Source organism: Bacillus sp. SIMBA_005, from assembly GCF_046535585.1.
Classification (GTDB): Bacteria; Bacillota; Bacilli; order Bacillales; family Bacillaceae; genus Bacillus; species Bacillus pumilus.
The window spans coordinates 288,131-345,801 of sequence record NZ_JAWRWI010000002.1; the positions used below are offsets into that span (position 1 = coordinate 288,131).

General features: G+C 41.5%; 60 protein-coding genes, 1 pseudogene and 2 riboswitches (2 of these 63 running past the window's edge). Of the genes and pseudogenes, 16 read left to right on the forward strand and 45 right to left on the reverse strand.

Going from position 1 to position 57,671, the window contains the following annotated elements:
• Together SB660_RS04125 and ribD are read left to right on the forward strand one after the other, a co-directional pair.
• Positions 1–141, forward strand: the 3' end of a protein-coding gene (locus tag SB660_RS04125) for a GTP cyclohydrolase II (protein ID WP_012011730.1). The gene continues 621 nt to the left of window position 1, outside the view; the window shows 141 of its 762 coding nt (coding positions 622–762); the start codon falls outside the window, past its left edge; its stop codon occupies positions 139–141.
• The gene (gene ribD, locus SB660_RS04130; protein WP_410581484.1) at positions 128–1,219 is read left to right on the forward strand and encodes a bifunctional diaminohydroxyphosphoribosylaminopyrimidine deaminase/5-amino-6-(5-phosphoribosylamino)uracil reductase RibD; all 1,092 of its coding nucleotides are present in this window, start codon (positions 128–130) and stop codon (positions 1,217–1,219) included. The genes SB660_RS04125 and ribD overlap by 14 nt, the downstream gene beginning before the upstream one ends.
• Positions 1,220–1,264: 45 nt before the next feature.
• Here ribD and SB660_RS04135 read toward each other — a convergent pair whose 3' ends face one another.
• From SB660_RS04135 to SB660_RS04145, 3 genes and pseudogenes are all read right to left on the reverse strand, one after another.
• The gene (locus SB660_RS04135; protein ID WP_410581486.1) at positions 1,265–1,633 is read right to left on the reverse strand and encodes a VOC family protein; all 369 of its coding nucleotides are present in this window, start codon (positions 1,631–1,633) and stop codon (positions 1,265–1,267) included.
• Positions 1,634–1,968: 335 nt separating this feature from the next.
• On the reverse strand, positions 1,969–2,823 hold the full coding sequence (locus tag SB660_RS04140; protein ID WP_410581488.1) for a polysaccharide deacetylase family protein: 855 nt from the start codon (positions 2,821–2,823) through the stop codon (positions 1,969–1,971).
• A gap of 65 nt (positions 2,824–2,888) precedes the next feature.
• A pseudogene (locus tag SB660_RS04145) lies at positions 2,889–3,014 on the reverse strand (PTS lactose/cellobiose transporter subunit IIA); the annotation flags it as partial.
• 139 nt (positions 3,015–3,153) lie between these two features.
• Between SB660_RS04145 and SB660_RS04150 the strand changes: the two are divergent.
• The gene (locus tag SB660_RS04150; RefSeq protein WP_257474592.1) at positions 3,154–3,366 is read left to right on the forward strand and encodes a hypothetical protein; all 213 of its coding nucleotides are present in this window, start codon (positions 3,154–3,156) and stop codon (positions 3,364–3,366) included.
• Positions 3,367–3,411: 45 nt separating this feature from the next.
• On the opposite strand, the gene SB660_RS04155 is transcribed toward SB660_RS04150, so the two are convergent.
• From SB660_RS04155 to SB660_RS04180, 6 genes are all read right to left on the reverse strand, one after another.
• Entirely contained in the window at positions 3,412–3,837 is a 426-nt protein-coding gene (locus SB660_RS04155; protein WP_003214784.1) for a YwqH-like family protein, read from the reverse strand.
• A gap of 281 nt (positions 3,838–4,118) precedes the next feature.
• Entirely contained in the window at positions 4,119–4,382 is a 264-nt protein-coding gene (locus tag SB660_RS04160) for a YwqI/YxiC family protein (protein WP_180309838.1), read from the reverse strand.
• Between the two features lie 36 nt (positions 4,383–4,418).
• Positions 4,419–4,844, reverse strand: a complete 426-nt coding sequence (locus SB660_RS04165) for a YwqH-like family protein (RefSeq protein ID WP_050944558.1) — start codon at positions 4,842–4,844, stop codon at positions 4,419–4,421.
• A 297-nt stretch (positions 4,845–5,141) separates the two neighbouring features.
• Entirely contained in the window at positions 5,142–6,548 is a 1,407-nt protein-coding gene (nhaC, locus tag SB660_RS04170) for a Na+/H+ antiporter NhaC (RefSeq protein WP_180309837.1), read from the reverse strand.
• A gap of 143 nt (positions 6,549–6,691) precedes the next feature.
• Positions 6,692–8,113 (reverse strand): aspartate ammonia-lyase, encoded by a 1,422-nt coding sequence (gene aspA, locus SB660_RS04175; RefSeq protein ID WP_012011744.1) that lies wholly within the window; start codon positions 8,111–8,113, stop codon positions 6,692–6,694.
• A 28-nt stretch (positions 8,114–8,141) separates the two neighbouring features.
• Positions 8,142–9,131, reverse strand: a complete 990-nt coding sequence (locus SB660_RS04180; RefSeq protein ID WP_058013330.1) for an asparaginase — start codon at positions 9,129–9,131, stop codon at positions 8,142–8,144.
• A gap of 207 nt (positions 9,132–9,338) precedes the next feature.
• On the opposite strand from SB660_RS04180, the gene SB660_RS04185 reads away from it, so the two are divergent.
• The gene (locus SB660_RS04185) at positions 9,339–9,686 is read left to right on the forward strand and encodes a helix-turn-helix domain-containing protein (protein ID WP_003214932.1); all 348 of its coding nucleotides are present in this window, start codon (positions 9,339–9,341) and stop codon (positions 9,684–9,686) included.
• 58 nt (positions 9,687–9,744) lie between these two features.
• Here the strand turns inward: SB660_RS04185 and SB660_RS04190 are convergent, their stop codons facing one another.
• The 5 genes from SB660_RS04190 to SB660_RS04210 form a co-directional block, all read right to left on the reverse strand.
• Positions 9,745–10,212 (reverse strand): helix-turn-helix domain-containing protein, encoded by a 468-nt coding sequence (locus tag SB660_RS04190; protein WP_012011745.1) that lies wholly within the window; start codon positions 10,210–10,212, stop codon positions 9,745–9,747.
• Between the two features lie 98 nt (positions 10,213–10,310).
• Complete coding sequence (locus SB660_RS04195; RefSeq protein WP_410581493.1) at positions 10,311–10,838, reverse strand: YfjD family protein; 528 nt, start codon at positions 10,836–10,838, stop codon at positions 10,311–10,313.
• 21 nt (positions 10,839–10,859) lie between these two features.
• A complete protein-coding gene (locus SB660_RS04200; protein ID WP_180309835.1) occupies positions 10,860–11,618 on the reverse strand; it encodes a hypothetical protein in 759 nt (252 codons plus the stop codon).
• A 12-nt stretch (positions 11,619–11,630) separates the two neighbouring features.
• Positions 11,631–12,827, reverse strand: a complete 1,197-nt coding sequence (locus tag SB660_RS04205; protein ID WP_144461480.1) for a DUF6861 domain-containing protein — start codon at positions 12,825–12,827, stop codon at positions 11,631–11,633.
• A 4-nt stretch (positions 12,828–12,831) separates the two neighbouring features.
• On the reverse strand, positions 12,832–13,155 hold the full coding sequence (locus SB660_RS04210; protein ID WP_410581495.1) for a WXG100 family type VII secretion target: 324 nt from the start codon (positions 13,153–13,155) through the stop codon (positions 12,832–12,834).
• Positions 13,156–13,381: 226 nt separating this feature from the next.
• Between SB660_RS04210 and pepT the strand changes: the two genes are divergently transcribed.
• Positions 13,382–14,614 carry a peptidase T gene (gene pepT, locus SB660_RS04215; RefSeq protein WP_058013326.1) on the forward strand — a complete coding sequence of 411 codons (1,233 nt, stop codon included), beginning with the start codon at positions 13,382–13,384 and terminating at the stop codon, positions 14,612–14,614.
• A gap of 287 nt (positions 14,615–14,901) precedes the next feature.
• Positions 14,902–15,081 (forward strand): hypothetical protein, encoded by a 180-nt coding sequence (locus SB660_RS04220; protein ID WP_041816054.1) that lies wholly within the window; start codon positions 14,902–14,904, stop codon positions 15,079–15,081.
• A gap of 79 nt (positions 15,082–15,160) precedes the next feature.
• Here the strand turns inward: SB660_RS04220 and SB660_RS04225 are convergent, their stop codons facing one another.
• The gene (locus SB660_RS04225) at positions 15,161–15,838 is read right to left on the reverse strand and encodes a DUF3298 and DUF4163 domain-containing protein (protein WP_410581498.1); all 678 of its coding nucleotides are present in this window, start codon (positions 15,836–15,838) and stop codon (positions 15,161–15,163) included.
• 158 nt (positions 15,839–15,996) lie between these two features.
• Between SB660_RS04225 and SB660_RS04230 the strand changes: the two genes are divergently transcribed.
• The 5 genes from SB660_RS04230 to SB660_RS04250 all read left to right on the forward strand — a co-directional run bounded on the left by SB660_RS04230 (position 15,997) and on the right by SB660_RS04250 (position 22,154).
• On the forward strand, positions 15,997–16,857 hold the full coding sequence (locus SB660_RS04230; protein WP_058013324.1) for a MurR/RpiR family transcriptional regulator: 861 nt from the start codon (positions 15,997–15,999) through the stop codon (positions 16,855–16,857).
• A gap of 196 nt (positions 16,858–17,053) precedes the next feature.
• A complete protein-coding gene (gene garR, locus SB660_RS04235; protein ID WP_410581500.1) occupies positions 17,054–17,947 on the forward strand; it encodes a 2-hydroxy-3-oxopropionate reductase in 894 nt (297 codons plus the stop codon).
• Between the two features lie 7 nt (positions 17,948–17,954).
• Positions 17,955–19,376, forward strand: coding sequence for a four-carbon acid sugar kinase family protein (locus SB660_RS04240; protein ID WP_410581502.1), 1,422 nt, complete (start codon positions 17,955–17,957; stop codon positions 19,374–19,376).
• A 52-nt stretch (positions 19,377–19,428) separates the two neighbouring features.
• Positions 19,429–20,748, forward strand: coding sequence for a gluconate:H+ symporter (locus tag SB660_RS04245; protein ID WP_410581504.1), 1,320 nt, complete (start codon positions 19,429–19,431; stop codon positions 20,746–20,748).
• An 81-nt stretch (positions 20,749–20,829) separates the two neighbouring features.
• Positions 20,830–20,942: riboswitch (SAM riboswitch) on the forward strand.
• Between the two features lie 87 nt (positions 20,943–21,029).
• A complete protein-coding gene (locus SB660_RS04250; protein ID WP_058013320.1) occupies positions 21,030–22,154 on the forward strand; it encodes a 5-methyltetrahydropteroyltriglutamate--homocysteine S-methyltransferase in 1,125 nt (374 codons plus the stop codon).
• Positions 22,155–22,208: 54 nt separating this feature from the next.
• On the opposite strand, the gene bglH is transcribed toward SB660_RS04250, so the two are convergent.
• The 11 genes from bglH to SB660_RS04305 all read right to left on the reverse strand — a co-directional run bounded on the left by bglH (position 22,209) and on the right by SB660_RS04305 (position 34,621).
• Entirely contained in the window at positions 22,209–23,627 is a 1,419-nt protein-coding gene (gene bglH / locus SB660_RS04255; RefSeq protein WP_144461466.1) for an aryl-phospho-beta-d-glucosidase, read from the reverse strand.
• Positions 23,599–25,506, reverse strand: a complete 1,908-nt coding sequence (locus SB660_RS04260; RefSeq protein WP_410581506.1) for a beta-glucoside-specific PTS transporter subunit IIABC — start codon at positions 25,504–25,506, stop codon at positions 23,599–23,601. The genes bglH and SB660_RS04260 overlap by 29 nt, the downstream gene beginning before the upstream one ends.
• A gap of 327 nt (positions 25,507–25,833) precedes the next feature.
• Entirely contained in the window at positions 25,834–26,667 is an 834-nt protein-coding gene (licT, locus tag SB660_RS04265; RefSeq protein ID WP_058013317.1) for a BglG family transcription antiterminator LicT, read from the reverse strand.
• A 224-nt stretch (positions 26,668–26,891) separates the two neighbouring features.
• A complete protein-coding gene (locus tag SB660_RS04270) occupies positions 26,892–27,707 on the reverse strand; it encodes a YwqG family protein (RefSeq protein ID WP_061410035.1) in 816 nt (271 codons plus the stop codon).
• A gap of 172 nt (positions 27,708–27,879) precedes the next feature.
• On the reverse strand, positions 27,880–28,719 hold the full coding sequence (locus tag SB660_RS04275) for a methyl-accepting chemotaxis protein (protein WP_058013315.1): 840 nt from the start codon (positions 28,717–28,719) through the stop codon (positions 27,880–27,882).
• Between the two features lie 149 nt (positions 28,720–28,868).
• Positions 28,869–29,603, reverse strand: coding sequence for an energy-coupling factor transporter transmembrane component T family protein (locus SB660_RS04280; protein WP_058013314.1), 735 nt, complete (start codon positions 29,601–29,603; stop codon positions 28,869–28,871).
• Complete coding sequence (locus tag SB660_RS04285) at positions 29,593–31,191, reverse strand: ABC transporter ATP-binding protein (RefSeq protein ID WP_339164498.1); 1,599 nt, start codon at positions 31,189–31,191, stop codon at positions 29,593–29,595. The genes SB660_RS04280 and SB660_RS04285 overlap by 11 nt, the downstream gene beginning before the upstream one ends.
• The gene (locus SB660_RS04290; RefSeq protein WP_058013312.1) at positions 31,166–31,765 is read right to left on the reverse strand and encodes an ECF transporter S component; all 600 of its coding nucleotides are present in this window, start codon (positions 31,763–31,765) and stop codon (positions 31,166–31,168) included. Before SB660_RS04290 ends, SB660_RS04285 begins: the two co-directional genes overlap by 26 nt.
• The gene (gene tenA / locus SB660_RS04295; RefSeq protein ID WP_180309824.1) at positions 31,762–32,448 is read right to left on the reverse strand and encodes a thiaminase II; all 687 of its coding nucleotides are present in this window, start codon (positions 32,446–32,448) and stop codon (positions 31,762–31,764) included. The genes SB660_RS04290 and tenA overlap by 4 nt, the downstream gene beginning before the upstream one ends.
• An 87-nt stretch (positions 32,449–32,535) precedes the next feature.
• Positions 32,536–32,639: riboswitch (TPP riboswitch) on the reverse strand.
• Positions 32,640–32,695: 56 nt separating this feature from the next.
• Positions 32,696–33,823, reverse strand: a complete 1,128-nt coding sequence (locus tag SB660_RS04300) for a hypothetical protein (RefSeq protein WP_058013310.1) — start codon at positions 33,821–33,823, stop codon at positions 32,696–32,698.
• Between the two features lie 141 nt (positions 33,824–33,964).
• Entirely contained in the window at positions 33,965–34,621 is a 657-nt protein-coding gene (locus SB660_RS04305) for a type 1 glutamine amidotransferase domain-containing protein (protein ID WP_339164502.1), read from the reverse strand.
• A gap of 254 nt (positions 34,622–34,875) precedes the next feature.
• On the opposite strand from SB660_RS04305, the gene SB660_RS04310 reads away from it, so the two are divergent.
• A complete protein-coding gene (locus tag SB660_RS04310; protein ID WP_003214630.1) occupies positions 34,876–35,040 on the forward strand; it encodes a hypothetical protein in 165 nt (54 codons plus the stop codon).
• A 34-nt stretch (positions 35,041–35,074) separates the two neighbouring features.
• Here SB660_RS04310 and SB660_RS04315 read toward each other — a convergent pair whose 3' ends face one another.
• The 14 genes from SB660_RS04315 to SB660_RS04380 form a co-directional block, all read right to left on the reverse strand.
• Positions 35,075–35,446, reverse strand: coding sequence for a DUF1304 domain-containing protein (locus SB660_RS04315; RefSeq protein ID WP_003215243.1), 372 nt, complete (start codon positions 35,444–35,446; stop codon positions 35,075–35,077).
• Between the two features lie 5 nt (positions 35,447–35,451).
• Positions 35,452–35,706, reverse strand: coding sequence for an ORF6C domain-containing protein (locus SB660_RS04320; RefSeq protein ID WP_012011773.1), 255 nt, complete (start codon positions 35,704–35,706; stop codon positions 35,452–35,454).
• A 207-nt stretch (positions 35,707–35,913) separates the two neighbouring features.
• Entirely contained in the window at positions 35,914–38,295 is a 2,382-nt protein-coding gene (locus tag SB660_RS04325; RefSeq protein WP_410581512.1) for an immune inhibitor A domain-containing protein, read from the reverse strand.
• A 189-nt stretch (positions 38,296–38,484) separates the two neighbouring features.
• Positions 38,485–38,778 (reverse strand): putative quinol monooxygenase, encoded by a 294-nt coding sequence (locus SB660_RS04330; RefSeq protein ID WP_058013306.1) that lies wholly within the window; start codon positions 38,776–38,778, stop codon positions 38,485–38,487.
• Between the two features lie 25 nt (positions 38,779–38,803).
• A complete protein-coding gene (locus SB660_RS04335; RefSeq protein ID WP_323639783.1) occupies positions 38,804–39,442 on the reverse strand; it encodes a nitroreductase family protein in 639 nt (212 codons plus the stop codon).
• A 14-nt stretch (positions 39,443–39,456) separates the two neighbouring features.
• Positions 39,457–39,900, reverse strand: coding sequence for a MarR family transcriptional regulator (locus SB660_RS04340; protein ID WP_008345718.1), 444 nt, complete (start codon positions 39,898–39,900; stop codon positions 39,457–39,459).
• Positions 39,901–40,136: 236 nt separating this feature from the next.
• The gene (locus SB660_RS04345; RefSeq protein ID WP_012011779.1) at positions 40,137–41,438 is read right to left on the reverse strand and encodes a pyrimidine-nucleoside phosphorylase; all 1,302 of its coding nucleotides are present in this window, start codon (positions 41,436–41,438) and stop codon (positions 40,137–40,139) included.
• Between the two features lie 25 nt (positions 41,439–41,463).
• A complete protein-coding gene (locus SB660_RS04350) occupies positions 41,464–42,645 on the reverse strand; it encodes a NupC/NupG family nucleoside CNT transporter (protein WP_088002690.1) in 1,182 nt (393 codons plus the stop codon).
• 166 nt (positions 42,646–42,811) lie between these two features.
• Positions 42,812–43,483, reverse strand: a complete 672-nt coding sequence (gene deoC / locus SB660_RS04355; protein WP_058013303.1) for a deoxyribose-phosphate aldolase — start codon at positions 43,481–43,483, stop codon at positions 42,812–42,814.
• Positions 43,484–43,566: 83 nt separating this feature from the next.
• Positions 43,567–44,511 (reverse strand): DNA-binding transcriptional repressor DeoR, encoded by a 945-nt coding sequence (deoR, locus tag SB660_RS04360; RefSeq protein WP_169056018.1) that lies wholly within the window; start codon positions 44,509–44,511, stop codon positions 43,567–43,569.
• Between the two features lie 60 nt (positions 44,512–44,571).
• A complete protein-coding gene (locus SB660_RS04365; protein WP_061410041.1) occupies positions 44,572–45,447 on the reverse strand; it encodes an aldose 1-epimerase family protein in 876 nt (291 codons plus the stop codon).
• A 117-nt stretch (positions 45,448–45,564) separates the two neighbouring features.
• Positions 45,565–46,026 (reverse strand): hypothetical protein, encoded by a 462-nt coding sequence (locus SB660_RS04370; protein WP_058013300.1) that lies wholly within the window; start codon positions 46,024–46,026, stop codon positions 45,565–45,567.
• A 25-nt stretch (positions 46,027–46,051) separates the two neighbouring features.
• Positions 46,052–46,843, reverse strand: a complete 792-nt coding sequence (locus SB660_RS04375) for an SAR2788 family putative toxin (protein ID WP_268497341.1) — start codon at positions 46,841–46,843, stop codon at positions 46,052–46,054.
• A 30-nt stretch (positions 46,844–46,873) separates the two neighbouring features.
• Entirely contained in the window at positions 46,874–47,737 is an 864-nt protein-coding gene (locus SB660_RS04380) for a S8 family peptidase (RefSeq protein ID WP_058013298.1), read from the reverse strand.
• Between the two features lie 223 nt (positions 47,738–47,960).
• On the opposite strand from SB660_RS04380, the gene SB660_RS04385 reads away from it, so the two are divergent.
• Positions 47,961–49,781, forward strand: a complete 1,821-nt coding sequence (locus SB660_RS04385; protein ID WP_410581517.1) for an acyltransferase family protein — start codon at positions 47,961–47,963, stop codon at positions 49,779–49,781.
• 137 nt (positions 49,782–49,918) lie between these two features.
• Here SB660_RS04385 and SB660_RS04390 read toward each other — a convergent pair whose 3' ends face one another.
• The 3 genes from SB660_RS04390 to SB660_RS04400 all read right to left on the reverse strand — a co-directional run bounded on the left by SB660_RS04390 (position 49,919) and on the right by SB660_RS04400 (position 53,228).
• Positions 49,919–51,190 carry an MFS transporter gene (locus SB660_RS04390; RefSeq protein WP_169056021.1) on the reverse strand — a complete coding sequence of 424 codons (1,272 nt, stop codon included), beginning with the start codon at positions 51,188–51,190 and terminating at the stop codon, positions 49,919–49,921.
• Positions 51,191–51,426: 236 nt separating this feature from the next.
• Complete coding sequence (locus tag SB660_RS04395; RefSeq protein ID WP_410581519.1) at positions 51,427–52,524, reverse strand: saccharopine dehydrogenase family protein; 1,098 nt, start codon at positions 52,522–52,524, stop codon at positions 51,427–51,429.
• Positions 52,521–53,228, reverse strand: coding sequence for a class I SAM-dependent methyltransferase (locus SB660_RS04400; RefSeq protein WP_306011457.1), 708 nt, complete (start codon positions 53,226–53,228; stop codon positions 52,521–52,523). Before SB660_RS04400 ends, SB660_RS04395 begins: the two co-directional genes overlap by 4 nt.
• 129 nt (positions 53,229–53,357) lie before the next feature.
• On the opposite strand from SB660_RS04400, the gene SB660_RS04405 reads away from it, so the two are divergent.
• Entirely contained in the window at positions 53,358–54,365 is a 1,008-nt protein-coding gene (locus tag SB660_RS04405) for a helix-turn-helix transcriptional regulator (RefSeq protein ID WP_410581521.1), read from the forward strand.
• A gap of 37 nt (positions 54,366–54,402) precedes the next feature.
• Here the strand turns inward: SB660_RS04405 and yidA are convergent, their stop codons facing one another.
• Positions 54,403–55,215: a sugar-phosphatase gene (gene yidA, locus SB660_RS04410; protein ID WP_169056025.1), complete on the reverse strand. Its 813-nt coding sequence runs from the start codon at positions 55,213–55,215 to the stop codon at positions 54,403–54,405.
• A gap of 309 nt (positions 55,216–55,524) precedes the next feature.
• On the opposite strand from yidA, the gene SB660_RS04415 reads away from it, so the two are divergent.
• Complete coding sequence (locus SB660_RS04415) at positions 55,525–55,884, forward strand: MerR family transcriptional regulator (RefSeq protein ID WP_039182663.1); 360 nt, start codon at positions 55,525–55,527, stop codon at positions 55,882–55,884.
• 144 nt (positions 55,885–56,028) lie between these two features.
• A complete protein-coding gene (locus tag SB660_RS04420; protein ID WP_410581649.1) occupies positions 56,029–57,012 on the forward strand; it encodes a Gfo/Idh/MocA family protein in 984 nt (327 codons plus the stop codon).
• A gap of 39 nt (positions 57,013–57,051) precedes the next feature.
• On the opposite strand, the gene SB660_RS04425 is transcribed toward SB660_RS04420, so the two are convergent.
• A protein-coding gene (locus SB660_RS04425; RefSeq protein WP_169056026.1) for a methyl-accepting chemotaxis protein crosses the window boundary here: on the reverse strand, positions 57,052–57,671 show its 3' portion. It continues 895 nt past the right edge of the window; 620 of the gene's 1,515 nt are visible here — the last part of the coding sequence; its start codon lies off the right edge, out of view; the stop codon is at positions 57,052–57,054.

A 57,671-nucleotide genomic window follows, 5' to 3' on the forward strand; every position in this document is an offset into this window, starting at 1 on the left:
CATGCAGGTTTATCTCTTTCTGGACGTATTCCGCTTTGGGGTGATGTCTCGGAGTTTAATGAAAAATACTTGCAGACAAAAATTAACCGCTCAGGTCACATGAAGGCGGATCAAGAGGTGCGTACGATTGCCACATCATGAGCGATATATGAATCTAGCACTTGAAAATGCACGGGCAATGAAAGGTCAGACATCTCCAAACCCGCTCGTCGGGGCTGTGATTGTGCGTGAGAATGAGATTGTTGGTGTCGGTGCTCACATGAAAGCCGGTGAACCACATGCTGAAATTCATGCACTTAAAATGGCCGGAGACAAGGCAAAAGGAGCCACCATTTATGTGACCCTCGAGCCTTGTTCTCACCATGGCCGTACAGGTCCTTGTGCGGAGGCACTTGTGAAAGCAGGCGTCGAAACGGTTGTCGTGGCGGCTCTTGACCCGAACCCGCTTGTCGCTGGCCGCGGAATCGCCATTTTACAAGATGCTGGCATCCAAGTGATTACAGGCGTACTTGAACAGGAATCCATTCTCATGAATGAAGTGTTTAATCATTTTATTACGAAAAAAACACCTTTCGTGACGCTCAAGGCAGGTATTACCTTAGACGGAAAAATTGCGTCTGCTACGTCTGACAGCAAATGGATTACATCTGAGACATCCCGTTATGATGCTCATCATATCCGTAGTATCAATGATGCGATTTTAGTCGGTGCTCAAACGGTTATTCATGACGACCCTTCACTAACTGCACGGATTCCAAATGGGAATCATCCGATTCGAATTGTTTTAGACTCTAAGCTATCAACACCGCTGACAGCAAAGATCGTCACTGATCAGATGGCACCTACTTGGATCTTTACAACAAAGCAAGCCGATGAGGAAAAACGAGACGCTTTAGAAGCAGCCGGCGTCAGCGTCTTTGTAACAGACAGCGAGACGCGGGTGCCTCTGCAAGAAGTGCTTCAAACGCTGGGAGAAAGAAATGTCTCCTCCCTCATGATTGAAGGCGGCGGCCAGATCAATGCTTCATTTTTAGAACAGCAGCTTGTAGATAAATTGGTCATTTATATGGCACCCAAACTCATTGGCGGAAGACTTTCTCCTTCCTTTTTCGGAGGCGAAGGCATACGCCTCATGAGTGATGCCATTGAACTCGATCAGCTCTCAGTAGAACCACTAGGGAAAGATATTAAAATAACGGGATATCCCGTTTATCAATAAACAAATAGGCTGTCGAGATTTCCTCGACAGCCTTATTTTTGTCTTCTAGTCTCTTCTCTCTAAAAACTCAATTCGATTCCCAAAAGGATCTTCTACATAAAACCGATTGGCTCCCTCCAATGGCTCATCTTCTCTTATACGAATGTGATGCTTCAATAATGCCTCTTTTAATTCCGGTAGACTCTTTACAAGAAAAGCTGGATGAGCCTTCTTTGCAGCTTGAAAATGTTCCTGAATGCCAATGTGAAGCTGATGATGACCGCATTGGAACCAGACACCTCCTCGTTTAGCTAAATTACTAGGCTTAGGTATTTCTTTCATCCCTAGAATTTCGCCAAAAAACAAACGAGCTTTCTCTTCACTGCCTTTTGGGGCAGCTAGTTGAACATGATCGATTCCAAAAAAGTTTGACATATACCTCTCTCCCTTTCTTTTCTCAATTGGTTTTTCTATGTAGTGTTTCTTAAGTTTTTGCGATGCTGAGCAAATTTGATTGTTACTTCATTGGAGTGCTTGATACTTGGTGACTTTCTTTGGGGAGTTTCATACGATGTAGGATTTGATTGATTCATTAAATGACAATGCAGTATTTTTTTCAAAAACAGAACTCCCATGGTCATGAAAGTTCTGTCCATCTAAGTGTCTCTTGTCATGACATTTGAAACCAAGACATATCCTGTGAAGGTGTATATGCGGTGATTCATTTTGATGAAACTTGTCGTAAATTGTTTCATGTGAAACATTTATCGTTAATTCCCTTCTACCAGCCTGCCAAAGCTTTCTGGTGAAAGTCCCGGTGAAATGCGGACGCGGTGCAAGGACATCATGCCTTGTTCATTTTTCGCATGTCCTGGTTCAGTGGTGACAGCCATTTGATAACCGGCTTGCTTCGCCAGTTTTAGCGTGTCTTCGTTATAGCGCCCGACAGGATAGCTGACCATTCGCGTACGCTGAGAAAAACGTTGATCAAAGAATGCCTTTGATCCTTTTAATTCCTCTTTCTGCTGCTCCTTTGATAAACGATTGAGCTCTAAATGATGTATTGTATGACTCTCGATCGACAGCCCATTTGCTATCATTTCATCCATCTGTTCATCCGTTAAATGGTTCGGACGGCCAATGGATTGCTCAATCATGAAAATCGTTGCCTTCATTCCATACTGCTTTAAAATCGGAAATGCCTTTGTATAGTTATCGGTATATCCATCATCGAATGTAATGAGGACACACTTCTCACTTGGCTTCGTATTTGTTGTGAAGACGCGGTACGCTTCTTCTGGCGACAGCGTGACATAGTCGTTGTCCTTCAGCCATTTCATATGAGCCGCAAACTCGCGCTTTGGTACCCGCAGCGAGTTACCACTGGAGATGCTGTGATACATCAAAATCGGAAGCTCTACCGGCTCCTCTTGCTCAATCCAGCTCTGTGTATCAATCTCTATCGCTTCTGCCTGCTGAATCTCTTCTGTTTCTTTTAATTGTAATGGACCCTTTTCCTCTTTGACCACCTGCTGGTTTCCTTCCGTTTGCTCCTTCGTTCCCATACAGCCCGAAATGAGCAGCGCCAAAAGACCAACCGTCATCAACATACATGTTTTTTTCATTCACCAATCCTGCTTTCTCTCTATCTATCGAATGATTATAACAGAAATTGGTTACTAGCTGATATCTATTTTGACAGGGTGTTCATTTTTTTACACATTTCAATCATTTCGATGGCAAGCAGATGAATGGTCTCTGTTGTGAGCATTTGATCTTCTGCATGTATTAGCAGCAAAGAAAAGGGAAGCTGTTCTGGGAAAACCCCTCCCTTGGCATTTACTTTTGCCTATCATCATAAACGAAAGTAGAACTCTTTGCCCAGTTTTTCTTTCAAGTCGGGAACCACGATATGGCTCATTCGTATGAATAGAAAACAAGAGGAGGGATGCATCATGGGTTCTTTTATGTTTGTTATTATGATGATATTGGCTTCTTTAGGAGCAATCATTGCCCATTTATTCACATCAAAGGATCAGCGTACGTCTGCTAAGCGTTCTTCACATCACAGTTCAACATCAAGTAACTATACTGATTCTTATACTCATCACGCTTCTGATGCCTCCTGCGGAGGAGATTCCGGGGATAGTGGTGGTGGATGTGACTAAACAAAAAAACAGCCGCTCGCTAATGAGACGGCTGTTTTTATTATTTTAAAGAGCCTTCCAGCCCCGTTCAATCAGATGTTTAACATCGAGTGCAAAATCCTCACCCTTTTCCATCACGTCCTGGGCTCTTCCGGCAAAGTTACTGGCAACAGCCAGCTCCATTTTTTTCAATTCAAAGTGCAAGATTTTTTGATCAATCTCTGCGATATATTTTTCATACTCATTGTTCACGATGTCATGCATGACATGATAAGCATCTTTTCGGTGGCGATGAAAGTCGGTTCCTCTCTCACCTTTCCATGACGAATCTAAAGCAGGCTTCTTGATTTCCTTTATGTCAGACTGCGCAAGATCTTGTTCTGTTCGAATATTGCTTTTGGCTGTCTTTAACCGAGAGATCATGTCATCAAATTCTGCACGTCTGTTTTCAATTCCCATATGCAGATGGTGTAGCATCTCGGATAAACTCATGTCATCCACCTCTATCGCACCTCATACGAAAGCACAGATCAGAGCCTTGGAAATGATCGACTCACTTGGTTTTTCCAAACCTGGCATTTCTATCGTTTGGCTTTCATTAAGTATAGTATAAGGTGAAAAGCCTCAGTCTTAAATAGGGAAAAGGTGTCCTTTTAGTGACGTGTTTGGAAGAAAAACGGAATAATACAAGGTCGTACATCCCGTTTTATATATGAGTCCTTAGATCTATATTTCGCATCATACCATGAAACCCATTAGAAAAATGATTGCCATTATTTTGCCGCAATCGCTTCGTCCTGTTCTTTTAAGGTTTTCACATTCGAGTGCGTGTCCTGGACATTTTTGGTTAAGGCTTCTTTAAAACTTGAGACCATTTCGTTCACCTCTGCCTCGCGTGCCGTCCACTTGGTTACAAATTCAAGGCTGTTTTCACCTGCTTTATCTGCTGCTTTTTTCATCGTTAATGCTTCGACTGCTTGGGAGACTTCATCTAGTTGATCCATAACTGTTTGGTAGTTTAATTTAATTTGTCCCATCTTGATATCCTCCAGGTTTGTTCAGCATGAAGGGGCTTATAAGCTGCTCCATGCTTTTGAGATCAAGCGTTTGGCGTCCTCTACTGCGTCTTCTCCTTTTTCAGCAAGACGTGCGGCGTCTCCAGCTAGGGAACTGGCAAAGGATAACGCTGCTTGTTCAGCTTCTAGCGTACTGATTTTGAATTCGATACGGCTCACGTAACGCGGGTACTTATCGTTTACAATCGTTTGCAGCGCATCATGTGCTTCATTCCGCTCTGATTTGAAATCCTGGCTTCGTTCACCTTTCCAAGAGGTCCCAAGCTTTGGCTGCTTGATTTGCTTCAGGTCTGTTTCTGCCGCATCTTGTTCACGTTCGACCTTACTTTTCGCCTTTTTCAGTCGAGCGATTTTTTCTTCGATTTCTGCTTTTTTACTTGTAATGCCACCATTTAGGGCAGACAGCATATCCGATAAGCTCATTATGGGTTCCTCCTCCTGACAAAAAATAAAAACGCTGCTTAGATTTCATCTAAACGAGCGTAAGGTGAATAGCACTTTTTCCATTATTGTTATTATAAGGTTCAAAGACTCACGTTTGAATAGGGATTTGTACCCTTTTTATGGGATAAATATGCTTTCATTCTGCTTCTCATTACCCCTTAAGACCTCTTTTATAGCGGGTCTTAAATCCTGATTATTTGTTACATGTCACATATAGCTATAAAGACCCAGGACAAACAAAAGCCGCTCGGTTGAGGAGCGGCTTTTGTAAACGGCTTATGAAGCCGATTCTTCTGATTCTTGTGGATTCTTAACGTACCAGATGAATTTCCCTGTATATCCATAAATAATAGCAAGAGCAATGGCAACAAAGCTCAACCACATAAATGGTAAATAAGAGAATGTGGATACGCCTAGAATTCCCGCCATATAAATCCCGTTATCTGACCAAGGGACCATACCAGACGTCATTGTTCCACCGACTTCAGCGTTTCTAGATAGAACGCGTCTGTCTATTTTCAATTTATCGTAGCTTTTTTCCATAATTTTCGGTGTAAGAATTAATGAAACGTACATTGCACATCCAAAAATATTGGCAAAGAATGCTACAACAAGTGTAGATAGGGTTACATTTCCTGCATTATATAATTTCTTCTCAAAAGTAGAGACAATCACTTTTAGAACGCCTAGATATTCAAGTACGCCACCAAACCCAAGCCCGAGAATAATGACCACTAAAGATCCAAGCATATTCACAATACCACCACGATTTAACAGCGTATTTAAGAAATCTACATCTGAATTAATAGAGAAGCCATTGTATGCAGAACCAATCGCATCTGCCGGATTCATTCCTTGGAAAGCCATTGCCCAAATAGATCCTAAAAGAGCACCAATGGCAATAACAGGCATTGAAGGTTTCTTAAATACGAGCAGTAATACAACCACTACTGCTGGGATGACCATCCAAATGTTAATGGTAAATGTATCATGCAGGGCATTTTTCAAAAATTCTACCTTATTTTGATCAATGTTGCGTCCACCATACATAAAGCCTGTAACCGTAAACATAATGGCCGTAATGACAAAGGCTGGTATGGATAAAACCATCATCGCTCGAACATGTGCCAGCACGTCCACTTTTGAAAGAGAGGAAGCGAGCACTGTACTATCTGATAATGGGGATAATTTATCTCCAAAATAAGCACCAGATAAGACGGCACCTGCCACGATCGGAAGTGGAATACCTAGCCCTTCACCAATTGCGATCATCGCAATCCCTGCCGTTCCAACCGTCCCCCAAGAGGTTCCTGTTGCAACGGACATGAGTGCACAGATGACAAGTGTAGCTAATAAGAAGATATTAGGATGAATAAACTCTAAACCATAATAGATTAACGTAGGTACAACCCCACCTGCAATCCATGTACCAACAAGTGCACCTACTGCAATTAAGATTAAAATGGCTTCTAAACCATTCGATATCCCTTTTGTGATCGCATTTTGAAGATCCTTATAGGAATGCCCCAATCGAATACCTAATGCGATAACCATAAACCATGAGATAAACAATGCTAGTTGAATATCCAATTTGAAATAAAGAGTAAAAGATAAAACAATTGCTAAAAACAAGCCAAGTACAGACACGACTTCTAACATAGACGGCAGACGTGGTGATTTCATTGTGTTTCCTCCCTTTGTGTACGCGTTAAGCGTTTTCAAAATATTGTGAAAAAAGTGTGTCAATTCGAAAGAAAGTGAATTGCCTGTTTTTCTCTATTTCACAGGCAATTCTACATATTAATAAAATAAAATTTTTGATATTATTATCGCTCTAGGAGCTCTGCACCCGCAATGCCAGGCTTTGTCATCTCGAATGGATTCAAAATAATATCAAGTTCTTCTTCTGTTAACACATCATTTTGCAAGCAAAGATCTCTGATCGATTGCCCTGTCAAAATGGCTTCCCTTGCGATTCTAGCCGCTGCTTCATAGCCTAAATGAGGATTCACGGCAGTGATCACGCCTGCGCTTTTTTCTACATATTCTTTCAAACGTTTTTCATTTGCTTCAATGTCCACTAAGCAATGATCTGTGAATGAACGGAATCCGTTATTCATTATACTAATAGATTGAAGTAAGTTAAAGACCAAAACAGGCTCCATCACATTTAACTCAAGCTGACCTGCTTCAGAGGCAAGACAGATGGTGTGGTCATTCCCAATGACCTGGAATGCGATTTGGTTAATGAGCTCTGCCATGACTGGATTGACTTTCCCAGGCATAATGGATGATCCTGGCTGACGAGCTGGCAATGCAATTTCAGCAAGACCTGCACGCGGACCAGAAGCCATTAGACGAAGGTCATTGGCAATCTTAGACATGTTCATCATGCATACTTTTAATGCGGCAGAGACTTCTGTGTAAGCATCTGTATTTTGCGTCGCATCCACAAGATGCTCTGCGCCTACAAGTGGAAGACCAGAAATATCGGCTAGCTTCTTCACGACGATCTCAATATAACGAGGATCTGCGTTTAGGCCTGTCCCAACTGCTGTTGCCCCCATATTGACTTCATATAAATGCTGTTTTGATTGGTTGATCCGCTTAATATCGCGGCTGAGCACGCGGCTGTAAGCTTCAAATTCCTGTCCTAAACGAATTGGAACAGCATCCTGCAGATGCGTACGTCCCATTTTGATCACATGATCAAATTCTTTCGCTTTCTTTTGGAATACGTCCTGCATCGTTTGCATTGTCTCAAGCAGAATGTCTAACTGCTTCAATACAGCAATATGGATCGCTGTTGGAAACGAGTCATTCGTTGATTGTGACATGTTTACATGTGTGTTTGGGCTTAAATGGATGTATTCACCCTTTTGATGTCCCATGATTTCTAGCGCTCTGTTTCCAATTACTTCATTGGCATTCATATTCATCGACGTTCCTGCGCCGCCTTGGATTGGGTCTACAATAAAGTACTCATGTAGCTTGCCTTCAATGACCTCATCAGATGCTTGTACGATGGCATTTCCAATTCCTTCATATAAACGCCCAACCTCCATATTGGCTTGAGCTGCTGCTTTTTTCACGATGGCAAAGGCTCTAATCAGTTCCTCGTGCATGCGGTATCCAGTTATCGGGAAATTTTCCTTTGCACGAAGGGTTTGAACTCCATAATACACGTCTGCCAGAATTTCTTTTTCTCCAAGAAAATCCTTCTCATAGCGATAAGTTGCTTGAACCATCTGATATGACCTGCTTTCTATAGAATAGTTAAATCACTAAATCTTCTGCGATCGGCGTTTCCATAATCTTTTTCACTTCTCTTGGGTCTGTTGTTTTACCTAGTGCCCACATGAGTTTCGGCACAATGGCCTCTGTGTTCATGTTTCGTGAACGTGCCACTAGTTCTTGATTGATTTTGCGTCCTACTTCATACACGCTCATGTCTTCTCCTTCTTCAAGACACTGAGTTGTGATGACAACAGAAATGCCTTCTTCGAGCAATTCGTTGATTTTCTCTAAAAGGTTTCTTCCTTCGAAAGGAATTCCGCCGCTGCCGTAGCTTTCGATGACGACTCCTTTGTATACACCTTTGATTGCATCTAAGAATTCAGGCTTTAGACCTGGGTGCAATTTCAAGAGACAAACGTCGGTGTTTAAGGATGCGTCTAATTTAAGCGGTTTCATTGACGATCTTTTTACTTTGCTATTGTATTCAATTTGATGGTTTTCAATCGATGCAATATATGGATAGTTAATACTTTCAAATGCATCATAGCTTTTCGTTCTTAATTTGATTGCGCGTGTCCCTTGAATCACTCTGCCATCAAAGACAACATACACGCCGCCTACGCCGTCACATGCAAAGCGAATCGCATCGGTAATGTTTTTCTTTGCATCTGTTTTCTTGAACGTAATCGGAATTTGTGAGCCTGTAATGACAATTGGCTTATCCGGATTTTGCAGCATATAAGATAGTGCTGCTGATGTATAGGCCATTGTATCGGTTCCATGCGTGACGACAAAGCCGTCATATTGATCATAATTTTCATAAATGGCTGTTGCGATATCCACCCAGTATTCAGGCTGCATATTTGTACTATCTATACTCATTAGGGACTTTGTGTCCATTGTGTAATCTGCATTAATTTCGTTTAAATAGCTTAAAAGGTCCTCAGCCTTAACACCTGGAGCCAAACCATTTTCACTCTCTACAGATGCAATTGTCCCTCCAGTGGTTAAAAGCAATAATTTCTTCAACAGGTCCACCTCTTTCAGTAAAATTACTTCGTTTGTCACACATATTATAAGCCAGCTTGTGCTATTCTATAATATACGCTTTACGCGTACCTTCATTGCCATTATAGTCACATAACGCGAATTAATCAAGAAATTATTACGCATAACGCGTACATTCTATTACAAAATATGATATACTGTTGTTGTATATAAAGGAGCGTTCATGTAATGATACTCGATCGTTTAACCACTCTTAGAAAAAAGAAAAAATGGTCTCTCCAGCATACGGCAGATCGCCTAGGTATCGCCAAAAGCACCTATGCCGGTTACGAATCTGGGTACCGACGACCTTCGCTTGAAGCAGTGAAGCGCCTGGCTGATTTGTATGATACGTCCATTGATTTTTTACTTGGAAGAACGGACGAGCCAGAGATACAACGTAAAATCTCTGATATCAAAATTGAACTGACGGAAGCAAAAGAAGGAACAATCCTTGTAGACGGCGTTCCCCTAAATGATGAAGAAATCAAACAGCTTGTTGCCTTTATTCGGGCGAAAAACACCCTAAAAGTATAAAACACAGAAAAGAGAGGCCCCTATTAATCGGGTGCCTCTCTTTCCTTTTTTCAGCTGCTTAAGAATAAGGAGAAGACAGCTGACTTAATTCCTCTAAGCGCCGTTTCGCTTCTTCTTTATTAAATGAACTATAATAGCGATAATTCTCATCATCTAAGATGCGGTAATGCTGACTCAGCACATTTTGCTGAAGACGAAATGTGCCTTTTTTGATAGACGTCCGCCACCAAACCTTTCCGCCGATTGTACGTTCCACCGATAGATGCAATTCATCATGTGCCACAACTTCCAGAATCTCAAGCGGATCATCCCCAAGTGTCCCTTTTAAAATGTCACTGTCCCTGAATAATGCACATACGGCCGCAGTTTGCGTCCAATTGAGGCGAAGCCTGTTTTTTTCAACCTGCTGCAAATGCCGTTTCGATAAACCAAGTACCTCAGCCATGCGGTCCTGCGTATAATTCTTTTCTTTTCGAATCCGTGCCATTTGTTCTGTGACGAGGTCGATTACCATCTCTTTATCCATCTCTCATCACCTCTCCGAGTGTTCAGTGTTTACTGACATCATACACGATTTTTTCGAAAAAGTGGCGCCTCATCCTTTAGAATATTGGAAAATACTACCTAGTTAATCTGCTCTTCGACCTGACCATGCTGCTGTCTCCAGCTCTCTTGGGCTGCCTGATTTAAATGTGGGTAGATCTCTTGTTTGACGGTTTGCTCGAATACTTCTTCATCTAAAATACTGTACGCTGGAATCTTAATCAATTTCCCATCTATTGTCCGAATGAGCACATCCATGAAGAGAAATCCTCTTACACTGTACCGATGCCTGCGCATATCAATGGATTGAATGTCATGAAAAGGGATCGTCCGCTCTCGATGCAGAACAGCACCATTTTTCCCACGCTGAATGCGAAAAATCACGTTTCCCCTCTTCGTAAAAGCCGGTAGAATCATCAAAAAAGAGATCAAGCCATAGAAAATGCCTAATAGTCCGCCTAAAAATAAAAACAATGTATAATTCGATTCAAATGTAAGAGCTTCTGAAAACAGCCAAATACCGATGATACAGAAGCCGCCCGTTGCTAAGAATGCCCATACCCTTAGAAAGTTCCTGCTTCTCACTTCTATTACATCACTTGGATTCAAGCGTCATTCTCCTTTTCTCCATTAGAATATAGAACGTAATCCGTCTCTATGAGCCGTCTCCACGCGAAATTCACTTTCTTTTATTCCCGACACAAGCCACGACTGTTTCTCACCTGGAATGACAAATAACATGGATTCCACATCAGGCGTATTATTTTTGTCGTAGACGACCTTCATTAGGGAGTCCATCTTTCCTTTTCTCTTCTGTACATCAGAAACAAATGCCTGCACGAGTTCTCCGTTCTCTGCTCGATGAAGGAAGGAGGGCCACTCATTCTTCGCCTCACTTGCTTGCTCTAATAGCTTTTCAAATTCCTCTGCTTGCAGGGTAATGACAGATTCAGGGTGATCACTCATCTTTATGTTGAAAAAGGCTGTCACTTGCTTCTCTGCCTGCTGGTCGTCTTTCAGTTTTTGAATCTGATGGACTTGTTGATCATACAGCGTATGGTGCGCATATACGCCCATCTGTGTCGTATGAAAGGAGGTACTGACTTCTTCATCTTCATCCCCAAATCGAGACGCCTTGACGGTGTGAGATGCGTCATTCATCGCCTGGATGAAATGACGGTATTCCGCTTTATAACGATATTGTCTGTTTCGAAATTCAAGTACACCTTTTGCGAGCAAAGAGCGACATGCAATTTCAAATAAAAACCCTAGGCGCTCGTCCTCTACATCAGGATAATAGGCTTCCTTTAAGGACATGCCTTGTTCAAAATAGCCTTCACTGTAAAAACTAAAGATGAGTTCCTCAATACTTAGACTTAGCTGATCCAACTTGATCTCTCCTTATCCAAAAGAAAATGCACCCTTAAAGAAATCGCCTGCACCTTTTATGAGCGAATCTGCGGTTTCTTTTGTTTTTTCTATCCCTTTATGTATCACCTGATTTGCCTGATCAATGGTGTCATTAACTGCTTTCACACCTTGACCCGCCAGCTCGAATGCTTGTTTCCCTTTATCCACGACCGCATGAATTGGGTCCTTTAATTTCACTGCAACCTGCTCAGCAAAGCCTGATGTCAGCTTGGCAACTTTTTCTCCTATAAATCCACCGACTGCGGAACCAATGGCTCCTCCAACGACGGTTCCAATCGGTCCCGCAAAGCTTCCAAGAGCTCCTCCGACAACGGCACCTGCGACAGACCCGCCAGCAATAAAGACCGTATTGTTCACTGCATTTCCAACAGCCTTCGCATTTTCACGCTTAAGGACTTCTGGCTGATCACCGAATTCTGCATAGTTCTCGGCAATTTTCAAACCACAACCGACCGTTTCTGTTGCGCCAGTGACAACCGTTGCAATGATGGCATTTCCTTTGGCGAATCTTGATCCATTTTTCAAAACAGACTTGATCGCAGCTGTGTCCTTCCAATTGATACTTCCTTTTGTAAAGTCACGGACACTATTCGTGAATGCAACTGTATCGTCAGGATAAAATTTTGTGAATTTCTTATGGACCAAATCAGCCATCGACCAGTTTGATCGTTTTAATAATTCTTTTTTACTCAGCCAAATCCTTGCTAGTCGGTCAAATCTCGTTCCTTCTACCCGGCTGGTCAGATCAAGCAGCAGCTTTGAATGCTGCGCTGCATAACGGCCATTGTCTTTAATGAAGGTCGTCATCCCAAGCCCGTAGTATTTCGCCTGCATCATCACAATACCAGCTAAGCTCGTGAGTGTACCATATTGATCATAGATACTGTACAATTTCCGTAAAATATCATCTGCTTCGACCATTTTATCTTTTGCATGACGAATCGCAATATCATCACTGCTCAATTTACTGATCAACGCTTGTCCTGCTCCCCATGCATCCCCGACGCCTGAAAAACAGCTTCTATACCGAGGATCACAGCCTAAAATGAGACCATCCAGTTCACTATGTAAATCGCGGTGCTTCGTTTCTATGACAGAAAGTTCGCCTACAACATCATTCGCCAGCCCTGTCAGCTGATCTGGATCAACCACTATGTCACGTGCCATCACATCATCTCCCTTCTCGGTTTCTTTCTCTCCGTTCTTCTCGTCTCTTTCGCTCAAGCTCTTCCATTCTGGCTATTTCAGCTTTCCGTTCCTCGATTTTACCTGCTGCATCGCGCAGTTCCTGACTTGTTTCAAGCAAATCCTTTTCGAATTGATCATAGCGTGCCGTTGTTTCCTCAAAGCTTTGATCAAATTTATTCCTTGCTTCTCCCTGCCAGCCTGATCCTACTGCCTTGAGCCGATTCACAAGCAGCTGCTTTGACTGCCGAATCTCCTCAGCTGCTTCCTGAAACTTTTGAGCGAGTGCCAGCGTTTGACTAGAATCCAACTTTCGCACCCCTTTCTCCCAATTTAACGTACAAATGGATGATTTTATATGTCCTCATTATAAATAAAAAGACACCCAAAAAAATCACCCTAAAGAACCATTCAACACATCACAAAATGAAAGTAGGTCTTTTTCCTCTCTAATTGCCAGAGAAAGCCTTTCTTGTTATGAAGCGCATTCAAGACGTGATAAAATGAACGTATTCTACAAAAGGAGTGACGTATACATGAAAGAAGAAATGATTCAGCGATTCACAAGTTATGTGAAGGTAGATACACAGTCGGATGCAGATAAGGAAAGCTGCCCATCGACTGAAGGACAGTTGAACTTAGCGAGACAGCTAGTTGAAGAAATGAAGTCCATCGGAATTCAAGAAGTGACAATGGATGAAAACGGCTATGTCATGGGAACGATCCCGTCTAACACAGAAAAAGACGTACCCACTATTGGCTTCCTGGCTCACATCGACACAGCGACTGACTTCACTGGCAAGAATGTGAAACCGCAGCTTCATGAAAACTATCAAGGCGGCGACATCACCTTAAATGAAGATTTACATATCGTTTTATCTCCATCACAGTTTCCAAATTTACAAAAGTATCAAGGACATACGCTGATCACAACAGATGGTACAACCTTGCTTGGTGCAGATAACAAAGCTGGTATCGCAGAAATTATGACTGCCATGCATTACCTGATCGAGCATCCAGAAATCAAGCATGGAAAAATTCGCGTCGCCTTTACACCAGATGAAGAGATTGGCAGAGGGCCGCACAAATTTGATGTGGATGCCTTTGGCGCTTCCTATGCGTATACAATTGACGGAGGACCGCTCGGGGAGCTGCAATATGAAAGCTTCAATGCAGCAGGTGCGAAAGTATCCATTAAAGGAAACAACGTCCACCCTGGGACAGCAAAGGACAAAATGGTCAGCGCTGCGAAGATTGGGATGCTCTTCCATAACAAGCTTCCTTCTGATGAATCTCCGGAATACACAGAAGGCTACGAAGGATTTTTCCATCTCACGAAGTTTGTAGGAGAAGTTGAAGAAGCAGAGCTGCAATATATTATTCGTGATTTTGATAAAGACAAATTTAACGATCGCAAAGCACTATTTGAAAAAATAGCAAATGACTTAAAAGCCATTTACGGAGAAAACAGCATCAATCTCAAAATTCAAGATCAATATTATAATATGAGAGAAAAAATTGAGCCGGTGAAACACATTGTGGATATTGCCCATGAAGCAATGGAAAACCGCTCAGTGACACCTGTGATCGAACCGATCCGCGGCGGTACAGATGGCTCCCAACTTTCATATAAAGGTCTTCCAACGCCAAACATCTTTACTGGCGGGGAAAACTTCCACGGTAAATATGAATTTATTTCTGTCGAGAACATGGTGAAAGCAACAGAAGTCATCGTTGAAATCGCCCGTCTATTTGAAGAAAAAGCATAGATATGTTTAAAACCGTTCCTGTTCGGGAACGGTTTTTTAATAAAAGTTTACAATTTTCTGAAACTTTTATGACACTTATTCGTACTAATAGAGACAACCCCAGAAAAATTCTTCTTGACGAGTGCAATAACTGGAAATATAATAGTTAAAAACAACCAGTATTTTAGACCTAAATTAGCAGATCATCTAAACCTTAAGAACTAAACCGATTTGCTGCTTATTTTCAGTTATAAACATCACTCACCCTGTCTACACTTAAAGAATAGGATGAATTGGAGGAATGTCATATGATGATTTTATTGATTATCGCTTCACTTTGCTGCTACTTACTATTCTCTTTCAAAAAAGATAACCGCACACCAAAACGAAAAAGCGCAGAGCTTTCGGAGTTTGAAATCTTTCGTATGCGCCGCCACTACAACGGAAAACGCCGTCACCCACTAAACGAGGCACCTAAACAAGTATAAATCTAAAGAAAGAGCCTCATAAGGGGCTCTTTTTGATTGAGTAAATAGCAAAAAACGACCAGATACAGTGGTCGTTTTTTTATTTATATACCTTTGCAGGAACTTGAATCATCGGAATTCCTACATAGTAAGGTGAAATCTCATATGGTTGGAAGACAACAGCAATTCCCTTTTTCGTGAAGTAATACTGCGTGTTGTAGTTAATTTCAATGTCTCTTTTTTTCAGGTTCGCATAGAATTTGCTTTTATGTTTCTTTGTGTAGTTATAAATATAATCTCTTACTTTCGTACGCTTTTTCTTTGTTTTCACAACGTCTGTCAAGAACACTTGCTTTGCCTTTTTCTTCGTTAGCACATAGTTCATGCTGGAAACCATCGTATCGCCGTGCATTCCACCATCATTCATGTAGTCATAGTTTAAGATACTGAGTTTCTTCCCATTGTTAAATTTCGTTTTAAACGATCTTTCGTACGTGATCTTCCCAAAGCCTTCCTTTTTCGCTTCGTCCTTTAAGAACAAGTAAGTAGAATAAGAGAACGCGATGTCTTCTTTTAAATCACGATTGATGGTTTTCATATGCGCCTTACTTAGGTTTTTCACCTGTGCATATTTAAACGTTTTTTTCTTTTTATAATAGTGTGTGCTTACTTTCGCTTTTTTTGCTTGTTTGGCATCCGCAGATCCAACTGGCGCAAACAACGAAACAATCAGTGAAAAAATGAGCAGACTGATCGTTAGGCCTTTTTTCATTGTCATAGTAAAAACCCCCATTTTTGTCTATTACCAATTGAGTATACCATGACAAAAGAACTAAAAGAAGCAATATTCCCATATTATTCTTCCTTTTTCCACTTCGGGTTTGTTTACCGTTTTCATAAGTTCCTGTATGCTTAATGTAGAATGCTAGATGAAGTGTGGTGTTTATCATAGAAGAGAATATTTTTAGTCACATTCGGACGACGTTTCATAGTTTGTCTCCAACCCAGAAAAAGATTGCCAATTACATTTTAGAAAACCCTCAGAAAGTTGTGCTTCATTCCATTAGTGCACTCGCTGCTGAATGCAATACAAGTGAAACGACGATCTTTCGGTTTTTACGGAAAATTGGCTATGAATCGTACCAAGTGTTTCGTGTCCATGTCGCACAGGATATAGCAACCAATACACCCCAGTCCATATATGGTGAGATCGAGGCATCCGATAGTGTAGCTGACATTAAACATAAGGTCATAGAGTTAACAACAAACTCTATTCAAGACATGAAACATATATTAGAAGACCATGCCGTCACGCAATTCATTGAACAAATGAATCAGGCACATAAAACCGTCTTCTTCGGAGCCGGTGCATCCAGCTTTATTGCTGGGGATGCTTATCATAAGTTCCTCCAGCTTGGTTTTGAAGTGAGTCTATGCAGCGATCCGCATATGATGAACATGATTGCAACTCACGCCACGGAACACGATTTTATCGTTGCGATCTCCCATTCAGGAGAGAGTAGAGAAATTCTTGATGCCGTGCAATTTGCTAAAGAAAAGGGAGCAAAGGTTGCCTCTATCACCAGCTATCCGAAATCAGAGCTCGCAAAGCGATCTGACTTTCATCTGCTCAGTTCCTCTAGGGAGACAACCTATCGATCTGACTCCATGATCTCCCGTATTAACCAGCTTGTGATCATTGATGTACTATACGTCGCCGCTGTTTTAGAACTAGGATCAAATGCCATAGAAAATGTGAAAAGATCTCGATTAGCCGTAGCTAAAAATAAAACATGAACGCAAAAGACCGGAGCTGATTCCGGTCTTTTTTTGTGACTTTTCTCATATTTTCCGTTGACACATTCCTAACACGTCATGTACATTAAATGGACAATAGTTTATTTACTACTATCAAAAACGAAAGATAGTATATATACTAACAAATGAAAAAGAAAGCGCTTTTTGTAAGGGTTTTCTATAGGAGGCGTTCCATGTGACAAAGAAAATTGGATTCATTGGATTAGGTATTATGGGAAAGCCTATGGCACTCAATCTATTAAAAGCCGGTCATACTGTGACTGTGTTCGATCTTAATGAGGAAGCGATTCAAGCGTTACAAAAAGCCGGAGCAAAAGGTGCCGTTTCAGCAGCTGATGCCGCTACTGAAAGCGATATCATTATTACAATGCTTCCTAAAGGAGAGCATGTAGAGGCAGTTGTTTCAGGTGATCATGGTATTTTAGCTACAGCTAAACCTGGCACTATTGTCGTAGATATGAGCTCAATTTCCCCTGTTACTTCTAGAGCTTTAGCTGCTCTTACAAAACAGCATCAGGTGGAATTTATCGATGCGCCTGTCAGCGGCGGAGAACCGAAGGCAATAGACGGAACACTTGCCATCATGGCTGGCGGCGAAGAAGCCATCTTTAAGCAAGTGAAGGATGTCCTGCTTGCGATGGGCACAGAGGTTGTATTAGTTGGCACAAATGGAAGCGGAACAACAGCGAAGCTCGCCAATCAAATCATCGTCAACTTAAATATTGCCGCTATGTCCGAGGCGCTCGTTCTTGCTGCTAAATCGGGCATTGCCATTGACAAAATGTATGAAGCCATTCGCGGTGGGCTGGCAGGAAGTGCTGTTCTCGATGCAAAGGTCCCTCTCATTTTAGAACGAAACTTTGAACCAGGCGGACGTATCGACATCAACTTAAAGGATTTAACCAATGTGATGGAAACTGCTCATGATATCGGCGTTCCTCTCCCGCTTTCTAGCCAGCTGCTCGAAATTTTCCACGCGCTCAAAGCGGACGGAAAATCTGGGCTTGACCATGGCGGCATCGTTCAATATTACGAAAAAATGGCTCATGTCGAAGTGAAGAAAGGATGAGATAGTCATGAAGAAAAGCACTGACATACTGAATGCCCTTCCGAAAACGGATGTAAAGATTATTCAATCAGCATACGAACAAGCACTGAACAGCTTTCATCATAAAGTCATTGTATTAGATGATGATCCAACAGGGATTCAAACCGTACATGGCGTCTCTGTTTTCACCGATTGGTCAGAAGAAAGCATCGAAGCCGGTTTTCTTGAAGACAGCCGCATGTTCTTTATTTTGACCAACTCTCGCAGTATGACAGAGAAGGAAACGGCGGCTGTGCACGAAACAATCGCTTCAACCATTGTAAAGGTAGCGGAACGGGTTGATCAGGATTTCATCATTATCAGCCGAGGAGATTCCACTCTTCGTGGACACTTTCCGCTGGAAACTGAAGTACTCAGAACCACGATTGAACAACAAAGTTCCCGCCAATTCGATGGAGAAATCCTTCTTCCTTTTTTCCAAGAAGGTGGACGCTTGACGATCAACAATATTCATTACGTCCAAGAAGGACACGAATTCATTCCTGCTGGTGACACAGAATTTGCACGAGATCGCACATTCGGCTTTCAGTCATCTCATCTAGGAGAATGGATTGAAGAAAAGTCAGACGGATTGTTCACGAAAGAGAACACCACCTACATTTCGTTAGATGATCTACGGGCTTTACGGATTGATCAAATAAAAAAACAGCTCTTGAGTGTGACCGATTTTAAAAAGGTGGTTGTAAACGCTGTGGACTATGACGATGTCAAAGTCTTTGTCACCGCTCTCATTGAGGCCATTCAAGCAGGAAAGCAACTCATGTTCAGAAGTGCGGCGGCGCTTACAAAAGTTCTTGGCGGTATAGGGGATCGTGCCTTATTAACAAGACATGACTTGATACAGGAAGAAAGCTCGCACGGTGGTCTCATTATGATTGGGTCTCATGTGAAGAAGACAACAGATCAATTAAAAGCGCTTCAACAAAATAAAGAGGTAGCTTTTATTGAATTCAATACACACCTCGTGCTAGAGCCTGAAGCATTTCAACAAGAAATTGACCGCGTGATTCAGCAAACTGAAGCATTATTAGCATCTGGTCAATCTGTGGCTGTTTATACAAGAAGAGAACGGCTTGATCTTGGGGATGATCGTCAGGAGGAAGAATTAAAGCTCTCTGTAAAAATTAGTGATGCTGTGACAAGCATTGTCCAGCGTCTCACAATTCGTCCTAAGTATCTCATTGCCAAAGGTGGCATTACCTCCAGCGATATTGGAACTAGAGGACTTCACGTGAAACGCGCAACCGTAGCAGGGCAGATCAGACCAGGCATTCCCGTTTGGCAAACAGGCGAAGATAGTAAATTCCCTTTTATGTCTTATGTGATTTTCCCGGGAAATGTTGGTTCAAGGGATACGTTAAAAGAAGCTGTAGACATACTTGAAGGATAAAGCATAGGGGGTGTTTTCGCGCTCCCTTATGCACCACAAAGGAGGAAAGATGATGTCGTTAGTGTTTATCGGACTTGGCGTTTTATTATTGCTTTTACTCATGGTTGTCTTTAAGTTAAACGCTTTCATATCTTTGATTATTGTTTCTTTAATTGTTGCTGTTTTAGAAGGAATGTCACCACTTGAAGCGATTGCTTCCGTCGAAAAAGGACTCGGCAGTACGCTCGGGCACCTCGCACTCGTTCTCGGTTTTGGTGCGATGCTTGGTAAATTGATGGCTGATTCTGGCGGAGCTCAGCGTATTGCGATGACACTCATTGACCGATTCGGTATTGGAAGAATTCAATGGGCAACGATGCTGACTGGATTTGTAATCGGAATTGCTCTATTTTATGAAACCGGATTCATTATCTTAATTCCACTAGTCTTTACGATCGCACAAGCTGCAAGACTTCCTGTGCTTTATGTGGGTATGCCCCTCGTCGCTGCACTCATCACCACACATGGCTTCCTCCCTCCTCATCCAGGGCCGACTGCCATTGCAAATGTCTTTCAAGCAAACATGGGACAAACTTTATTAGTTGGGATTATTTTAGCGATTCCTGCTGTTTTAATAGGCGGACTTCTCTTTACAAAACTATTTAAACAAGATCAGTTACACGCACATATTCCAAAGAACTTGTTTAATCCAAAGGAATTTACAGAAGAAGAAATGCCAAGCTTCGGCATTAGCATTTTCACCGCTGTTTTGCCTGTACTGCTCATGACATTCAGAGCATTTTTAGAAATTTTCTTCCCGTCCTCTCCATTACTGCCAACCGCTGAGTTTTTAGGCGAACCGGCCATTGCACTGTTAATCTCCGTGCTTCTTGCTATCTACACGTTTGGACTTGGCAGAGGCAAGAGCATGCAGGATGTGATGAAATCGATCACAGATTCTATCGGTTCTATTGCAATGATTTTATTAATTATTGCAGGTGGCGGCGCCTTTAAACAGGTGCTCATTGATAGCGGTGTTGATCAATACATTGCAGGAGTCATGCAAGGAAGCACACTTTCTCCACTGCTTCTCACCTGGCTGATTGCCGCGGTCCTTCGTGTATCTTTAGGATCAGCCACTGTCGCGGGTCTCACAGCGGCTGGCATTTCTGCTCCTTTGATTGGATTGACAGGTGTAAGCCCAGAATTAATGGTGATCGCAACAGGTGCCGGCAGTATTACGTTCTCTCACGTGAATGATGCGGGTTTCTGGATTTATAAAGAATACTTTAACCTGTCTATGGCCCAAACCTTTAAAACGTGGACCTTGATGGTGACCGTTCTGTCACTTGTCGGACTAGCAGGTGTTCTCGTCGCTGATTTGTTCATGTAGAAAATTAACTGTAAAAACCATTGACTTTCTCTCGCAAAAGTTGAATAATTATGTTTATTAAGAAAATTGAATCAAAAGGTAACCTTATTAAGAGTGGTGGAGGGACTGGCCCTGTGAAACCCGGCAACCGCTGTTCCTTGGAACAGAATGGTGCTAATTCCTTAAGCAAGCAGATGCTTGTTTGAAGATAAGGCAGAGTTCTCTCAGTATATGATGCTCTTCCTTATCCAAGGAAGAGCTTTTTTATTTGATTTTTAACCTGTAGAAAGAAGGGATTCAGCATGACACAAGTACAAACCATTGGAAAGAAAACAACGAAACCGCCATTTCGCGCAGATCAAGTAGGCAGTTTACTTCGTTCAGAACGTATCAAGGAAGCACGCAAGCAAAAAGCAGACGGTACACTCACAGCAGAGCAGCTCCGACAAATTGAAAATGAAGAAATTACTCGTATTGTCGAGAAGCAAAAGGAGATTGGATTAGAGGTTGTCACAGATGGAGAGTTCAGACGTGCTTGGTGGCATTTTGACTTTCTTGAGGGATTAGATGGAGTCGAAGGATTTGAAGCGGATCAAGGTATTCAATTCCACAATACGACGACAAAAGCGCGGGGCATCAAGGTAACGGGCAAGATCGACTTTACCGATCATCCAATGCTGGAGGATTATCGATTCCTTCACAGCATCGCTGGTGATCATACAGCTAAAATGACGATTCCAAGTCCGAATATGCTCTTTTTCCGTGGAAAGCTTGAAGAAGGAGTATACGACAGCCTAGAGGCATTCCACCATGATGTGGCACAAGCGTATAAGAAAGCCATCCGTGCTTTTTATGATGCAGGCTGCCGTTATCTACAGCTGGATGATACAGCATGGGCCGTGTTCTTTTCTGAAAAAGGGCATGAACAAATCAAAGCCTTTGGCCGAGAAGAAGATGAACTGCGTGAGTCATTTGCGAAGACAATCAATGAAGCGGTTGCTGATCGTCCAGAGGATTTGGTGATCACTATGCACATTTGCCGTGGTAACTTTAAATCGACGTGGGCAGCTGAAGGCGGATATGAAGCAGCGGCAGAAACGATTTTTGCTGGCTTAGATCTGGATGGTCTCTTTTTAGAATTCGACGATGATCGTTCTGGCGGTTTTGAACCTCTTCGCTATGTGAAAAACCCAAATCTCCAAATCGTACTAGGGCTTGTCACTTCAAAATACGGTGAGCTTGAGCCGGCTGAACAGATTAAAAAACGAATCGCGGAAGCGGCTCAATACGTCGATATTAACCAGATTTGCTTAAGTCCGCAATGCGGGTTCGCCTCAACGGAGGAAGGCAATCTGTTAACAGAAGAGCAGCAATGGGAAAAGCTTCGTCATGTGATTGAGATTGCAGATCAAGTGTGGACTTCATAGTCCCCTTGACGAAAAAAAGACAAACCGCAGTATAAACGGTTTGTCCTTTTTCTTTTATGCATCTAAATGATCACCATTTGTCGCAATCACTTGTTTATACCAATCAAAGCTTTTCTTTTTCTTTCTATCTAATGTACCTTTTCCTTCGTTATCACGGTCGACATAAATGAAGCCGTAGCGTTTTTTCATTTCAGCTGTTGATGCGCTGACAAGGTCAATTGGGCCCCAGCTTGTATAACCCATCAAGTCTACTCCGTCTGCAATGGCTTCTCTCGCCTCTAGCAAATGGCTTCTGAGGTAATCAATTCGGTAATCGTCTTGAATGGAACCGTCTTCTTCTACTTGATCCACAGCACCTAATCCATTTTCTACGATAAACAACGGTTTTTGGTAGCGGTCATATAGTTGGTTTAGTGTTGTACGAAGTCCTTTTGGATCAATTTGCCATCCCCAATCACTTGCTTCTAGATAAGGGTTTTTCACGCCTTCAAATAGGTTACCACCAGTCACTTGTCCAAGAACCTCTGGATCTGTACTTGTCACAAAGCTCATATAATAGCTGAAGCCAATATAGTCCACTGTATGGTTTCTTAGGATGTCTTCATCACCATCTTGGATCTCAATATGAATTCCATTTTCGCGGAAGTATCGTTTCATGTAACCTGGGTAGTAACCTCTTGCCTGTACATCTGAGAAGAACAATGTTTTACGGTCCTGATCCATTGCAGCAAACATATCTTCTGGTCTTGAGCTGTACGGATAAGTTGTCATCGCTGCAATCATACAGCCGATTTTCGCATCAGGAATGATTTCGTGTCCTGCTTTGACAGCTAAAGCACTTGCAACAAATTGGTGATGCGCTGCTTGATATTGAATGCTCTTCTCGTCTTCGCCCTCTTCAAACACAAGGCCGCCCCCTGTGAAAGGTGCATGTAACACGACGTTGATTTCATTAAAGGTCATCCAATATTTCACTTTGTCTTTATAGCGAGTAAACAACGTTTTCGCATATGTTTCATAAAGATCGACAAGCTTACGGTTTCTCCAACCACCGTAATTTTTCACAAGTGCAAGCGGCATTTCATAATGAGAAATCGTAACAACTGGTTCAATTCCATGCTTATGCAGTTCATCGAATACTTTGTCATAAAAAGCAAGGCCTGCTTCATTTGGTTCCGCATCGTCGCCATTTGGGAAAATACGCGGCCAAGAAATAGAGAGTCTGAAGCATTTGAATCCCATTTCTGCAAAGAGTGCAATATCTTCTTTATAGCGATGGTAGAAGTCAATCGCATCATGATATAAGTTTAAGTCTTTCATTGATTCATCGAATGGATGCATAATCCCGTGCGGTGATACATCAGCTGTCGATAAGCCTTTTCCATCTTTATTATAAGCACCTTCAATTTGGTTGCCCGCAACAGCGCCGCCCCATAAGAAACCTTTAGGAAATGTTTTTTCTAACTTGTTCATGTTGAATGCCCTCCTCATTTTCTTCTACACTGACTGTGAGCAGTGTCTCTAGTACTGAAATCGTGCCTTCTGTTTTCGCGTCAACTTGTGCAAAATCATTTGTGTTGGTCACAATAATTGGTGTGGTGACATCATAGCCTTCTTGCTGAATGCTCTCGATATCAAATTCAACGAGCACATCTCCTGCTTGAACAAGATCACCTGACTCTACATGACTTGTGAAATGTTTTCCGTCGAGCTTCACCGTATCAATTCCAACATGAATGAGAAGCTCAGTGCCATGGTCACTCTTTAAGCCAATGGCATGTTTCGTTTGAAAAATGGTTTCAACCTTGCCGTTAAATGGTGCTACTACACGTCCAACTGCTGGGACAATAGCTGTACCTTTACCCATGATTTCATTAGAGAATGTTGCATCATTTACTTGATTTAGCGGCTTTAGTTGACCTTCAAGCGGGCTTTGTACCACTTCATTTTGAAGTGTTACTGTGTCTTTCTTTTCTTCTGGTTTATCTGCTTTTGTATCATCTTTCACTGGTACATCTTTGAATCCTAGAACAAGTGTCATGATCGTTGCTAAGACAAAGGCGATTACTAAGCCGATGATAGAGTAGACAAATGTTGGGCCAATGAATGTCGGGAGACCCGGGAGACCTGCTGATCCAGATATCACATATGATTTTACTTTAAAGATCGACATGAACACGCCGCCTCCTGCTGCACCAATGAGGGCTGCAAGGAACGGTTTTTTCAATCGCATGTTCACACCATACATAGCAGGTTCAGTAATACCCATTAATGCAGTGATACTTGTAGACATCGCCAATGATTTAAATGTTTTGTTTTTTGATCTTAAGAAGACACCGAATGCTGCGCCTGCTTGTGCCATATTTGCTACAAACATCATTGGAAGAATGAAGTCAAAACCGTTTAACGTAATGTTGTTGATCATAATTGGGAGTAGTGCATAGTGCATGCCCGTAATGATCAATGGTGACATGAAGCCACCGATCAAGAGTCCAGCCAAAATACCTGCATGTTTGAACAATAAATCAATTCCACCTGAAAGGCCATTTCCGATAATCCCACCAAGCGGTCCTACTGCAATAAGCATAATTGGTACTACGACAAGAAGTGTGACCGTTGGAACAAGGATAATCTTCAATGATTTTGGGCTATATTTTTCCGCGAATCTTTCAACATATGAGCCGAGCCAGATGGTGAGTAGAATCGGAATGACCGATGAAGAGTACACAACGGCAACCACTGGTAGCCCTAGAAATTCTGTATTTCCTGCGCCTAGTAAAGCCGTTAACTGCGGGTGCAGTGCGGCGGCTGCAATGGCAGCGGCGATATACTGATTTGTGCCAATTTTTTTGGCTACGCTTACAGCAAGCAGAATCGGTAAGAAGTAAAAGGCTCCGTCGCCGATAGCTGTTAAAATTGCATATGTGCTGCTTTTATCCGATATCCACTGGAACGTAAGCATGAGTGCCAAGATCCCTTTGATCATACCGGCACCAGCAATGGCTGGAAGAATCGGTGTGAAGACACCAGAGATAAAATCGAAAAGCTTAGATATCACATTTTGTTTTGACGCTTCTTCTGTACCGCCTGATTTTACATCTGTTGACAGGCCTGAGTCAGCAATCATCGCTTGATAGACATTTGAAACATCATTGCCAATAATGACATGATATTGACCTCCGCTTTGATTCACACCCATGACCCCGTCTGTTGATTGCAGCTTCTCTTTATCCGCTTTGCCTTCATCGTATAAGTTGAAGCGAAGTCTTGTCATACAATGCGTGACTTGCTTTACATTCTTTTCACCGCCGACAAGCTCTAGAACTTCTTTTGCTGTTTGTTTGTGGTTCATTGTATTACCCTCCAATCGTTGATTAAATCATGATATAGAAAAAACCTAAACATCCATTAATGTCCGAAAAATAGCGATTCAGACATTAATCGATATTTAGGTTTTGCCTGCTTAACCAGTAACAATCCTTCATAGCGATTGATCGTTATTTAATTTTTATAAGTCTTTGGATACAAAAAAACCTAAATCACGCCTTATCAAAGATAGGGACAATGATTTAGGTTTTGCCTGCTTGACCAGTAACAATCCTAAAAGATTGTGGGTTATGTTGTTTATAGTTATAAAGTATCATGTTAATTTTATGATGTCAACGCTTTCTTTTTAAATTTATTTTCTTTTTATCACTCTGTCGATATGCAAAGTTAAATATAGCATCTCATCTTCTATGAGACTTCGGTTGTGTTCTTTTTGAACATAATCGTTAATTTTCTCAGCACATTGGAAAGCTGCAGTGTTTTTCTCTTTTACGACTTCATACAGGAATTCATTTTGATTTTCCATTTGTGTTTCGTTAAACAGACGCTGTCCAAAAAACTTCAAATGCGTGACAAAACGGAAATAGTTTAATGATTCCTCGTCTAAATCAATTTGAAAGTGATACTTAACGATATTTAAAATATCTTGAATGAGTTTGGTAATTTGAATTACGTTCGGCATTTCTTCATTGAGCTCTGCATTGACAATATGCATCGCAATAAAACCGGCTTCATCCTCAGGAAGATGAATATTAAGCTTGTCCTGAATAATCCGAATCGCTTCTACACCACACATAAACTCATCTTTGTACAACCGCTTAATTTCCCATAGTAGGGCATTTTTGATGTCCATTCCTTTTTGATGACGTTCAATAGCAAAGGTGATATGATCTGTCAGTGTTACATAGATACTGTCATTCAAATTTTTATTAAGGGTTGTTCTCGCATGATCAATAATCGCCTCACACACTTGCATATACTCGATTGGAATATCATAAAGCAGGGTTTTGAATTTTTCTGATATATCTTTATTTTGAATGGAAAATACTTTTTCAATACGTTCTTCGTCAATCGGGTCTCCACTTTTCTTTTGAAAAGCGATCCCTCTGCCCATAATGACCAGCTCATGCTGCTCGTCATCATACGCACTGACCACATTATTATTGATTACTTTCGAAATGATCAATTGATACCCCCCAGTACATTCCGCTTTTTCGAGCATCTCATTGCTGATTGATATGTCATGTTATTATTATTTTCAAAAAAGAGGACTTTAAGATGATTTTACATTTTTTTTTGATACGGTCAACTAGAAAGAATGACATATTACCTCTCAAAAATGACGAAATAGGGGCAAAAAAGTCTAAAAACATACACAAAAACACTCTATAAAGAGTGTTTTTTACAAAATCAGGAGCAATCCCAATTATAGACGACATTCTCGAAATTTTTTCGTTTGAGGTCTTCTGGTTTGATAAAAAAGTTGGCGATTCCGCAATCTCCCCACAGCATATCCACTTCATCATCTGAGTCGATTTGTAATAACAGAACGGTATGTTCCTGATCTTCGTAGGTACGCGGGTCCTCTTGTGTAAAGCCTGGATATCCACCCAATTTGTGACCAAAGCCACTCTCTGTTTCATAAAATTCATCTAACAAAGCATCCGCTTCATCTCCATCAATACCTTCAACATCTTCGAATAGGTCCCAGCTCCGCTTACCTGTGATTTTCTCAAAGCGGAAATCTCCTACACTAATCGTTTCACTTGATCGTTCACCTGTAATGGCGCCTTCCTTCGTTACAGGAAAATAAAAATCATCAGGAATTTTCACAAAAGAAAAATCAGTCAACAACTCTTCTTCTGCCAAGAAAGGTTCCTCAATAAATTTGATCCGAAAATCTTTTTGCTCTGTTTTATGGTCAATATTCATCCCATAAAGATCATCATGCACAGAAATAAAAATTTGCAGAAGTCCTGTTTCTGGATAATCTTTCAGCTTCGGCAGCTGGCCAAAATTAATTTGTGCCAAAAGCTTCATAGGGTGTCCTTCACCATCAACTGGATATTCGTCGTTTTTAGGGAAGTAAGGATCACCTGCAATTTTGCTGTCGTATGGTCTTGTTTTTCCTTGTTTCATCTTTAGTTGAATCGTTGGCTGTTCAGTTTGATCTAACATTTTACGGTAAGGTGCTATGATTTCTTGCAGCTTCGCTGATTGTGTCACGATGGTCTTCCTCCTTATGTATGGGTCTACTGACCAGACTAGTATCTCTTTTTCTATCATACAGAAGTGTACCCTGCCTGTCAGCGATAAATCGGTCAATATCCTAACAACTTTCCCACCTTAAAACGAAAAAAACCTCCATTTTATTTGGAGGTTTTGGTCAATCTATTTTTTATTTCACTTGATAATTCACTAAGTCTTCTGCGAGTGATTTCATCGTTTCATTTGTTTCATGAAGGCCTTCAATAATTTTTGTGAACGTGCCTACAAGCTCTGCTTGATGCTCAGAAGAAGCGACAATTTGTGCTATTTCTTCTTCCATTCCTTTAATCGATCCCTGCACATCTTTTAAAGCTGTTTCAATATCAGTCGTCGCTTGTTTCGCATGAGTTGACAGCTTTCTCACTTCCGTTGCGACCACTCCAAAGCCTGCTCCTGCTTCACCTACTCTTGCAGCCTCTATTGATGCGTTGAGTCCAAGTAAGTTCGTTTGATCAGAGATACCTTTGATAAGATTGGACACTTGATTGATTTTAGAGGAATTTTCTACAGTGGTTTTCGTGTTTTGTAGAATTTGTTCACTTGTCGCTTGTAGTTCCTCTGAATGTGCAGCAACTTGCTGTACCATTGCGACTAGTTTTTCGGAAGCTTGGTTGCTCTCTGTCATGATGTCATCTAATCGTTGTTGATTGGTCTGGTCATAGGCCACGCAGAAAGCAGCGACTACTTGACCCGTTTCATCTTTAATTGGAACGGCTACAATATCCATTGGAATCCCGTATACTTCTTTCGGAATTTGAATAAACGATGGCTCTCTCCCATTTTTCAACATAGAAAAGTTTTCGAATCCTGGAGCTACGATATCTCCAGCTTTAAACCCTAGGTCAATGTTTCCGTGTTGCTGATAATAAAGAACCTTCTCTTTCCCTAAAACAGAAAAGGTTAGTTGCTCTCTCATAGCTAGTCCAATGATTGGTAAAGCGTCTATTATGTTATCAATTTTCTGTGACATTCGCTCACGTTCATCCTCTCTTTTTCTCAGTACATCCTCTTTATCGGTTCGTTATAAGATCTATTACAGCCTGTAATGTGTACTAATATCAATCAAATGATCTAAGACATATAAAAAGCCCACATTCTATCAAGAGAATGTGGGGGTTTTTAAAAAAAGGTCATGCATATCAAGACACTGATAACGATGAGCAAAAGATACATATAGTCGATCCATGAAGTGCTGATGACATGATAATACGTCCGCTCCCTCTCACCCGTGAAGCCTCTTGCTTCCATCGCAATGGCCAAACGTTCTGATTTTCGTACGCCCTGTGTAAAAAGTGGCAGTGCATAACGCATAAAGGCTTTCCAGCTGTTTTTTTGCTTATAGCCTCTGATTTTATGTGCCGCCTTCATTTGCTTTAATTCACTTTGAAATAACGGAATAAACCGGAAGCCAGCAAGCATTCCATACGCCCATTTTGGCGACATTTTGCACTGATGAATGAGGCTCATCATAAATGCTGTCAAATCTGTTGTGGACGTAAACAAAAGACCGAATGTCACAAAGCCAAGCATTCTGAGAGCGATGGTGAGTCCATTTCTTAAACTCTCCTCTGTCATATGAAACCATGCCCATTTCCAAACAGTATGATCCCCCTTGCCAAAGGCCGCCATCATCCAAAACACGAGAATAAAAAAGAGCAGATAAGGGACAAGCCTTGTGAAAAGATACTTCAAATTCCATCCGCCTAAGACAAGTCCAACACAAAGTGCAAACAGCCAGATGATGAAGGTTGTTTTAGGATCAGATATCGCCATGAGACAACACATTGCAAGCAGATGAGCGAGTAATTTGATGACTGGATTCACAGTGGAAAGAAAGGAGTGATTACTTTGCAATCGTCAGCACGTCCTTTCTTTCAGCCACATAGCGATAATGCAGCGGGGCTCTCAGCTGATAAGCATCGACAAGTTCCTGATTTGAAAACAAATCATAAGGCGTGCCATCATAAACATGCTTTCCTTGATGAAAAAGAAGCACTTGATCGGCACACTCATCGACAAGGTCCATATCATGTGTGACCATTAAAATTGTGGTACCTTGGCGTTGACGCTCTTTCAAGCGCCTGATTAATTCCTTCGCTGTTCTTTCATCCTGTCCGAAAGTTGGTTCGTCTAACAATAGGACATCCTGATCAAAAAGGAGCATTGTGGCCACACTCAACCTTCTTTTTTGGCCTAAGCTTAAAGTGAAAGGATGAGCTTTTGCATGTTTTTCTAAACCGAACTCTTTCAATAGCTGAATTGTTTTTTCTTGCACAACGGATTCTGGCCAATTACGCTGCCTTCCACCAAATGCAATTTCATCGAACACTGTATCTTGTATGAATTGAAGCTCCGGATTTTGAAACACAAAGCCTGCTTTTTCATATAGTTCTCGGTCAGACCACTGTTTTAGAAGCGTCTCTTTTAAAAAAATACGGCCTTTTTTCGCAGGCTCTAAACGAACCAAATGTTTAAGACATGTACTTTTCCCGCTTCCATTTTCCCCAATGATCGCCACCCAATCCCCTGCTTTGATATCAAGCTGAAGATCATTCATAATCCTTTTTTTCCCGTAGCTTAATTGAAGATCTTCTGAGCGAATGATGGTCTCACGCTCAGTCGACGGCACTTGTTTATGCTGCTCTTTTCTCGTTTCAAAGGTTTGCTTAAGCGTGTGACTCATCGGATGAAATGGATCTTGAAGGATCGTAGACCATTTCTCGGGAAATAATTTCGGCCGCCAAATTCCTGCCTCTTTCATTTCTTTTTCATATGTCACGAGCACATCTTTTGGAGAACCATCTGCTAAAATGCTGCCTTGATCGTCTAATAAAATCACCCGGTCCATCCATTCGATGACTCCATCTAACACATGCTCTACAAAAATCATCGTTTGCCGCTCATCAGTTGCAAGCTGCTGTAGAAGTTGAAATATCTCCATTCTGCCTGCTGGATCAAGCTGTGCGGTCGGTTCATCAAAGAACAGCACATCTGGCTCTAATGCTAGTAAACAAGCAAGCGCCAATCGCTGTTTCATGCCGCCAGATAATGTGTGAATGTCTGTATTCGGATCGACATCGAGTTGAACTTTTTGCATGAGCTGTTGAATGATGCCATCCATCTCGACACGAGGGACGGAGCGGTTCTCTAAGCTAAAGGCAATTTCTTCATTGACGCGATGCATACAAAACTGGGAATCAGGGTCCTGAAACATGACGCCTGTATGTCTTTGCAATATCACTTCACCCTGCATGTCAGCTTCTAAATGTTCTGGAATGATGCCAGCCAGAACGGAGATGAGCGTGGATTTACCGCTGCCGCTTGGTCCTAAAATAAGCACCTTTTCTCCTTTTTGAATGGAAAGAGAGATTTGATGCAAAACGGGCTGAGGCTGTTCATAAAATCGGACAGTGAGATTATTGCACGCGAGAAATGAATCCATGCTGTTCACCTTTGTTTCGTTTTTCTTTCATGATGGCATATTGATTTAGTACACCGGTTTTAGATAATGCGTCCACCACTACTTTCGCTAAACATCCGCCCAGTATCATTCCGCTAATGATTTGAGTCATCAGTGTGATGAGTAAAACTTGAGGCGTGTAATAACCAAAGCCGTTTGCGACGAGGCTGTAAGCCATTGCTCCAACAGCTGCAAAGGCACCTGACAGCATCAGTGTCCACATGCGATATTGTTTATAACCAAAAAGAGCAAAGGCGATTTCTGCCCCAAGTCCTTGGCATACACCAATCAGCAGGGCTGAAAGACCGAAATGGCTACCTGTCAATAATTCCACAGCGGCAGCGGCTGTTTCTGCAATCAGGGCAGCTCCCGGCTTTTGGATGATATACGCGACGATTGGACTGGCAATTACCCAAATGCCAAACATGATGTTGCCTCCTGCTGGGCCAACAAGTGCTGTAATGGGTAAGTAAAGTGTGGACCATCCTAAATAGATGACACCACATGCAACGGATAAAATGACAGCAAGGACAACTTCTTTCATCTTCCATGTCATGATGAATGCACCTCCAATGGAACTGGCCAATCTTCCACCGTAAACGCCATGTCCCAAAACTTGTACTCAAGCTGACAGCTTAAGATAAAGTGCTGTTTCATTTTTTCCTTTTCTTTCTCACTTGCTGCTTCCGCCAGCTGATCGAGCCGCTTGCAAAGCTCTACTGTAATAGAGTCGGTTAGCCCTCCATAAAATGTGATCCATTCATAAAACGGATGTGATGGGTGAGGCTGCACATCTGCGAGCATTCGTTTTCCAATTTCCCAATATGTCCAAGGGCATGGAAGCAGGACAGCGATGATTTCCCCAAGCGTGCCTTCCTTGGCGACTTGCAGCATATGATGGATATAGTGATGAGCACTCGGAGCAAGCGGGGCACCTTGGAGCTCATCATAAGATACACCTGCCACTCGGCAAAGATTTTGATGAGGGTGTGTCTCACTATCTAGTACAAACGCAATCTGCTGATGGAAGAAAGAAATATCTTCTTTGTCTGCACATCTGCTAAGAGCCGCTGCATAAATTTTAATAAAAGCATGTAAGTATTCTGCATCTTGTTTGACGTAATGGATGATCTGTTCCTTTTCCAGCTTTCCTGCTGCCAGCCCTCTGACAAACGGATGCTGATAAATAGCTTCAAATAATGGTTCTGTTTCTTCTCTTAATTGCGCTGAAAACGTCATAAAAAAAGCCTCCTCTTCTTCAGTTGAATAAATGAAAAAGCCACCCCGAATGGAGCGGCCTTCTTATCAATTCAATCATGAATAAGACGAGGTCCAGCTCCACTTCCCTCCGCTAGTACAAACTAGATCAGGTTCAAAGGGTCCAAGATTTCCTCTTGTCTCAGTCATACATGACTCCCCTAGTGGACTTTTGTCATTTAATTATCTTTACTCTACACATGTGGAGATTTGCTGTCAACCGCCTTTCTTAATTCAACGTTCTGATCGTAGGCAGCTTTTCGATCCCTGCAGCATAGTAAAAATTAAGGACACTGAAGAAATCAATTGGTTTTCCCGTTTTCAAATCAACAGCTAAAATATGATCGCCATAATTTGTCATATCATCAATATCTAAACGCCTTGGCGTTGTCTTCCCAAGTGTATCAACGAAGCTACTATGGTAGTATTGCCCGCTAGCAAACGATGATTCATGATACATAAATAACGTCTCCACATCTAAGTAGACGAGAATAGCCTCAGATGAACTCGCATAAGGAGCAGAGTACGATACTGGTGCAGAAATACTTTTCACTTTCACACTTTCAACAGAATGGGTTCTCTGATCATATTTTCCGTCATACGAGAAATAAAATACACGCTCCCATTTATAATCGGCGGTCTTAGATTGTTTGTTATACACTTTAGTCCCATTAGCGAAAACATCCCCATTCGCATACTCAGCTACAAAGTATTGCAAGGTTGAGGAGAGGGAAACAGCCCCAGTGAAATTGGGTGGGTTTTTTGCATTCACTTGTAACGTGTAAGAGTCTCCGAAATCTCCACCGCTTGTGATACCGAATGCGTAGTCACCTGCTGGTAAATTGGTCAAACCAAGGAGACTGCCTGCCGGCTGAATCAAGTCCGTCGGATAAGCTTGTCCAGTTTCATAATCAACAACAAATAATTGTACGAAATAATCGGGATTTGAAGAGGTAATTCGGCTGATGAGTGCCTGAGGTGAAGTCGTACTTAACAACCATAAATCGACTGGGTCATTTTCTGATAAGACAACCGATTGGTTGATGGCTAGTCCATCAATGGAGCGAACAGAAGATGTACGCATCTGACCATCTTTAGCGGCTTTTCGTTTGATACTGATTCCATTTTTCTTATCTACTTTAAAAGATTTTTTTAGCTGCTTCTTTTGGATAGCGGTTCCTTCATCCTGTTTCAAAAACGAGTCTTGCACTTGCTGAATGGCTTTTTCCGTCAGTGGTGACAATTTCCCATCTGATTTCGGTGCTTCTTCTGCTTTTAATGCTGGTGAAAATAAACCTGTTGTGACGAGTAGAATGGATAATAAAGCTGCAGTGATTTTTCCAAAAATTGCTCTCACAGGAACATCCCCTTTTTCCTTAATTGGGTTTTATACCCTGTGAATATTTTACCATTGTTTTATCCTATTTTTGGACTTTTTTAGGAAATTTTTATGACAAAAAAAACAGCCGTTTTTGCTACGACTGGTTTTTTGATCACTTTATGAAATGGTTTTAACAAACAGGCGTGCTGTTTCTGCACTAGACCCTGGGTTTTGTCCAGTAATGATTTGTCCGTCAACTACAGCGAATGGCGCAAAGGCATCTCCTTTTTCAAACGCTGCCCCTTGCTCACGAAGTTTTGTTTCCAGTAAAAATGGAACTTTTGATGTCAGCTGAACAGCTTCCTCTTCTTCGTTTGTGAAGCCTGTCACTTTTTTACCTTCGATAAATGATTTTCCATCTTGATCCTTCACATCAATGAATGCTGAAACGCCGTGACAAACAGCTCCGACTGCACCATTTTTGTTTGAAATAGCTAAGATTGCATCAGCTACCAGTTGATTAGACGCAAAATCGATCATTGGACCGTGTCCTCCCGCAAAGAAGATGCCATCATAATCAGCTGGGATCACATCTGTAAGCGCCTTTGTGTCTTGAAGTAATTCATATACATCTTCATATTGCGCTGGAACACCTTCTGGAATTGAATTTTTATCAATCGGGACAGTTCCACCTTGAATAGAGACTATTTGAACATCTAGTTCATTTTCTTTAAAAATATGAAACGGCTCTGCCAATTCTTCTAGCCATAAGCCTGTTGGATGTCCGTTCATTTCTGAACTGCTTGTCGATACTAATAACACTTTCTTACTCACCTTGATCATCCTTTCGATTTATCATGTGGCTATTTTACATTTTGCACAATTAAATATCAAGCAATTGAACTTCGATGTAACTCTTTATGGTATACCCGATTTCCTGAAAATTATGGCATGACATCAAATCTAATCAATATGTCACATTCTATTGGCAGGGAATTTCATGTAAAATTGTCATTGAGTGATATCATATGAAGTAAGATGGATAGACCTCACGGATGTAAGGGGACTTTTAAAGGAGTGGAAAAGAGATGAAAACCTATTCGATTGTGATGATCATCATCACGCTCTGTATCATATTGGCTGTCTTTTTGATGAACTTAACAGGGGTCATGTATGGAAAAATTATTTTGGCTGTTGCCGTTGCACTATGTCTAACATCCATTATTCGTCTGATGGGTCTTCGAAAAAGATAAAAACCGCCCTTCACTAGAGCGGTTTTATTTATGGTTAAATTGCTAGGATAAGCGCAATTAACGCAAGAAGCGCTGGTACTCCTTGCTTGACAATAATTGATTTATTAGAGGTCACACCGCCAAATACTGCAGCGATGATCACACAAAGAATGAAAAATAGCTGAATCATATATCCAACAGTATTCGATCCGAGAATGAGACCCCAAATCAGTCCTGCAGCTAAAAACCCGTTATAAAGCCCCTGATTGGCAAACATCACTTTTACATTTGGGTCCTTTTGCAAGTGTTCTGGCAGCTTAAAGGATCTCTTTGCCATCTTTGATTCCATAAAAAACATTTCTAATAACATAATGACAAGGTGTTCTAATGCGACAATTCCTACTAGTATTATTGCTAAAATATTCAATTTAGTTAATTCCTTTCTGATAGACGATCACGAATCTCTATTTTATCCGTGTATAAATCAAAGTCTTGTATTAATTCGAGCGCTTCAGTAAAGCGGCTTTGTGGAATGTCTTTCATTTTCCTCACACCAAACTCCTTTTTAATAAAAGCCATGATGGTATTGATATGAAGCTTACCGTGACCATCATACTCCAAATGGCTGCAAAAAGTCTGCATCGTCCCTCTTATCACCTTTAATTGCTTAGCAGTGACACAACTCATTGGTAACGCTCATCCTTTCCTTTGTTTTAACAGCTAAAAAGAACCATGTATGAAAGAAAAACCTTCCAGTCTCTATTATATAATGATTTCATTCGGATATCAAAATAAAAAAGAACAGACATTCGACCAAAAAGCCGCCTTTTTCATCAAAAACAGTTTATTATCACATCAAAAAGCCGGATTCAATGGTAGAATCCGGCTTTCTATTTAGTTACTTTTAGAAATTAATACCTTTCCAACAGAACGATCCTTACTTTGTCCAACAACTTTAAAGGATAGACCGTATGTTGGGACGTCACGCCCTGCATCTGGATTGTTTGGATTCACATAATTCTTTTTATCACTAAATGTACGAGTCGGGCGAATATAGCGATCTACCAATGTTAAGCCAGTTGTCGCTGTATAATCAATATTGAGCTTCGTACTTGGATTCAAAGAAAATGCGGCATCATGTACTTGGAAACCTGTAGCAGCAATGGAGCCGTCACTCCACTTCAATACTTGCTGATCTGCATCTACTACCCCAAGGAAACCGTTCCCTGGGTGTTTTCCTACCCAGTTATCACTGTAGGATTGATCGACATACCACACGACCAAACCGTTATTATAGCTCATGAGGCTTGCTCCTCGTTTGATATGCTTTAACCCTTTATCGACATCAGCATATGAGCGCCACTCTAGTAAATAATATTGTGCTGCATATTGTTTTCCATTCGATTTCGAGAATCCGTTAAAGGTGAAAGTAGACGTGCCCTCGGCATCATCTGACCACACTTTCGTCCCATCTGCAGTGATGTTTAAATCATCTACAAATAACCCTGGCAATGAATAGCCTGCATCGGTTGTGTAGCGGAATTGCAGGTCAATTTTCTTCCCTGCATAGGCAGAAAGATCAAAGGCTGCATCTACCCATCCGTCTGATTTTCCATCAATTCCATTGCCTTCGTTCGCTCCAGCTTCATTTCGATCATTCGTGATGTTACCAGCAATGGTCTTCCACTGATCAGTTCCTGTTTCACGAACTTCTACATACGCATAGTCATAATTCTCTTCGATATCGTACCATGCTTTAAATGTCAGCTCTGCTTTGCTCCCTTTCGACAAATCGATACCTGTTGTCGTCATGGTCGCATTTAAATTGTCACCCGTTCCGCTAAAGTACGCATTTTGTCCTTGAGCAGGTTTTGTGACCACAATCTCTTTATCTGGTAAATCCACTCGAACCGCATCATGGTTCGTTCCTTTTGTTGCTGCTTCATCAATCAGCACTGTTTTGCTTTTCTTTAATGTTTTACCATCAATGGTTTGTCCAGTAAGCCAGTTACCGCCATGCAAGTTTTGAAGCATTTCTTTCGCATATGGACTAAAGCCTGTTGGTTCCGTACCAGGGACTTTACCTGCCCAGCTTCCGCTTGACATGATCGACCAGTAGGAAACAGGTTCGCCTCCGCCTGTGTACTGTGTATCGTACTCATCAGGAAGACCAAGATCATGTCCGAATTCATGTGTGAATACGCCTGCCGCGCCATCTTCAGGCTCAATGGTGTAATCTAACGCGCCTAATTTTCCGCCTTGTCCGACTTCAGATTCAGTGTTTGGAATTTCAAATACATCACCAAGTGACCAGCGGTGCGACCAAATCGCATCAGAGCCAAGCTGTCCGCCGCCAGCTTCTTCACCTACGCCAGCATGAACGACCATCAGATGGTCAATGATGCCGTCTGGTTCGTTATAAACGCCGTCGCCATCCATATCATATCGATCCCATTGATCATATTCACCGAGATCAATGTTCGGGTCCTTTGCTGCTGCTTCTAGTGCTTCTTTCACCAATTCACGCGGTCTGCCGTCACTGCCTGATTCATCAGGTACATTCCCGCCATAATAAGCTGCTTCATGCTTCGCTGTATACCAGCCAGCAACCGTTCCACTGATCGTGTAACTGCCGCCAGACTGCTTTTCATAATATTGCTTCATGGATACTTTTCGTTTCCCATCTGGACCGATGTAGCCATTTTTTCCGAAAAGCATGTCTTGATAGTGCTGTTGATCGTACTTGTCATAGTACATATCAGTCTCTTCTTTTTTAATACTATTATGCTTATAATCTTTAAAATCTACTAATAACACCAATACCTTATCATTGCGAACTTCGCCTTTATACTTTTCCTTTTTGACCGGTTTTACATGATTGCTTTCTTTTCCTTTATGCTTCTTTAACTTTTTATTTTTAGCTAATTTGTTATGTACCTTTTGTTTGTATTCTTTCAGAAATTCAGGCTCTTCTGTTAAAGTGCTTGCACTTTGTTTCATAGCAGATTCTTCTTTTTTCTTAAGATAGTTCTTTAGTGCTTTTTGGGTTTCCGCTTCATTGGCATTCTTTTTGATCTTTCCTTGTTTTTTCAAGGCTTTGATGAGACGGTCTTCATTCACGACACTTGCATCAAATGGAATACCTGAATAATGACCGCCATCTGAGGATGTTAATTTCTCTGTGGTGTGGGCAGATAGAGGGGTGCTGAAAGCTGCCAATGTACCTAAACTGAGGACAGCCGTTAGTGCAATACTCGTCCATTTCCCTTTTTTCATATTGGTTCCTCCCTAATTTGGTAATAAATAATATCTAATTCTAGCATATTCCAATATACTTAAGTCGAAAAACATTTTATTTTCAGAAACTTTGTGGAAAATGCACAATACGGGAATGAAATGGGTGGAACAAGCTGTCGAAAACAAAAGAACCCTAGGCGATAACCGCCTAGGGTGTTTGTTGTTTTACTATGAAAGTTGCTGGCCTTGAAAGGCAACAACGTCAAGTGGAGCGGCTAAGAATTCTTTTGCTTTCGCGACGAAAGCTTGGAAATGAGCACTCGCATTATGACTCTGAACCGCAGCGTCATCTTTCCACACTTCTACCATTAAGAAGGTATTTTCCTTATCTGTATCCTTGAACAGCTTGTAGGATACATTGCCTTCTTCCGCTTGTGAAGCTTTCATTAATGCATTGATTTCTTCTAGAAATACGTTTTCTTTTTCTGGATGAATGGTCATCCCTGCATGAATAATAATCATCTAATCGTCTCCTTTTTAAAAAATATTATTTCCACTCTGTAATGCGTTCAATCGGTAAGCGGTAAGATGCATAACCTTCGTCAGCAGCTTTCCCAATTGATAACAGCATCACTGGTACATAACGTTCTTTATCCCAGCCAAATGTTTCAGCGATGACTTCTTTATCAAATCCGCCAATCGGGTTTGTATCATAGCCATGAGCACGAGCAGCAAGCATCAGCTGCATAGACACAAGTCCACCGTCAATTAAGATCGTTTCACGATTCACTTGCTCTGGAAGAGCTTCAAAATGTGCAGTTAATGCAGCAATTTGTCTTTCTTTTACTTCTTGCGGCATGTAGCCATTTTCTACTGCTTTTGAATAAATTTCTTCTAAGTATTCATTGTTTTTCATATCTGCAAACACTGCGATGACAGCTGATGATGTTGCCACTTGTGTTTGGTTGAATTTTGCAAGTGGAGCAAGCTTTTCTTTTCCTTCTGGGCTGTCTATGACCATGAAGCGCCAAGGCTGTGCATTCACTGATGATGGTGCAGTTGTTGCTTCTTCTAGAATCTCTGCCATTTCTTCTTTGCTGATTTTCACAGCTGGGTCATAGTTACGAATGGAGCGGCGTCCTTTCATAATTTCCATAAAATCGTTTGTTTTTAATGTTGTAGCCATGTTGAAACACTCCTTTAGGTTGTTTGAATCTTTTCGATGTTTTGTTGTATTCGGATGAGCACATCAGTGAGAAGCTTTCGTTCTTCGTCACTTACGTTTTCAAGCATTTCTGAGATAAATCGTTCTTTTTCTTTTTTAGAAGCTTCGATTCTCGTTCTGCCTTCTTCTGTCAGACGAACAAGCGTGACTCGATTATCTTCTGGCTTTCTTCTGCGCGTGACCATTCCTTTTGTTTCTAACTGTTTTAAGTGACGCGTCACAGCCGCACTATCAATATTTACTTTTTTCTGCAAATCTGACTGGCTGATTTCGTCTGCTTGAAATAACAGTGATAGCAACTCTAGTCTTGATTGGCTGATGCCCGTGCATGCTTCGAACTTCACGCCCATCATACGGTTCACGCACTGCAAACGGTATAATACCTCTGCTTCTTCAGAGCAAAATGCAGTCAATGCCATCCCCTCTTTTCTATTCAGATCAATTAGTTGATATATCAATCATTGACTCGTCAACTAATATACACCCATTATTTCATGATTGCAAGAGGTTTGTTTCATAAAGTGAAATTTTTTATCTCAATAGAAAAAGACGAGCTGAACGCCCGCCTTTTTAAACACCATACAGGTGGGAATCCCCACCTAAATCTTACATAAAAAAAGGACAAAAGCGACGAAGCACTTTTGTCCTTTTTTCTTTATTCTGTGATCACCGTGTGAATGAGAGTTGGTGCATCAGCATGATCTGCGATGCGGATGTTGTCATAAATTTTCTCCATGACATTCGCAACATCTTCACGATTTGCATGAAGTGTCACGAGTGAATCTCCTTTTTCAACACGATCGCCGACTTTTTTGTTCAGCATGATACCAACAGATAGGTCGATATCGTCCTCTTTTGTTGCACGCCCTGCTCCAAGAATCATCGCTGCAACACCGATTTCGTCTGCGACGATTTCAGCAACGACACCTGCTTCTTTTGCAGGAACTTCGATTTGGTAAGGGGCTTGCGGCAGTTTTTCTGGTTGATCTACAATCGAGCCGTCTCCACCTTGGTTTTCTAAGAATTCCTTGAATTTCTCAAGTGCTTTACCGTTTTTCATGACTTCAATTAGCTTTTCTCTTGCTTCATCAAGCGTTTCTGCTTTTTTCGCAAGAACGACCATTTGACTTCCTAAAGTGAGCACAAGCTCGTTTAAGTCTTCAGGGCCTTCGCCTTTAAGTGTGTCAATCGCTTCTTTCACTTCAAGGGAATTTCCAATCGCTAATCCTAACGGCTGAGACATATCAGAGATGACAGCCATCGTTTGTCTGCCAACGTTGTTTCCGATGCGGACCATGGCTTTTGCAAGCTTCTCAGAGTCTTCAGGTGTTTTCATGAAGGCACCTGCACCTGTTTTCACATCTAATACGATCGCATCTGCGCCAGCAGCAATTTTCTTACTCATAATCGAGCTTGCAATGAGCGGAATTGAGTTAACGGTTCCTGTCACATCACGAAGGGCATAAAGCTTTTTATCCGCTGGTGTCAGGTTGCCTGATTGACCAATGACCGCTACTTTATGACGGTTCACGAGCTCGATGAATTCATCTTTTGTAATTTCTACGTGGAAGCCTTTTACCGCTTCAAGCTTATCCACTGTACCGCCTGTATGTCCAAGACCGCGGCCAGACATTTTCGCAACAGGTACATCAAGTGCAGCCACAAGAGGAGCAAGTACAAGCGTTGTTGTATCACCTACACCGCCTGTTGAGTGCTTGTCTACTTTAATGCCCTCAATGGCAGACAGGTCAATCGTGTCTCCTGAGTTCGCCATAGCGAGCGTTAAGTCAGCACGTTCTTGATCCGTCATATCTTGGAAGAAAATCGCCATAGCCAAGGCACTTGCTTGGTAGTCAGGAATTGTTCCGTCCGTATATCCTTTGACAAAGAAAGAAATTTCCTCTGAAGATAATTCTTTTCCGTCACGTTTTTTCGCAATGATATCTACCATTCTCATTGTTTTCACCATTCCTTTTTTTAAATTAGTAAATCAAACCAACAACGCCTGCTGTTAAGAAGCTGACAAGTGTTGCACCAAATAGCAGCTTTAATCCAAAGCGTGCAACAACGTTTCCTTGTTTTTCGTTTAAGCCTTTGACTGCTCCAGCAATGATACCGATAGAAGAGAAGTTCGCAAATGATACAAGGAATACAGAAATGATCGCTTCTGTACGAGCAGTGAAATGCAGACCGTCTCCAGATAGAGCGAGCATCGCCACAAATTCGTTAGATACCATTTTGGTTGCCATAATACTTCCTGCTTGTACCGCTTCACTCCAAGGTACACCAACAAGGAAAGCAAATGGTGCAAATACATATCCAAGTACATCTTGGAAAGAAACACCGATGACAGCTGTGAAAATGCCATTAATCATCGCAATTAATGCAACGAATCCAATCAACATCGCAGCGACAACAATTGCTACTTTGAAACCATCCATAATATATTCGCCAAGCATTTCAAAGAAGGATTGCTTTTCTTCTTCAACGACTTCGAGCATGTCTTCGTCCTTAGCTACTTCATATGGATTGATAATAGACGCGATAATAAATCCACCAAATAGGTTCAGCACAAGTGCTGTGACCACGTATTCTGGTTTAATCATTTGCATGTACGCACCGACAATGGACATTGAAACAGTCGACATCGCAGATGCACACAATGTATAAAGACGCTGTTGAGGTAATAATCCGAGCTGTTTCTTAATGGAAATGAAGACTTCGGATTGACCTAAAATCGCTGACGCCACTGCGTTGTACGATTCTAATTTCCCCATTCCATTGACTTTACTAAGCAAGTATCCAATTCCGCGTACGATCAACGGAAGGATACGCCAATGCTGCAAAATACCGATCAATGCTGAAATAAAGACGATCGGCAGTAAGACGTTGATGAAGAAAGTTGATGCATTATCATTCATTAATCCGCCAAATACGAAGTTGATTCCTTCACCGGCATAGCCTAAAAGCATTTGGAATCCTTTTGCAAAGCCCCCGACTAGGAAGTTCCCAACACCTGTATTGAGCAGAATATAACCTAAAATAAATTGCAGTACAATCATGACAATTACTGGACGGAATTTTACTCGTTTTTTGCCGTTACTAGCAAGCCATGCAATGGCGAGAATCACCAGCAAACCGATGATACCAATCACGTATTTCATGTTTTTCCTCCTCGAATGAATTCGTTTACATTAATGCGCTTGTATGGAACAAACCCTATTTCGTAAACAAAGTGCGGAAGAAATTCCCAGAAGTGAGATCCTTCCGCATATGACTTTTTCATTATTTATGAGTCACGAATGTTATCCTACCATAGGATCGTATGAATTAATAGTCTTTCGAAGGAGCTGATTGATCCCCTTTGATAATAGAAACGCCTGCACTCGCACCAATTCGGGTAGCGCCTGCAGCTAGCATTGCATCAACATCTTCTTTTGTTCTCACGCCGCCTGATGCTTTCACACCAATGTCAGGTCCTACTGTTTTACGCATTAATGCGATATCCTCAGCAGTCGCACCGCCTGTACTAAATCCAGTCGATGTTTTCACAAAATCAGCGCCAGCTTTCACTGAAAGCTCACAAGCTTTGACTTTCTCTTCATCTGTGAGTAAACACGCTTCAATAATGACTTTCACAAGTGCTTTCCCTTTTGCCGCGTCTACAACTGCACGAATATCTTGCTCAACTGCATCATATTCGCCGTCTTTCAATGCCGCGATATTGATGACCATGTCCACTTCGGTTGCACCGTTCTCAATGGCATCCTTTGTTTCAAATGCTTTCACTGCTGTTGTGTTTGCACCTAGAGGGAAACCGATGACTGTACAAACATCAACACCTGTTCCTGCTAGTTCTTTCGCCGCAAGAGACACCCATGTTGGATTCACACAAACAGATGCGAACTGATGAGTCTTTGCTTCTTCAAGTAACTGCATGATTGCAGCTTTCGATGTATCTGGTTTTAGTGCTGTATGATCAATGAGCTTTGCTATCGTCATGCTTACACTTCCTTTTATTTATGATACTTTCATCATATATGACCGATGAACAATTGTAAACATAGTTATGAAATTTTGTTCATCTATTTTGTGACATTTAAAAGAGCCTTTGCTGTATGCTGATCAATAATCAATACGTTCGCATATTTTCCTCTTAGTGCCCCGTGGATAGAAGCAACCTTGCGATGTCCACCAGCAACAAGAATAGAACGTTCTTTTGTCCTTAAATCATCAAGCTCCACGCCAATCGTACGGTTGTTAATCGCTTCACTGCAAATGCGTCCTTCTTGATCATAAAAGCGCGAACAGATGTCGCCAACGCTGGTTGCTTTGAGCAGTGCTTTTTCTTCTTCACGGAAGTAACCAAGTCTAAACAAAAGGGCCTCGTCTCTTACCGTTCCAACAGTGAACACAGCAATATTCGCCTGTTTGCCCATTTCAATGATGCGCTGAATATGTCTGTCCTGTTCAACCATCTCTTTGACGGCAGCACTGTCAAATACAACAGGAAGCGGCAAATAGCGGGGTGCTGTTTGAAAGGCCTCGGCAAACAGCTGGATGGTTTCCGCAGAATATGTATTCACATGGGAGTGGCTAATCCCACCCTTCAGCTGGACAACTTCTACACCTTTGACCTGTTTAGGTTGCATCTTTTGGGCAATTTGATACATGGTAGTTCCCCAGCTCACCCCAACGATATCACCGTCTTTTACTGTGTTTTGCAAGTACTCGGCACCAAATTGGCTCAAGTATTCGGTGATCGTTGGATAATCATCTTTGGGCGAAAATACCACATGAGCTTCGAGCAGGTCATATTTTTCCTTAAGCAATGAAGACAGCTCATTCAAGTCTTCAAACGGGTCCATTACCGTTATCTGGACGTACCCCTTCTCCTTTGCATATTGAAGCAGCCGAGATACAGTTGGTCTCGACAGGTCGAGCTGTTTGGCAATTTCCTGCTGGCTGTAATCTGATAAATAATATAGCCTTGCCGCTTCAATACTCAGTTGTTGTTTCTCCCGATCCATTCGTACGCCTCCTTTTTTCTTCTATCATAACAAATTGTTCAAACTATCATGCACAAATGTTCATTTAAAGAAAATCGTATAGGCGGCTTGGAAGGTCTCATTCTTCTCTAAAGTTTGAATACCGAACTTTTCCTTGTACTGCCCGTTCGTCCCTTCAACATCGGCAATACCGTACCAAGGCTCAATACAAACAAAAGGAGCCATTGTGCCATTTTCTTGATGATAAGGTGACCAAATACCAACGAACGGAAAACCAGTGAGATCAACCTCAACCCCGTGACCTGCCTGAGACGTCAATGACACTCGATTGATATGACTAAAGATCATCGCATCATGCTGAAAAAGTTCTGGTCGAAGCTGAATTGGTTGAAGCTGAATGCTTTTTTCTTTCTCCCTGACAAGTGAATTTTTCAGTTCATATTGGACAGGAAGATGCTCAGTAGAAGGCGTCAATGTCAGAGAGTAATCTGCTGTGCGCTCTCCTTCAGCAAGCGGGACTTGGAATGCAGGGTGGCCTCCGATGGAGAAATACATCGTGTCATCCCCGGCATAATCAATTTCCCAGGAAATCGTCAGACCATTTTCTGATAGCTCGTACCGAATACGTGCGGTAAATTCATAAGGATACTGCTCGATGTGACGGCCTTTTGATTCATATTGAAAGGTCACTGTATGTTTCGTTTCTTCATGTAAATCAAAATCAACATCACGCAAGAATCCATGCTGCGTGAGCTCATAGGTTTGATCACCTATCTTATATTGGTCATTCTTTAATCGTCCAACAATCGGGAATAAGACAGGCGACACCCTGCCCCAGTAAGCAGGATCGCCAGACCACATATATTGACGTCCACTTTCCTTGTGAAGCACCTCTCTGACCTCGGCACCTCTCTCATTGATTTGAATCAATAATTGATTATTTTCAAGTCTTCTCATTTCACACATCCCCTTTCCATCTTCTTTTATTATGACAGGGATTTTGGTTTTGAGTATAAAAGAGTTATTTATAATAAAAAAGACTTCTCCCTTCTAGGGAAAAGCCTTTAAAATAACTTATTCATCATCTTCTTGTATAGTCCATTTAAGACCTTTGATTTGTTTTAAACTCTCAATTTCTTCTTCGTTTTCAGGAAAAATATAGCTCTCCTCTTCATGTGAGCTTGAAACCATCCACTCTTTTCCATTTTTGAAGAATGATAAATCCTCCAGTAAATTAGGGTGAACCCACCCGTATAGAGAGTTCGAAAGTTCTTTTAACAAATTTTTTGTGTGTTCATTGGCATAATAATAATAAACATAAGCTGTTTGACCATCTCCTAGAATCGTGGTAGCCCACTCAGACTCTTCCTTCATTTCTTTAAGAGATGGTGAAAGTTTATTTAGAATTTCACGATAATCATCAAAATCAGCTAAATCTTTTCTAAAAACTAATTGGAATTCATCACATACTTCACAACATAAATCGATGAGCGCATTGTATTCCTTGTTTCTTGGTTGACGATTAAGAACAATCATCGAAAACCTCCTCTATCTGGATTTCTTATCTAGGAGCGCCAAAAAAAGCATGTGCTCCAGTTCTTTCATATTTACCTTTTAATTTATAAACTGGATGATAGTGATAGTGTTTATTTTTGCCTTTTTTGTCAATTTCCGCACCTATTACTTTTCCAATCGGACTGGCTGCTTTAGCAATAGATTGTGCATTGCTTTTGGAAGTAGACCATGTATCTTTTTTCTGAGCTAATCTTTTTACAGCGTTTGCTCGACTTATACCTTTTCCAATAAACAAATGAGGTTTATCTTTGTCTCGATAAGCAATAAAGTGATTATGTTTATTGTCTTTCCTTTTTATAAATTCAGAATAAGCAATATAGGTAACACCTACTACTGTTACTGCAAGTCCCAAAGCTAATAAATGTTCTAATAGAACTGCACCAATAGCAATACCAATAGGAATAACAAATGCAAAAGATGCTTGAATATCTTCAGAGTTCACTTCATATTTCTTATCATCTTTTGTATCTTTAAACGTAACATCTAAATTATCATTTATAAGTGTCTGCAAGTCAACTTCATAATCCTTTGAAACCTTTTCACCTTCACTACTAATTTCTTCAGTTTTATAACTGATTTCTGTTGTTTCTTTATTTAGAGTTAGAATACCAGTTACTCCGTCTTGCTCCTGTGAAATTATATATTTTTCATTACTATCTTCTAAAACATGAAAATCTTTTGTGGTAACAGCCTCTGTTTTATTCGGAAATTGGAAAAACAAAGTTATAACCAGCGATAGACATATAACAATTGAGAATAACTTACTTATTTTATTCATCCTAAACTAAACCTCCGAGTTTCTTGTTTATCAATACCATTTTTTTAAGATTTTATATATTTGTTGGTTTAAACTTTCTTCAGAATTAATATTAAAACGTTCCCGGTACTGTAATATTAAGCTTACTACACCTGTAATATGAGCACTCGCTAAAGAGGTGCCACTTTCAATCGCATAGTTGTTATGAGGCCTTAGAACTGGTATATCTACACCAGGAGCAGCAAAATTGTAATTTCCTTTAGATGAAAATTCAGCTACCTTCTTATGCTTATCCACAGCGGTTACAGAAAAAACATTCTCATAAGCAGCTGGGTAATCCATTTTCCTTCCATACTTATTACCAACAGCAGCTACTATAATTATGTTTCTTTGTATTGCTTTGTCTATAATCTTCTTAACAGATGGATCATCTTTCATTAATCCAAAACTAGCATTGATAACATCAATTTTATTATCAATACACCATTGAACAGCTTTGACAAAATTTTTTATTGAACCCTTGCCTTTTGAATCTAGAATTTTAACAGGATATAACTCTACATTCTGTGTTATACCCACAAGTCCAATTTCATTATCATTAGCTGTGATTATTCCAGCTACAGCAGTTCCGTGCCCTAAACTGTCCTCCTGTTCTCCTCCTGTACCAATTGTGTTAAGTCCTTTTTTAACTTTACCTACCAAATCAGGGTGTGTCCCATCTATCCCACTATCAATTATTGCTATTCGTACACTTTCTCCTTCCCTATTATTTTCCACATATTTTTTTGTTAACTTTATGCTCCATGGAATCTGTTGATGAATATTACTAGTGTAGTTTAAATTTTTCGAGTGCAATTCAAAGCACTTAAAATAAATTAAAAGAACTATTAATATTATCAAAAATCTCTTTATCAAACTATTGATTCATCACCACTCCTTTTTTCATATATTATTCTATATTATGGTTTTTAGTCAATATAAAACCAGATATGTTATATATTAATATTTTGGTTTACAATAAAAATTTATTGAATAAATTCAAACTAAATATTATGCGTTGACGTCTATTATATATACAATATATGAGTAACCATTATTAAATACAGGTTTCTTTACAATTGATGGGGGATTCATTTTCATGAACAGCAAGGAGAATCGTTTACGTTATATATTAGGATTGGATGGGCTAAGAGCCGTTGCTGTATTGGCGGTCATTGCTTATCACTTACATATTGGACCTGCGAGCGGCGGGTTTCTTGGCGTTGATTTGTTTTTTGTAATCTCTGGTTACTTGATCACGACGATCTTGTTACATAAACAGGATCTAAGCTATCAAGAGCTTTTGCCATTTTGGATGGGCCGGATCAGAAGGCTTCTTCCTGCTGCATATGTGATGATTTTCTTAACCGTCAGCTGGTGTGCGATTGCGGGCTCGAATGCACTATTGTCCATTCGTGGCGATGCCTTATCGTCCTTTTTTTATGTCAGTAACTGGTGGTACATCTTCCATCAGCTGTCTTATTTTGATAGCTTCAATGCTGTATCTCCACTGAAAAATTTGTGGTCTTTGGCGATAGAAGAGCAATTTTATATCATTTGGCCGGTACTACTGATTGCAGGTCTAAAATGGGTGAAAAATAGATCCCATCTGCCAATGATCACCTTTGGCCTTGCACTTGTCTCCGCCTTATGGATGGCGATTCTTTATTCACCAGATACGGACCCAAGCAGGGTTTATTATGGAACAGATACTCGTGCATTTGCACTTCTGATTGGGTGCAGCCTGGCATTTGTATGGCCCATGCAAAGACTGTCCAGCAAAAAGCTACTTCCTGTTGGCAAACGTATTTTACATATCGCTGGTTTTGGTTCGTTTGCGATTTTTCTTCTATGTGTTTATGCAGTGGACGAATTTGACGGTTTCCTCTATCAAGGCGGCATGCTTTTATTCTGTCTGAATGCGGCGATTTTAATTGCGTGTATCTGTCACCCTGCAAGCCTACTAGGAAAATGGCTCTCCTATCAGCCACTCGTCTGGCTTGGAAAGCGTTCTTATGGTATTTACCTGTGGCATTATCCCATCATCGTGCTGACCACTCCTGTCATTGAAATTGGACAGCCTTCTATAGGGCGTGTCGTATTGCAGGTCATTGCCATTTTACTCATTGCAGAGGCTTCTTACCGCTTCATCGAGCAGCCGATTCGCCGGCTTGGCTTCAGACAATATTTTGCCTCTTGGTCTATTTGGAAAAAGGGGTTCAAACAATGGTCTACGTCTCATAAAGTGTTCCTTGGAATCACTGCAGCTCTTTTGATCTTATTTACCATTGGCATGTCCAGCTCGACCCATACATCTCCACATGCCAAGGAAGTGACACAAATTAAGACGGCACCGAAAAAGGCAGGAGACTCTGCTGAATCAAAAACGAAGAAAAAGAAAGAAACACACGAGAAGAAAGCAGATCAGAAGCAGTTTCACCAAATCCTTGCTATTGGTGATTCCGTCATGCTAGACATAGCGCCGAATCTTGAAAAAGCATATGCACAAATCACCATCGATGCAAAGGTTGGCAGACAAATGAACGAAGCCGTCAGCATCGCTCCTCAGTATGCTTCATTTAATCAATCTAATGCCGCTGTTATTATTGAGCTTGGCACGAATGGCTATTTTACTGAGGGCACATTGACCGAATTTATTCAGCAATTTTCAAATGCGCACATTTTCCTTGTGAACACAAAAGTCCCAAGGTCTTGGGAAAAGGATGTGAATGCCGTCATTCAGCGAGTAGCCGATCAACATTCCAATGTGACCCTGATCGATTGGCATTCAGCCGCTACCGGACAGCCATCTTATTTTCAGCCTGATGGTGTTCACCTTTCAACAAAAGGCTCTGACACATTGACCCAGCTCATTACAGCGAGCATCAAGAAAAAAGGAGATGTGTCATCGCCATCATAGAAGACTAGCATCCTGTGAAGAAATTTGTGCAATTGCTCTACTAATAATAGAAGATTAAAAAAAAGACATGCTTTCCCATGATTGGGGGCATGTCTTTTTTGTGATGGATGGCAGGAGCATCTGCACTCGGAGCTGCATTATGTTTTACTTTTAAAAGACCAAACTATGACAGGTATGAGAATTAACGATAAAATTCCTCCACTTAAAGATAATGCAGCATAACTCGTATTCGCAACGATCATTCCTGAAAGAGCACCGCCAGAAGCACCTGCTAACGCAACAAAAACATCGAGTGTTCCTTGGGTTTTTGCCCGGGTTGATGGGTCTGTAGAATCAACTATTTGAGCAGTACCACTAATTAAACCAAAGTTCCATCCCAATCCAAGTAAAGACAGAGCAATGATTAATAGAATCATTGAATCACTTGGTGCGAATGCTGCTAATAAACCAGCAAGTAACAATGTGATGCCCGACGCTATGCTCATAGCTGTTCGCCCTAGTTTATCTACAAGTACACCCGTGATAGGTGAAGGAAGATACATCGCACCTATATGGAAACCAATTACAATGCCCACTTCGGCTAATCCATAACCATGATGCTGCATATGCACCGGTGTCATGGTCATGAGTGCAACCATGACGATTTGAGTTAAAATCATAACCGTGGCACCTACTGTAAGCCCTTTTCTATCTATTTTTTGATCAGCAGAATCTCGTTGATTTCCATGCCCATGCTCTGCTTTGTAAGCTGCTATTTTTTGGGCAATGACTAACGGATCAGGACGCAGCAGAATAAAAAGGACAAGACCTGCTACAATAAATGCTGCTGCTGATAAAATAAAGGGACCCGCAAGTGCTGGAACATCAATTGATACTGCAAATTTACCCATCATTTCAACTAAATTCGGACCTGCTACTGCTCCAAATGTTGTCATGACCATTGTCATACTAATTGCAGTTGCACGTTGTTTAGAATTCGCTAAGTCAGTCCCAGCATAACGAGCTTGTAAATTTGTGGATGTTCCTGCGCCGTAAATGAAGAGCGATGCAAATAATAAAATGACACTATTCATCATAGCTGCAATCACAACACCAATTGCTCCTAGCCCTCCAGCAACAAAACCTGTCGATAAACCGATGCGCCGTCCATAACGTTGCGAAAGCTTTCCTACAATGAAAGCTGACACAGCTGACCCCAAAGTAAATAAAGCGATTGGGACTCCTGCATAGGCTTCAGTTCCAAGCATTTGTTGAGCTAAAAGTGCACCTACCGTAATTCCTGCGGCTATACCAGCCCCTCCAAATATTTGCGATAGACTGACAACGAACAATACTCGTTTATATAATTTTTTCAATTTTTGGGGTGAATCTATATAATTCTTCACTACATCTTGTTCTGTATCTAACACTTGTAAACACCCACTTGAGATTTATTTGCAAAATGTAACCATTATATCAGTTCAGCCTACAATCCTCGATTCGAATCTTTTTCACTCTCGGCCTTTAACATTGAGGACAACTTGTTTTTCAAGGGGATCATGAATAAAGCTGCCACATGACTGATCTATTCTTTTGAACTGATGCATATCTTAGAGTGAAGATGTTTTCATCTCGTTACCCAGACTAGCATCCCGCTAGTCTTCTTTTATGCCGTTAAAAGGCTGGCTTTCAGCGCTAACACACGCTTCCCCTTCGTTTTTTGATCCACCAACGCAAAATCTCCATTCTCATACGCTAATGAAAATAATTGTTCGATATGAAACACACCTGTCTGAAACCGCCTGCTCAATAAATGCAATGCCGCAGCAGAGGCGACTTGAGCTGTTGCTTGAGACTCATCATGCCCTTTTATTCCAAGCGCTGCTTGATGAATCTTATTCCCCTTCATTCCTGTCGCCTCCACTTTCACTGCATATTGATCTGTTCCCATTTTAGCAGATTGAATCATGGAAATGGCACGTTCCTTGATTTTCGGCATAGTGAGAAGTGATGTCATTCCAATGCTCCTTGTGAAGGCAAATGCCCGCGTTGCCGCGCGAGAATCAAAACATAGCCTTGTTGTCACAGAAGGCACGCTGAGCGTCAAAGGCAATGTCTGCTGATCAGAGAAGGGGAACTGATAGGCTTGCCGCTTTCCAAGTTTCACACCAAAATCTATACGCTTGCCCCCGGTAAAGCTTTTGACTCTTTTATGCTGATGATGCTTAGTAATCACATAATTAGTATGGACATTGTCAAGCGTCCATTCAATGGCGGCTTTTCCATGCTGATCACCCAATCCCAGCATAATCCCTATATCTATTTGATTCACTGATGAGAGCATAGATGCTGCTTTTGCTGCCAATAAGTTCGTAAGACCAGGCGCAAGCCCGACACTGAGTAAAGCCGTTGCACGGGTGTGCTGCTGATCCAGTTTTGCCACCTGTTCCATGTACGACCCTTTCGCAGAGATATCTATATAATCAATGCCTGACCGCAGAACTGTTTCAGCAAATGACGGATCTTCTTGATCAAGGCACATGATCACCAATTTTGTTTGATCCACCCAGTCCGAAAATAACGGCTCACTGACATCTAGTTGATAGGGAAGAACTTTCCCTTTTGTCTGGCGTGAAAATTTCTCAGCCTTCTCATAGCTTCTGCCTGCCGCTACAATTTGCCCGGGATACACTTTGCTTAGCTGAAGACATATTTGCTGTCCAACATGTCCATAGCCGCCTATTACCATCACCTGTGATCTCATTTCTCATCCGCCTCTCTACGACCTCGCTTGCAAACAAGCCCCTTAATCATTCCTGCCTGAAAATAAGGTCTGATGTCTTCAAATCCTGCTTTGATTAAATGCTCTTTTATTTCTTCATCGGGAACAGGGTGTGTCGTGTGTCCCAGCCTGTTTTTAAAGGACGTAAACACTTCCTTTTCTAGGCCTTGTCGCTGCATGAAAAGAGACAGCATGTGAAGCTCCTGTTGAAATGCTTGGGACTTCAACTCTCCCTGTATAAATGCCAACACAAACGGCGCACCTGGTTGAAGCCTGCGGGCAACCTCCTCTAAAAAGAGCTGACGCTTTTCTATAAAATGAATGACAAGCAAGCTCACCGCTGCATCGTAAACAGTTTCAGCTGAAACTTTATCTAATGAGACCTCATGCCATGTGACACGCGCCTCCATCTCAAGCTGTGCAACTCGCTGTTTCGCCATGTCCAGCATAGAAGGTGACGGATCGACCCCTGTGATGAGCCAGTCTTCCTTTCTTTGAAGCATGTTGATGATCTCTTCGCCCCCGCCCGCTCCAACAGTCAGGATGCAGGAAGCCGCTCCCTTTAATTCAGTTTCTAATACGTCTATTGTCAACTCATGCAATAGCTGATAGCCGGGTACTTTATGGGCAATCGTCGCTGCATATGACTCAGCAACGGGATCGTGCCAATGCTGGTTTCCTTTCATATCATTCTCCTCCAGTTCCTTTCCGCTTTACATCGTTTCCTGTACACTAACGGTATGATATCTTTATTGTAAAAAGAGACAACAGAAAACACGATCCCTAAAAGTGGGGATTTTTGAGGAGGAGATTATGTGACCAATCCAGCCACTCATTTTCAGCAGCTGAGACAACACATTCGGGACGAACTTGCTGCCGTCCTTGATTTTGATGCCGCCTGTATCACGACCATTGATCCAGCCACTCTCCTCTCGACAGGTTCCTTCACAGATGAACCAATTGAAGAAATTCATGACCAGCTGTTTCAAAATGAGTTCTTAAAAAAGGACGTGCATCAGCATGAGACTCTAGCCAAAGGCCCTATTCATGCTGCTAGCCTAGTCCAAAGCGGGGAATATCTCGACAGTGAGCGCTACCAAGACATTTTGTTACCTAAAGGATGGTCTGATGAATTGCGGGCAGCTCTTGTGATTCAAGGAGAATGCTGGGGCATTGCCAGCCTCTATCGTCTAAAGGACAAGGAACCTTTTCAAGAAAAAGATATCCGAGTGGTCATCGAACAAACACCTAGGCTCGCAGCCAAGCTGAGAGATGAACTTTTCAAGAAAAGAGATACGGAAGAGAATGCGGCGGCGGAGCAGCAAGGCTTCCTCATTCTCTCGCACGATTACAACCTTCTTTATGGAAATGAAACGGGTCTTCATTGGCTTCAGACGTTTCAAGCCTTTGAACAAATTCATGACAAGGCGATTATGCCGCGCCCGTTTAGAGCATTAGGGGCTAAACTTTTATACGGCGGTATTGAGCAAACAGCGGCAAGTATGACGAGATTGCCTACGGGGCTGTTCCTCTCTCTTCAAGCATTTCGATTAACTCAGGCAGCAGGGCAGGAAGAAGCTGTCATGATTCACATCAAGAGAGCCCAAACCAATGATATTCTTCCTTATGCAGCAAAAACGTACAAGCTGACAGAAAGAGAGATGAACGTACTAGACTGCTTATTAAAGGGACAGTCTACAAAGGAAATTGCCAGTACTTTATTTATTTCAACCCATACCGTCCATGACCATGTGAAGGCGATGCTGCAAAAGACAAATTTGAGCAGCAGACGGATGCTTGTTTACTTTTTCTCTCACATTTAAAAAAAGCGGCTACCTCACTGGTAGACCGCTTTTTTGTTTATTTTCCTAGAACTAACTCATGCAGGATATGGGCAACGCCGGCTTCATTATTGGATTTTGTCACAACATCCGCTACTGCTTTGACATCATCAATGGCATTTCCCATGGCAACGCCGCAGCCCGCAAATTCCAGCATCGATACGTCGTTCCCATTGTCACCAATGGCCATGACCTCTTCACGAGCAATCCCCAGTTCTTTCGCTAGAAGCTTCACGGCATTCCCTTTGCTGACTTCAGGATGCAGGATTTCAAGGAAGAAATCTGTGCTTTTCACCATCATGTACTTGTCTTTTACTTCAGATGGAATGGCTTGTATCGTCTTTTCCAACCGTTCTGGCTGATCAATATACATCATCTTCGGAAGTCTCATTGATGGATCTGCCTCTTCAACAGGTAAATATTTAAGCGGCAGCTTTGTTAAATAAGATTCAAGTACTGTGTACTCACTAATATCACGATTCGGTGTGTACAAATGAGCTGAATCGAAATAATGCATCGGTGTATCAAGCTCACGGCTCAGCTTATATAAAGAAGTTAAATCCTCATAGGATAACGTCAGTTCTGACACTACTTCATTTGTGTGACTGTTTTGGACAAGCGCCCCATTGTAGGCAATCACATAATCTCCCTCTTGATTGAGCTGAAGATCATCTAGATAGCGATTCACTCCGCCAATAGGCCGTCCTGTACATAATACAATTTTAACGCCCTCTGCTTTCGCCTGTTGAATGGCTTCAAACACCTCATCCGGCACCATATGTTGATCATTTAATAACGTACCATCCATATCAATTGCAACTAATTTATACATTCACTGGTCCCCTTTTCTCAGCAAAAAATGTGCTGCACTATTTTGAGCCATCATCTATATGATGACAGGTTATATCATTACTATTTACCTATTTTAGCCTATCGTTTTTTCATCACGCTGTCTACTTGTTCTCACCTGTAACAAAATTGTCATATGCCTTCTCTATTATATCGTATTCTATTCATCCTGCTTTAAATAGAATTTCTGCCCTTTTCCAACGTGAAAATGAAGACAAATGTTCACCATTGAATATTTTGAAACTAGCAAATCTAATTGTATGATGGATAGCAAAGAAAGGAGGTGCAGGGAATGATTACGTTTACTAGAGGTAAATTGTCAAAAATGTCTGGTGTGCATATTGAAACCATTCGTTTTTATGAAAATGAGGGTGTGCTCCCCGAACCAAAGAGAGCACACAATGGCTATCGTTTATATGATAAAAAATATGTACTCATGCTATCCTTTATCACAGAAGCTAGAAAGCTAGATTTCTCACTCAAAGAAATTCGCGAAATTATCAAATCGCTATTTGAAAAACAATCAAAGACAGAAGCTGAACAGCTGCTCGAACAAAAAGTTGAGGATATTCAACACTCCATTCAAGAGTTAAAGAAGAGGAAAGCTGCCATTCAATTGTTAACAAAACAAACATTAGCGAACATCAGCTAATTGTAAGGGCTGCCAAAGATGTGCCAGTGTTTGCCGCTGGCGCCCCTCTCCGCCCAGGTGCCAAGTGCGCGTGCGATTCAAACATCAGTTATACTAGAGACAGCTTTACTTGATATCAAACGAGTGGAAGGGGTTTTGAATAGAATGAACATTGCAACCATTGGAACAGGTGTGATTGTGGAAGGCTTCTTGCAAGCGATTGACCAGCTTGACGGCGCTTCTTGTCATGCCGTCTATTCAAGAAAGGAAGCAACGGCAAAGAAGCTCGCAGACCAATTTGGTGTAAAAACGACTTATACAGATTTAACGGCTATGCTAGAAGATCCAAATATTGAAGCCGTTTATATTGCTTCACCGAATCGATTACATAGCGAGCATGCCATGGCTGCATTAAGAAACGGAAAACATGTGATTTGCGAAAAGCCTTTCACCTCTAATGTCAAAGAGCTGGAAGCCTTAATCGCACTCGCAAAGGAAAAGCAGCTTCTCCTATTTGAAGCCATTACGACTGTTCATATGCCAAACTATCATTTAATCAAAAAACACCTTCATCAATTAGGTAAAATCAAACTGGTTCAATGCAACTATAGTCAATATTCAAGCAAATATAATCAGCTGCTAGCCGGCGAAACGCCAAATGTCTTTAACCCTGAATTCTCAGGAGGAGCATTGATGGACATTAATATCTATAATGTCCATTTCATCATGAATCTCTTCGGATCACCGGAGCAGGTCCGCTACCAGGCAAACCGTCACCCAAATGGCATCGATACATCTGGTGTTTTAACTTTCACCTACAATGATTTCATTGCGACAAGTGCCGGCAGTAAAGATACAAGCAGCATGAATTTTGCATTGATTCAAGGTGAAAAGGGCTTCATTCATGTGAAAAATGGGGCGAATGGCTGCGAGGAAGTGCAGCTTCATGTGAATGACCAGGCGATCTCACTCAATGCACAAACAAATTCAAACCGCCTGTTTTATGAAGCAGAGGCTTTTCAGCACATCATTAAAACAAATAATCATGAACAGTGCTATGCATGGCTTGATGAAAGTCTCTCCGTCATGAAAGTCCTTGATGCCGCAAGAAAAGATGCAGGTATTGTTTTCCCAGCAGATCAATTTTAATGAAAAAACCGCCTTCTATGCGAGGGCGGTTTTTGATGATTAAATACTCTTTGAATAGGCAACAAGGCGCTGAGACATGTGGTTCACTTCATCGACTGAAGCATTTACTTGCTCTGTTAAAGCAGCCTGTGTTTGTGTAAGAGCTGTCATGTTCGAAATATTTTCAAGAATTTCATCAATTTGTGTTTTCATTTCCGTTAAACTAGATTCGATATTCTCCGTTGCATTGGCACTATGAAGCGCCAGTTTACGCACTTCATCTGCAACGACTGAGAATCCTCTTCCTTGTTCACCAGCTCTTGCTGCCTCAATCGCAGCATTTAGACCAAGCAAGTTCGTTTGGTTCGCTACTTCTTTGATCAAGTCAGAAATATTTTTCGTCTCATCTGCACTATTTTTTGCTAGATTGGCAGCAGATGTTGACTGCTCCTGTGCGACAGCAAGCTCTTGCGCTTGGTTTGTCACAGAGCTGATGCCTGATACCATCTCGCTGATTGAACTTGATAGCTGTTCTACTTGTGAAGCCATTTCATTCGCTGTTTTCTCTTTGTTTTTTTCTAACGTGATGTCACGAATGGTTCCAGCCACACGAAGAGGAACACCTTTTTCATCACGAATGGTTTCACCACCGGCATGATACCAGCGATACTCACCATTTT

Excerpts from the sequence above, each read along its gene's own strand:
- SB660_RS04325 (WP_410581512.1), bottom strand. The coding sequence starts at position 38,295 with ATGAAAAAAGGGAAATGGACGAGTATTGCACTAACGGCTGTCCTCAGT.
- SB660_RS04165 (WP_050944558.1), bottom strand. The coding sequence starts at position 4,844 with ATGAGCTTATCGGATATGCTGTCTGCCCTAAATGGTGGCATTACAAGT.
- SB660_RS04330 (WP_058013306.1), bottom strand. The coding sequence starts at position 38,778 with ATGATTATTATTCATGCAGGGATGACCATTCATCCAGAAAAAGAAAAC.
- SB660_RS04395 (WP_410581519.1), bottom strand. The coding sequence starts at position 52,524 with ATGAGATCACAGGTGATGGTAATAGGCGGCTATGGACATGTTGGACAG.
- SB660_RS04260 (WP_410581506.1), bottom strand. The coding sequence starts at position 25,506 with ATGAACCACAAACAAACAGCAAAAGAAGTTCTAGAGCTTGTCGGCGGT.
- aspA (WP_012011744.1), bottom strand. The coding sequence starts at position 8,113 with ATGGTTCAAGCAACTTATCGCTATGAGAAGGATTTTCTTGGAGAAAAA.
- SB660_RS04320 (WP_012011773.1), bottom strand. The coding sequence starts at position 35,706 with ATGAGTTGTGTCACTGCTAAGCAATTAAAGGTGATAAGAGGGACGATG.
- pepT (WP_058013326.1), top strand. The coding sequence starts at position 13,382 with ATGAAAGAAGAAATGATTCAGCGATTCACAAGTTATGTGAAGGTAGAT.
- SB660_RS04190 (WP_012011745.1), bottom strand. The coding sequence starts at position 10,212 with ATGGATAAAGAGATGGTAATCGACCTCGTCACAGAACAAATGGCACGG.
- deoR (WP_169056018.1), bottom strand. The coding sequence starts at position 44,511 with ATGGATCGGGAGAAACAACAACTGAGTATTGAAGCGGCAAGGCTATAT.
- nhaC (WP_180309837.1), bottom strand. The coding sequence starts at position 6,548 with ATGAAATCACCACGTCTGCCGTCTATGTTAGAAGTCGTGTCTGTACTT.
- SB660_RS04155 (WP_003214784.1), bottom strand. The coding sequence starts at position 3,837 with ATGAGTTTATCCGAGATGCTACACCATCTGCATATGGGAATTGAAAAC.
- SB660_RS04135 (WP_410581486.1), bottom strand. The coding sequence starts at position 1,633 with ATGTCAAACTTTTTTGGAATCGATCATGTTCAACTAGCTGCCCCAAAA.
- SB660_RS04335 (WP_323639783.1), bottom strand. The coding sequence starts at position 39,442 with ATGGCTACAACATTAAAAACAAACGATTTTATGGAAATTATGAAAGGA.
- SB660_RS04275 (WP_058013315.1), bottom strand. The coding sequence starts at position 28,719 with ATGTCACAGAAAATTGATAACATAATAGACGCTTTACCAATCATTGGA.
- SB660_RS04350 (WP_088002690.1), bottom strand. The coding sequence starts at position 42,645 with ATGAAATACGTGATTGGTATCATCGGTTTGCTGGTGATTCTCGCCATT.
- SB660_RS04205 (WP_144461480.1), bottom strand. The coding sequence starts at position 12,827 with ATGGCACGTGACATAGTGGTTGATCCAGATCAGCTGACAGGGCTGGCG.
- yidA (WP_169056025.1), bottom strand. The coding sequence starts at position 55,215 with ATGTATAAATTAGTTGCAATTGATATGGATGGTACGTTATTAAATGAT.
- deoC (WP_058013303.1), bottom strand. The coding sequence starts at position 43,483 with ATGACGATAGCAAAGCTCATTGATCATACAGCACTAAAACCAGATACA.
- SB660_RS04150 (WP_257474592.1), top strand. The coding sequence starts at position 3,154 with ATGGGTTCTTTTATGTTTGTTATTATGATGATATTGGCTTCTTTAGGA.
- SB660_RS04370 (WP_058013300.1), bottom strand. The coding sequence starts at position 46,026 with ATGATTGTTCTTAATCGTCAACCAAGAAACAAGGAATACAATGCGCTC.
- SB660_RS04245 (WP_410581504.1), top strand. The coding sequence starts at position 19,429 with ATGTCGTTAGTGTTTATCGGACTTGGCGTTTTATTATTGCTTTTACTC.
- SB660_RS04290 (WP_058013312.1), bottom strand. The coding sequence starts at position 31,765 with ATGACATGGAAGATGAAAGAAGTTGTCCTTGCTGTCATTTTATCCGTT.
- SB660_RS04420 (WP_410581649.1), top strand. The coding sequence starts at position 56,029 with ATGAACATTGCAACCATTGGAACAGGTGTGATTGTGGAAGGCTTCTTG.
- SB660_RS04185 (WP_003214932.1), top strand. The coding sequence starts at position 9,339 with ATGATACTCGATCGTTTAACCACTCTTAGAAAAAAGAAAAAATGGTCT.
- SB660_RS04240 (WP_410581502.1), top strand. The coding sequence starts at position 17,955 with ATGAAGAAAAGCACTGACATACTGAATGCCCTTCCGAAAACGGATGTA.
- SB660_RS04285 (WP_339164498.1), bottom strand. The coding sequence starts at position 31,191 with ATGGATTCATTTCTCGCGTGCAATAATCTCACTGTCCGATTTTATGAA.
- SB660_RS04310 (WP_003214630.1), top strand. The coding sequence starts at position 34,876 with ATGAAAACCTATTCGATTGTGATGATCATCATCACGCTCTGTATCATA.
- SB660_RS04160 (WP_180309838.1), bottom strand. The coding sequence starts at position 4,382 with ATGGGACAAATTAAATTAAACTACCAAACAGTTATGGATCAACTAGAT.
- SB660_RS04400 (WP_306011457.1), bottom strand. The coding sequence starts at position 53,228 with ATGAAAGGAAACCAGCATTGGCACGATCCCGTTGCTGAGTCATATGCA.
- SB660_RS04365 (WP_061410041.1), bottom strand. The coding sequence starts at position 45,447 with ATGAGAAGACTTGAAAATAATCAATTATTGATTCAAATCAATGAGAGA.
- SB660_RS04340 (WP_008345718.1), bottom strand. The coding sequence starts at position 39,900 with ATGGCATTGACTGCATTTTGCTCTGAAGAAGCAGAGGTATTATACCGT.
- SB660_RS04250 (WP_058013320.1), top strand. The coding sequence starts at position 21,030 with ATGACACAAGTACAAACCATTGGAAAGAAAACAACGAAACCGCCATTT.
- bglH (WP_144461466.1), bottom strand. The coding sequence starts at position 23,627 with ATGAACAAGTTAGAAAAAACATTTCCTAAAGGTTTCTTATGGGGCGGC.
- SB660_RS04415 (WP_039182663.1), top strand. The coding sequence starts at position 55,525 with ATGATTACGTTTACTAGAGGTAAATTGTCAAAAATGTCTGGTGTGCAT.
- SB660_RS04385 (WP_410581517.1), top strand. The coding sequence starts at position 47,961 with ATGAACAGCAAGGAGAATCGTTTACGTTATATATTAGGATTGGATGGG.
- SB660_RS04375 (WP_268497341.1), bottom strand. The coding sequence starts at position 46,843 with ATGAATAAAATAAGTAAGTTATTCTCAATTGTTATATGTCTATCGCTG.
- SB660_RS04140 (WP_410581488.1), bottom strand. The coding sequence starts at position 2,823 with ATGAAAAAAACATGTATGTTGATGACGGTTGGTCTTTTGGCGCTGCTC.
- tenA (WP_180309824.1), bottom strand. The coding sequence starts at position 32,448 with ATGACGTTTTCAGCGCAATTAAGAGAAGAAACAGAACCATTATTTGAA.
- SB660_RS04220 (WP_041816054.1), top strand. The coding sequence starts at position 14,902 with ATGATGATTTTATTGATTATCGCTTCACTTTGCTGCTACTTACTATTC.
- SB660_RS04345 (WP_012011779.1), bottom strand. The coding sequence starts at position 41,438 with ATGAGAATGGTAGATATCATTGCGAAAAAACGTGACGGAAAAGAATTA.
- SB660_RS04225 (WP_410581498.1), bottom strand. The coding sequence starts at position 15,838 with ATGACAATGAAAAAAGGCCTAACGATCAGTCTGCTCATTTTTTCACTG.